This window comes from Roseovarius sp. EC-HK134 (assembly GCF_902498815.1).
In the GTDB taxonomy this organism is placed as follows: Bacteria; Pseudomonadota; Alphaproteobacteria; order Rhodobacterales; family Rhodobacteraceae; genus Roseovarius; species Roseovarius mucosus_A.
The window spans coordinates 1,561,646-1,609,282 of sequence record NZ_LR701544.1 but is presented as its reverse complement, the minus strand read 5'-3'; the positions used below and the strand labels follow the sequence as shown (position 1 = coordinate 1,609,282).

Genomic DNA, 47,637 nt, shown 5'->3' with positions numbered 1-47,637 from the left:
CACGCGTTACTCACCCGTCCGCCGCTAACCCGAAGGTTCGCTCGACTTGCATGTGTTAGGCCTGCCGCCAGCGTTCGTTCTGAGCCAGGATCAAACTCTCAAGTTGAAAAGCATCGCTGCTTATCCTTGACGTTCGAACCTCTGCACATCTTCAATGCACTACCGCTGCGCTACTTGAGTGCGAATAAATCCACACACAATCACTCAGCAGCATGGTCGACCCGGCTAAGGAAACGACCGCATTGAAAGTCATCTGTCTGATGCACATCAGTTTCCAAAGAAACCGAAGTCCATACAAGACAGTGAAGCTGACACTACATCATCGAGATTGCTCTCTAGTAGCGTTGATATACAGACGTTGATCCATCGAAATGAACCAAACCGCCCACATATCTCTTCAGTTACTAAATTTTCAAAGAGCGTCGAGACAAAATCAACCGAGAGCGCCAATCTACCTAGCGCAACCCGCCAATCCTACCTCAGAATTTCTAGCCGCTTCCCTTCCCAAGACATCCGCCCAAGTCCGTTCCGCGTCCCAGCAACCGCCTCAGCAGCGCCGGTGAAGGGGTATTTACGGNTACAGACGTTGATCCATCGAAATGAACCAAACCGCCCACATATCTCTTCAGTTACTAAATTTTCAAAGAGCGTCGAGACAAAATCAACCGAGAGCGCCAATCTACCTAGCGCAACCCGCCAATCCTACCTCAGAATTTCTAGCCGCTTCCCTTCCCAAGACATCCGCCCAAGTCCGTTCCGCGTCCCAGCAACCGCCTCAGCAGCGCCGGTGAAGGGGTATTTACGGTTAGAGGCTCAGACCCGCAACCCCTTTTTTTGGCTTTTGTCATCTTTTTTTCAAAAACCCGTATTTTTACGGAATATTAAAGGGTTAGGGGAAATTATGCCAAGATTCACCGCCCCGCGCGCAACAATATTGCCCACCCCTAATACGCCCCTCTCCTACATCTTGGGTTATCCACAGAGTTACCCCCAAGAGAGGGTAAAACCAGCGCGTCCGGCCCGACTCAAACCCGGCGACTCTGTCCAATGGGGCGCCATCTCAGCGCCAGCAGCCCCAGAATCACGGCCAGATACACCAAGGGTTCGATTTGAAAGCCTTTGCTCAGCCAAAGGAAATGCACCGCCCCCAGCACCGCCACCCCATAGGTCAGCCGATGCAGGGCCCGCCATCTCGGCCCCAACCGCCGCACCGACCAGTCATTCGACGTCAGCGCGAGCGGGATCATCAAAAGGAACGCGGCAAATCCAATTGTCACATAGGGCCGTTTGACAATATCCGCCCAGATCTGCGCCAGGATCTGCACATCAAGCACCAGCCAGACCAGAAGATGCCACGCGACATAAGAAAAGGTCAGCAATCCCACCGCGCGACGAAACCGGATCAGGTTCACTCCGACATGTCTACGCAACGGCGTGATACACAGCCCCAAGATCAAGAGCTGCAACGCGACCTCGCCCAGCTCGCGCTCCAACGCCTTGATCGGCTCCGCCCCCAGCCCGCCGGTGAGCCCCAGATAAAACGTCCATACCCCCGGCATCAGGCCGATCAGCCACACCGCCCAGACCGGCACCCGCCGGGCCAGACCGTTGATCTGGTCCCGTAGCATCAAAAGTTCTTTTTCAGATCCATCCCGGCATAGAGCCCCGCCACCTCATCGGCATAGCCGTTGAACATGAGCGTGGGCACGCGCGGCGAAAACAGTCCGCCGCCGATCTGCCGTTCCGTGGCCTGCGACCAGCGCGGGTGATCCACCTCGGGGTTCACATTACTATAGAACCCGTATTCGCGCGCATTGGCCTTGTTCCAGCTTGTCGGCGGCTCTTTGTCGGTCAGGGTAATGCGCACCACCGATTTGATCGACTTGAACCCATATTTCCATGGCACCACAAGGCGCAGCGGCGCGCCGTTCTGATTGGGAATGTCGCGGCCATAGATCCCCGTCGCCATGATCGTCAGCGGATGCAGCGCCTCGTCCAGCCGCAGCCCCTCGACATAGGGCCAATCCAGCACCGGAAAGCGGACACCCGGCATTTCATCGGGGCGCAACACCGTCTCGAAGGCGACGTATTTGGCCTCGCTCTGCACCCCAGCCAGATCCAAGAGATCCGCCAGTTCAAATCCATTCCAGGGAACCACCATCGACCAGGCCTCGACACAGCGGAACCGGTAAAGCCGCTCCTCAATGGTCATCTTGGCCATGATCTCGTCAAAGGCATAATCACCCGGGCGGTCCACCAGCCCGTCAATGGTCACGCTCCAAGGGCTGACGGTCAGCGTCCGGGCATTGCGTGCCGGATCGCCCTTGTCGGTGCCGAACTCATAATAGTTGTTATAAGTGGTGATGTCGTCCCAGCTATTGGGCGTCAAAGCCTCGGCTTCTGTCTCGGCCTGCGCGCTCCGGGCCGTCAGGCTCAGACCCACCCCTGCCGCCACCCCGGCGATCATCTGGCGGCGATTGAGAAACGCCGCCTCGGGCGTCACATCCGTGTCACTCAGCGTGTTTGTCCAGCGATGGGCCATGTCAGTTCTCCTATGGGTTCCCCAAGTATATAGAGACAGACACGGTTCCCGCCACCGAAGGGTTTCAACATCCGGTCACAATACCGCGTCCGGATTGTAACTTGGCCGGATCTTGTTGAACGCAATCGACGTGCCATCCGCCTGCACCAGCCGTACATGCCGCCGCCGCATCAGGCGCGGTTCGGCCACACCGACCGAATGGGCGATGGTCTCAACCTCTTTGATCACCGATTTGGCATAATTGGCGACCTTCAGGTATTTGTCCTCGACCACCAGACCGCGCTGCAAATGGGGATCATGGGTGGTAATGCCGGTCGGACAGGTATTGCGATTGCACTTGAGCGCCTGAATGCAGCCAAGGCTGAACATAAAGCCACGCGCCGAGGCGACAAAATCCGCGCCTGCGCAAATCGCCCAGGCCACATCGCCGGGATTGATAAGCTTGCCCGCCGCAATCATCCGGATACGATCCTTGAGACCATAGCGATCCCGCAGATCGACCATCCGCGGCAAGGCATCGCGAATGGGCATGCCCACCAGATCCATCAAAGGCATGGGCGCGGCCCCGGTGCCACCCTCTCCACCGTCAATGGCAATGAAATCCGGCGCGCAATCCGGCCCACGCGCGATGATCATTTCAAACAGCGGCTCCCAGGCCTCGGACGAGCCGATCACTGTCTTGAAACCGACAGGGCGCCCCGTGACCTGCCGGATATGGCCGATCACATCCAGCAACTCGCCATAGTCATTGATATCAGCGTGACGGTTGGGCGAAATGCTGTCCTTGCCCAGTTCGATGCCGCGAATGGCGGCAATCTCTTTGTTGACCTTTTCGCCGGGCAGGATGCCGCCCTTGCCGGGCTTGGCCCCCTGCGCCAGCTTCAACTCAAACATCTTGATGCAAGGATTGTCCGACACCTCGCGCAGCCGCGCATCGCTCAGATTGCCCAAGGCGTCGCGCACGCCATATTTGGCAGTGCCGATCTGATAGACCAGATCGCAATTGCCCACCAAATGAAACGGGCTGAGCCCGCCCTCGCCGGTGTTCAGCCAGATACCCGCCTTGGCCGCCCCCCGGCTCAGCGCCTCAACCGCCGGGCGCGAAATCGCGCCATAGCTCATGCCCGAAATGTTGAAAATTGACTTGGCCATATAAGGTATCGCCGCCGTCGGCCCGATCTGCATCGGCGCGGTGATGGCGAATTGATCGTCCAGCGGCGGAAACACCGCAGGGACAAAGATAGGTGTGCCCGGCACCCCCAAATTCCGGGTCGAGCCAAAGGCAATCGTGTTGCCCGCGCCCTTGGTCGCATGGCTCACCCAATCGCGCTGCGCACGGTTGAACGGCATCTCTTCGCGGTCCATGGCAAAGAAATACTGCCGGAAAAACTCGCCCAGTTTGGTGAACAATCCTCGGAACCGGCCAATGACTGGATAGTTGCGCCGGATCGCGTCGCCGGGCTGCGTGCGATCCAGCACGTAGAAGACCCCTATCGCCAACACGACCGCCCCAATGGCAAAAACAAACAGCAACGCCAGAAATTCTAGGAACTGCGTCAGAATACCCATCTCAAAACTCCAATACCCCGCCCGCGCCCAGCCGACGCGCCTCGCGCGCAACCTGCGCCATTCCAGCGCGTCAAACAAGCTGACAAAGGGCGGGTTTGCCCAATGTTTCATCCTGTCAGGGCCAGTATCAGGCCATTTGCCTGCCCCCCGCCATTGCCACGGGAAACCCGGCTGAAACACCCACGCCAGGCGGGATAATTGCCGCCAATTCACAAAAACGTGACTGGAAATTTCAGCACGCTCTGGCTTAGCGGACGCGCCAAAAAGGTCAAACCGCGTCGGCGGAAAACCCCTATGAACCAAAACGCGCAGCGCCCCGTAAGCCTCGCATGATCCCGACAACGGGGTCATGGAAACCGACACTTAAACGGAGACGCACACCATGTTTCGCAGAACCTATCTCGCTCTGACCGCCGCCGTGCTGATGGCCGGTCCTGCCTTTGCCGAGACCAAAGGCAAAGACATCGTCGACATCGCCGCCGGCAACGAGAGCTTCTCGACCCTTGTCGCCGCCGTTCAGGCCGCAGGCCTTGTTGATACGCTCAAAGGCGAAGGCCCCTTCACCGTCTTTGCCCCAACCAATGACGCTTTTGCCGCCCTGCCTGCAGGCACGGTCGAAGACCTGCTCAAGCCCGAGAACAAGGATCAACTGACCGCGATCCTCACCTATCACGTGGTGCCGGGCAAAGTGATGTCGGGCGATCTCTCGGACGGGATGACCGCCACCACCGTGCAAGGCACGGATGTCACCATCGGCACCACGGACGGTGTCACCGTCGCCGGGGCCAAGGTCGTGCAGGCCGATATCGAGGCCAGCAACGGCGTGATCCACGTGATCGACACCGTGATCCTGCCTGAATAATCCACCCCTCACGGATGACAAAAGCGGGGCGGCTAAATGGCCGCCCCGTACCCGTTAGACGTGCTGCGCCCCGTTGATCTCGATCTCGGTGCCGGAAATATAGGACGACCCTTCGGAACACAGGAAAAAGATCGTGTTGGCCACCTCGTCAGGCTCACCCAGCCGCCGCATCGGGATGCTTTCGACCAGCTTATCCGTTCCGGGCGACAGAATAGCGGTACGTATCTCGCCCGGCGCAATCGAATTCACGCGCACCCCAAGCGGTCCGAAATCATGCGCCATCTCGCGCGTCAGCGCCACCAGCGCCGCCTTGGATGTGGCATAGGCCGCGCCCGCAAAGGGATGCACCCGGCTTCCAGCAATCGAGGTGACATTGACCACCGCGCCGCGCGCAGCCGCCAATTCATCCCGCAAACTGCGCGCAAGCACGACCGATGCAAAGAAATTGACGTGAAACACCTGCCCCCAGGTCCGCAGATCCGTGCTGAACGTATCCAAGCGTTCACCCTCCGGCCCTTTGGGCGAAATCCCCGCATTATTGACCAAGGCATCCAGCCGTCCACCCAGCCGCTCGCGCAGCACCTCGACCTTGGCAATCACATCATTCGGGTCCGACAAATCCATCTGAATATGGTTCTCCGCACCCCCGCCCCAGGGGCATTCCGCTGGAAACGGCTGGCGCGAACAGGTGATCACCCGCCAGCCCGCCGCATTGAACCGCCGCACCGTGGCATGCCCGATTCCCCGGCTCGCCCCCGTCAACAAAAGCGTCTTGGTCTCGGACATGCTACACCTCTTTCGGTCGCGGATTTCCTTGGGCCCAACCCTAGCGCTTTGCGGCTCACCCGCAACGGCCCTTGGCACCACCCCGCGCAGATTGTAATGAGAGACGCAACCCCGCGTCGGAGACCAGCATGAAGGCCAGAGACATGAATCGCGACTGGATCGCCACCGCCCGCACCCTCTCCGAGGCCCTGCCCTATCTGCAACGCTACACCGGCGCCATCGTGGTGATCAAACTTGGTGGCCACGCCATGGGCAGCGATGAGGCGATGGACACGTTCGCCCGCGACGTGGTGCTGATGCGACAGGTCGGCGTCAATCCGGTCATCGTCCATGGCGGCGGCCCGATGATCAATCAGATGCTGGAAAAGCTGGCGATCAAATCCGACTTCGTGAATGGCAAGCGCGTGACCGATGCCGCCACCATGGACGTGGTGGAAATGGTGCTCTCCGGTCAGGTCAACAAACGCATCGTGGCCGCGATCAACGGTCAAGGCGGGCGCGCCGTCGGCCTCTCGGGCAAGGATGCAAGGCTCATCACCTGCACGCCCTCACATCCCGATCTGGGCCTTGTGGGCGACCCCTCCGAGATTGATCCCACCATCCTGCACACGCTTTTTGCCGCCGGCATGATCCCCGTTATCGCCCCCTTGGGCGCAGGCGAGGCGGGCGAGACCTATAATATCAACGGCGATACCGCCGCCGGTGCCGTGGCCGCCGCCCTCAAGGCCGACCGCCTGCTCCTGCTGACAGATATCGACGGCGTGCGTGATGCCTCAGGACAGGTCGTGACCGAACTCAGCGCCGAGCAGATCCGACAGATGACGCGCGACGGCATCATCGCGGGCGGCATGATCCCCAAGACCGAAACCGCCCTTGCCGCCATCGACGGCGGCGTGCGCGCGGTGGTCATCCTCGACGGTCGCGCGCCGAACGCGACCCTGCTCGAGCTTTTCACCGAACATGGCGCGGGGTCGCTGATCCGTGGCACAAATACACCCCGCGTGCCACGCTCAAGCTATCCGGGCCAGTCCTGAGCGCGGCGCGTGTCCCCCCTGCCCCCGGCGCTCTATGACCTCGCCGCCGCGCATCACCTAACCCTGTCCGGCGCGCTGCATCTGGCATCCGGCGACGTGCCCGGCCATCAAACCCTGGTGCTCCTCAGCCCGGCAGAGCCGGGCTTCTGGCCGCATTTCACCACTACTCCGGAATATCTCGACGGCGCGCGCGACCCGATGAACCGCTGGTCTATCCGCGTCATCACCGCCATGGCCGATGCCCTTGGGGCCACCCCGCTTTTTCCGTTTTCCGGCCCGCCGTGGCAGCCCTTCACCGATTGGGCACGCCGCAGTGGCCGTGCTTGGCCCTCGCCCGTCGGCCTCTTGGTGCATGACGCGGCGGGGCTCATGATCTCTTATCGCGGCGCATTGGCCTTTGCGGATCGCTTCGCGCTTCCGCCCACCGGCCCGCGCCCCTGCGACAGCTGCGCCGATCAACCCTGTCGCAGCGCCTGCCCGGTGGAGGCGCTGATCCCCGAGGCCTATAACGTCCCCGCTTGCAAAGCCGATCTCGACCGCCCCGGCAACGACTGCCGCGCGCGCGGCTGTGCCGTGCGGCGCGCCTGCCCGCTCAGCCAATCCTATGGCCGACGCGAAGAACAATCCGCCTTTCATATGGGATATTTCGGATGAAGACGCTTATCCTCATGCGCCACGCCAAATCCGATTGGGGCGATCCACGTCTGCCCGATAGTGCCCGCCCCCTCAACGCGCGCGGGTGCCGTGCGGCAACCGCCCTCGGCCATTGGCTCCGCACCCAAGACCTCGCCCCCGATCAGATCCTCTGCTCCTCTGCTGTGCGCACCCAGGAAACCTGCACCCGGCTCAAGCTTGATGCCGCACCGGACCTGCACGACGCGCTCTATTTGGCCGAGGCCGATGAGATGCTGACAGTCCTGCGTCGCGCCACCGGCAGCCTTGTCCTCATGCTGGGCCATAACCCCGGCATCGCAGAATTCGCGGCCCTGTTGGTCGCCACCCCCCCGGATCACGAGCGGTTCGACGATTATCCCACTGGGGCCACACTCATCGCCCGGTTCGACATCGCCGACTGGGCCGCGCTCCAGCCCGGCAGCGGCACCGTGTTGCAGTTTCTGACGCCGCGCGACCTGCCATAACCGGCCTATGCAAACGCCCGTCTTTATCGGATCAGAGATCTATCGCGGCTCCTCCTACGGGGCACGCCACCCCCTTTCCATACCGCGCGTGCCCACCGTGATCGACCTCTGCCGCGCTCTGGGCTGGCTGCCACCCTCGCAATACCGCATCAGCCCGCGCGCCAAACCACAGGCGCTAACCGCGTGGCACAGCCCGGCCTATATCGCCGCCCTGCAAGCGGCTGAAACATTGGGCCAAGTCTCGCCCGAAATCCGCACCCGCCACCAGATCGGCACGCTGTCCAATCCAGTTTTCCCAGAGATGTTCCGCCGCCCCGCCACCGCCGCCGGTGGCTCGCTTCTGGCCACCGAACTGCTCGCACATGGCGGCGTGGCCTATAATCCCGGCGGCGGCACCCATCATGGCATGGCCGATCACGCAGGCGGGTTTTGCTACCTCAACGACCCGGTGCTGGCGATCAAGGCGTTTCTCGCCCAAGGTCTCAGCCGCATCGCCTATGTCGATATCGACGCGCATCACTGCGACGGGGTGGCCGCCGCCTTCCACGGCGACCCCCGCGTGCTGATGATCTCGACGCATGAGGCCGGGCGCTGGCCCTTCACCGGTACACTCGACGACCGCGCGGGCAGCCATGCCATCAACCTGCCCCTGCCCCGCGCCACGAATGACAGCGGCTTTGCCATGGCCTTGCACGAGGTCATTCTTCCAGCGGTGCAAGCCTTCACCCCGCATGCGCTGGTCCTGCAATGCGGTGCCGATGCCGTGACCGAAGACCCGCTGTCGCGCCTCTGCCTTTCCAACAACGCCCATTGGGAAGCGGTGGCGCTCTTGCGCCCCCTCGCCCCGCGCCTGCTTGTGTTGGGCGGCGGGGGCTATAACCCTTGGACCGTGGGCCGCCTCTGGTCCGGGGTCTGGGCCACCCTCAACAATACTGAAATCCCCGACCGCCTGCCCGAACCCGCCCGCGCCATTCTGGCGGCTCTCTCATGGTCCCGCCGCCCCGCGTTCCCCGACGAGCCCCTCATCGACACGCTGCGCGACGCCCCGCGCCCCGGCCCCATCGCGGATGACCTGCGCGCCTCGATCCAACACCTGCGCGCGCGCCGCGCCGTTTGGGTCTAAACGCAAAAGGGGCCGCAAAACTGCCGCCCCTTTCATCTGGCCCAAAATACCTCGGGGGAGTCCCGGACTTGCTCCGGGACGGGGGCAGCGCCCCCACCCCTGCTTTAATGCCCCAGAATCTGGCTCAGGAACAGTTTGGTGCGGTCCGACTGCGGATTGTTAAAGAACTCTTCCGGTTCGTTCTGCTCCACGATCTGGCCCTGATCCATAAAGATGACCCGGTTCGCCACCTTCCGCGCGAATCCCATCTCATGGGTCACGCAGAGCATGGTCATTCCCTCTTCGGCCAGTTGGATCATCGTATCCAGAACTTCCGAAATCATCTCGGGATCAAGCGCCGAAGTCGGCTCGTCAAACAGCATGATCCGGGGCCGCATGCACAAACTGCGCGCAATCGCCACCCGTTGCTGCTGCCCCCCCGACAGCTGGCCGGGATATTTATTGGCCTGCTCGGGGATTTTGACCTTTTCCAGGAAATGCATCGCCACTTCCTCGGCCTCGCGCTTGGGCGTCTTGCGCACCCAAATCGGGGCCAGCGTGCAATTCTCCAGAATTGTCAGATGCGGGAACAGGTTGAAATGTTGGAACACCATGCCAACCTCGGACCGGATCTTGTCGATATTCTTGAGGTCATTCGACAAGAGCGTGCCATCAACCGTGATCTTGCCCTTCTGATGCTCTTCCAGCGCATTGATACAACGGATGAGCGTGGACTTGCCCGATCCCGACGGCCCCGCGATGACGATCCGCTCGCCCTGATAGACGGTCAGATCAATGTCGCGCAGCACATGAAATGCGCCATACCACTTGTTCATCTTGGTTATCTCGACGGCAACCTGATCCGAGACATTCATTTGTGTTTCAGCGGCCATGATGATGACCCTCCTTACCGATGATCCGTGCGAAGCTGACGCTCCAGCCACTGGGAATATTGCGAGATACCGTAGCAGGTGATGAAGAACAGGACGCAGGCAAAGCCAAACAGCTCCCAATAGACCCCGTTCCATTCCGCAGACGCCAGAATCGGACCCCGGATCATGCCCACGATGTCAAACATCGAAATGACCGAAACCAGCGTCGTATCCTTGAAGAGGCCCACCGCCACGTTGACGATACCGGGGATCGAGATCTTGAGCGCTTGGGGCAGGATGATAAGTTGCATCGCCTGCGCATAGTCCAGACCCAGACTGTCCGCCGCCTCGTATTGCCCGCGCGGCAACGCAGCGAGGCCCCCCCGGATTACCTCGGCAATATAGGCCGAAGAGAACATCGTGATCATGATGATCACCCGCAGGATCAGGTCGAAATTCGTCCCCGGCGGCAGGAAATACGCCAGCACCACATTGGCCACGAACAAGAGCGTGATCAGCGGCACGCCCCGGATAAACTCGATAAAGACCACGCAGATCCACTTGATGATCGGCATGCTCGATTGCCGCCCGAGCGCCAGCAGAATGCCCAACGGCAAAGAGAGCGACACACAGACCACCCCCAGCATCAGGTTGATCATGAACCCGCCCATATCGCGCGAGGCCACGGCCTCGATGGCCAGCACATTCTCCATCGGTCCGGTTACATAACCTGAAAGTATCCAGAATATGAGCGCCGCCACAAACGCCGCTATCACCGCAACACCGGCGTTGACCGTCACGACGCGGCTATAGACAACCGCTCCCACTAGCACGCCAATCAAGGCAAAGACTGGCACCATCAAGGACCCGCCCCAAATCAGCCAATAGGCGATGAATGGGTAAAGCCCTGTAAAGATCAGCATCTTGCGTGGGAACACCTTGCCAAACAGCACGGGTGCGGCGGCTATGAACAGCAGCACAAAGGCCAGCCCCGGACGCCAGTATAGCTCGGATGGGTATTTGAACCCGAACAAGAGCTGGTTCCAACGCTCACTCAGCACCGCGAAACAGGCCCCGGTCTTGCCATCCAGAATCTCACGACAAGCTGACAGGCTCGGGCTGTCCCAGACACCGTTGAGAAACCACGGTGTCGCTGAGATCACAATCTGAAACACCACATAGGCCGACACAACCGTCAGAAGTGCATTGCCCGGCGAGGAAAACAGGTTCTCACGCAGCCATTTGATGGCCCCCGTTTGCGTCGCAGGGGGCGGCGCTTCGGGCAGCATGTGCTTGCGCACAAAGGCGAATTGATCACGGCCCATGCTCAACGCTCCTTCAACTTGATCGAGTTGTTGTAGACGTTCATGATCGCCGAAATCGCGAGGCTGATCGTGAGATAGAACAACATCAGCATCAGCACGCATTCAATCGCGCGCCCCGTCTGGTTAAGCGTGATCCCCCCCAAGGTGCCCGTCACATCCATATACCCCACGGCAATGGCGAGCGACGAGTTCTTGGTCAGGTTCAGATATTGCGAAATCAGTGGCGGAATGATCACCCGCAAGGCTTGCGGCAGGATCACAAGGTTCATGATCCGGTTGGGCCGCAGGCCCAAGGACGCCGCCGCTTCGGTCTGGCCCTTGCTTACCGCCTGAATACCCGCGCGCACGTTCTCGGCGATGAAAGCGCCGGTATAGATCGCCAGCGCGAACCACAGCGCAATCAGAGAGCCGCGAATATGTAGCCCGCCGTCAAAGTTGAAGCCCTTGAGCGCAGGATAATTCAGGCTGATCGGCTGACCCAGAACAAAGTAGATCAGGATCGTCGGCACAAAAAGGATAACCAAAGACGGCCAGCCCATCGGCAACAGCCGCCCGGTGTCATACAGCAACTTGGTTGCATAGCGACGATAGGCAAAGACGCCAAAGATCGACGCAAGGAACGTCAGCACCACCACCAACGATCCCGGTCCCCAGACCGGCGCCGGCGTGTAGATCCCCCGGTTGGTAAAGGCAAAGGCGTCGAACAGCATAGATGCATCTGCGTTGTCGCCCCTAAACTGGTTGGGCGAAGGCAAAACCGCCGTCATCACGGTAAAGATGATGAGGATCCAGATCAGCACCGGGATGTTGCGAAAGATCTCGACGTAAAAGGCCATCAACTTGCGCACCAGCCAGTTGGGCGAGAGCCGCAGCACACCGGCCGTGACCCCGAAAATCGTCGCCGTCGCACAGCCAAGGAAAGCCACGATCAAAGTGTTGATCACGCCCACCAGAGAGGCGCGCAAATGGCTAGACTGACTGTCGTATTCGATGGGCCGCTGATTGATGTCGTAATTCGCTGGATTACTCAGAAACCCAAACGAGATATTCTGCCCCTGCGCCGCAAGGTTGTTGACAAGATTGGCCCCGAGATAGCCAAGCAACAACATCAACAGAACCAGAGCGATGAATTGGAAAGTGTAAGAGCGATACCGTGTATCGTAAATCAGCATAGAAAGCTGAAACGACGCCTTGGGAGGGTCGGTCATCGTTGTCATCTTGGGTTTCCCTGTGTTTCGACCCGGATTTTTATCGGCATCGCTGCCGTGGGCCGATTTTTAAGTAGTCTACTGGTGAAAAGGGCGCGGGAATTTCCCGCGCCCTTCGTCAGGATCGCTTACCGGAACGGCGGGGCATACATGATGCCGCCCTGCGTCCACTGCGCATTCAGACCACGGGCCAGACCGATCGGGGTCTTTTCGCCGATGTTCTTCTCGAAGATTTCGCCATAGTTGCCACCGACGGAAATCGCGCGCTTGGCCCAGTCATTGTCGAGGCCGATCATCGCACCCAGCTCACCTTCGGTGCCGAGGATACGGTTGATCTCCGGGTTTGCACCGGCTGCGGCAGACAGCTCGCCAATATTCGCCGAGGTGATGCCCATTTCTTCGGCAGCCACGAGCGCGTAGAACGTCCAGCGCACGATATCACCCCAGTCGTTGTCGCCATGGCGCACGAGCGGGCCGAGCGGCTCTTTCGAGATGATTTCCGGAAGGATCACGTGATCGCCGGGATTCTCGAACGCAGCGCGCGTGGATGCCAGACCCGACGCGTCGGTCGTGTAGGTATCGCAGGCACCGGCCAGATACTGCTGCTGACCTTCGGCGTTGGTCTCAATCGGCACCGGCTCGTAGCTGATGTTGTTGGCGCGGAAGAAATCCGCAAGGTTCAGCTCGGTGGTGGTGCCAGTCTGGATGCAGACCGTTGCGCCGTCCAGCTCTTTGGCAGAGCTGACGCCCAGCGACTTGGGCACAAGGAAACCCTGACCGTCATAGTAGTTCACGCCGACGAAATCGAACTTGAGGTCGGTATCGCGCGAGAAGGTCCAAGTGGTGTTGCGCGCCAGCAAGTCGATCTCACCCGAGGCAAGCGCTGTAAAGCGGGTCTTGCCGGTGGTCGGCACGAATTCAACGGCATTTCCATCGCCCAGCACAGCGGCGGCAACAGCGCGGCAGATCGCCACGTCAAAACCTTCCCAAACACCGTTTGCATCGGGGGCGGCAAAGCCCACGAGGCCGGTGGTCACACCACAGTTCAGCTTACCGCGGGCCTTCACGTCATCCAACGTGGCAGCCGCAGAAGCGCCAGCCGCAAGGCCGGCCACCGTCAGCGCGCCCAAAAATACGGTTTTTTTCATGTTTACCTCTTCCTGATTATCCGCCCTTCAAGAGCGGTTTGTCGGGCCAATCGGCCCATTGTGACACTGTTGGCAGGGCTTTCACCCCTCTCAGTGACGCCAAGTTTGTGTGGATTCATCATGAAACGTCAAGTCTTTGTTCACGAAACCATATGGCAAAACCCGGCGAAACCGGCCCCTGCCGTTGCGTCAGTCGCTTGGCGGTCAGACTGACTGATCCTTACGCGAAAGATCATAAAACCGCTTGGCATGGATAAAGTCAGATTGTTTCCTTGCGGCCATCTCTTCCGCCTCTTCATCGCTACCCCATTGCTCTGCCTGCCAGGTTTCATCGACCCGAGACAGGTCCCAGAGCGTTTTAACGGGGTAAAACCCATCCAAAGCCGCAAATCCTATCACAAGCGACCCACTCAGGCTCACAAGGTCGTGAAAGGCCGTCAAAGCCCAAATGTCCAGCGCATCCACATGAGCCCGCAGCCGTGCCATTGCCTGCACATCCTGCGGCACATGCACCACGCCCTCAACCGCAAGCAGCTTGGCGGACAGGACCGATTCGGTCCAATCGAGCAGCGGATTCCATGCCGCTGCCTGTTTTTCGACCAGTTCGCTGGGGCTCACTGCCCGATAACAGATCAGATCACTGTCGCCATAGGCGGCCAGCATCTCGGCCACTTCGGATTTCTGATGTGCCACCTTGTCGATGGCCGCATTGGCAGACCTTGTAAAAGGCATGGTGCCGGGGTCGATCTTGCCTTCTTGCGCATCCCACTCCGCGGCGATCGCCTCGGCCAAGGCCCGCGTCGGCACGCTCAGCACCGCCTTGGCCGGGGTGCGCACCGCGCGCCCGTCTAGCCGCACGCCGAACCCGTCGCCCTCTTCGACAACGCCCGCCTCTGTCCAGAACCGCTTGGCTTTCCATTCGCTCATCGTCTACCCCCAAATCCGCGCCAAAGCCTCGGGGAGCGCGCGGAAATCCTGCACGATTTCGCGGGCGGCCCCCAACGCTTCGGGCCGGTGATACCCCCAAGAAACACCGATGCCCGCAATCCCCGCCGCCTGCGCCATGTCCATGTCGAAACTCGTATCGCCCACCATAACCGCATTCTCTGGCGCAACCCCGGTCTCTGCCAGCGCCGCCCGCAGCATCGAGGGATGCGGCTTGGATGGATGATGATCCGCCACCTGCCGCGTCACGAAGTAAGACCGGAGATCATGGCCCTCCAAGAGTTTGTCCAGACCCCGCGCCGATTTGCCCGTGGCGACCCCCAACAGGGTTTCCGGCACAGCATGCAGCGCCTTCAACGTCTCAAGCGCGTGGGGATAAAGCGGCGAAGAGGCTTGCACGCCAGACTCTGCCCGCAAACCCATATAGGCCTCTTTATACCACGCCACGATCCGCGCGTGGACATCGCCGGGCAATTGCGGCGCCAGTCGCGCCACCGCCACATCCAGCGACAGACCGACAATGCCCAAAATCACCTCGCGCACAGGTGCCGGTTCCCCGGCCCGATCAAACGCCGACCGCATCGCCGCCAGAATGTCACCTTGGCTGTCCACCAGCGTGCCATCGACATCAAAGATCACCAGACGCAAGGGACGGCTCATGCCATATCCTCTAGCGGGTCCTCCGGCGCTTCGGAGGGCACCCACTGAAACAAGTCCCAAGTCCGCGCCATATGCTCGGGCAGTGGGGCTGTGATGTGCAGAATGGCCCGTGACACCGGATGCTCGATCTTGAGCGACCGCGCGTGCAGATGCAACTTGCGGCTTACATCGCCACCCAGCTGCGCGCCCCAGCCATCGCCCAGATTCTCCTGCCCTGATCCGCCATATTTGCCATCGCCCACGATGGGATGCCCGATCTCGGCCATATGTGCGCGCAGCTGATGCGTCCGCCCCGTCACCGGAATCAGCGCCATCCAAGCCGTGCGCGCACCCGCCGCTTCGATCACCGCATAATCGGTGGTCGCAGGCTTTGCCCCCGGCGTCGCGTCAATGTCGCGCGGATGCAAGCACAGCATCTTCTCGCCCTCGCCCTTGGCCCCATGCCCCGGCGCCTTGACCAGACCAAAGCGAATGGTGCCCATACGCGGCGTGGGCACGCCCGCCACGGCCGCCCAGTAAATCTTGCGCGTGTTGCGATGCCGGAACGCCGCCGTCAGCCCCTTGGCCGCCTCCCGCGTGCGCGCCAGCAACAAGACGCCCGATGTGTCCTTGTCCAAGCGATGCACCAGACGCGGCTTGTCCTCGGCCCCAAAGCGCAGCGCCTCCGCCAACCCGTCCACATGGCGCAATTGCTTGCTGCCGCCCTGCACCGGCAGGCCCGGCGGTTTGTTCAGGGCGATGATATGGTCATCGCGGTAAATCACGCAGGATTGGATCATCTTGGCATCCGCCGGGCTGATCCGCGCCAAAGCTCCTGTCGGGCGCTCATCGGTATCGGGCAACGGCGGAATACGCACACTCTGCCCAACCTCAAGCCGCGTCGCGGGTTTTACCCGCCCGCCATCGACCCGCAACTCGCCTTTGCGGCACATCTTTTCGATCTGCACTTGCCCCACATGCGGAAACAGCCGCCGAACCCAGCGATCCAACCGCTGATCGCCGTCATCCGGTCCTACAATCCGTGTCTGCACTCCGCTCATGCGAAAAACCCCCGCGCCAGCCAGACGCCCAAAATCAAGGCCCCGATGGACAATCCCACCGACAGGCCGACATATCCCAAAGCCGCCATCGCCTGCCCCCGCTCCCAGAGCATGAAGGCCTCAAGCGAGAACGCCGAAAACGTCGTGAAGCCACCCAAAAGGCCCGTCATGACCAAGGGGCTGATTTGCCCGGCACCCCGCTGTGCGAGGATCACCACGGCCAGCCCCATCAGGAAGGATCCGATAACGTTAACACCAAGCACGCCAACCGGGAAACCCGGCGCAGCCAAGCGCTGTGCCAAGAGCACCACGCCATAGCGCAGGCACGATCCAATCGCGCCCCCCACGGCCACCTGAAGCAATGCGGACATCATGCCCGCGTCTGTCGCGCGCGCCCGGTCAATTGTCAAGCGCGGCCCCCGGATCTGCCGCTCAGCGCGCCAGACCTGCACAAATTCGCAGGATTTTGTAAGGTTCGTACACTGCGCGCTCAGCCGCCTGCGCGCCGCGCCCAGCGCAACTGCGCCTCCGTTTCCACCGCACAGGGCCGGATATGGCGCAACCTCTCCAATGCTGCATCAGGGTCTTCGCCCTGCGCGATCATCAACCGCAGGGCCACCATCCCCGATCTGCCACAGCCCCCCCGGCAATGCACCAGAACCCCCCCCGGCCAGCGCGCGCGCGATATCTTGGCTGGCCTTAGTCCAGGCTTCGATCTGGCTTGTGTCCGGCACGCCGTAATCCGGGATCGGAAACGCCACCCAACGGCTCCCCGCCTCTTGCACATCATTGCCAAATGTTTCGGCCCCCGCGCTCAACATCTCGGCTGGCATGGTCAAGGACACCACAAGCGCTGGTTTCCAGTCGCGGATATGCGCAAGGTCGGCGGCATAGGCACCCCCCGCCCCCGGTAGCGGCGCAAGCGCTAGAGTGCCCCCGCCAACCCGGAGCGCGTAGATGATGAAATCATCCATAAAGTAAACACCTTGATGACAAGCGTTCCGTCACGTCTGTCCAGCTTTGCCAGATTACCCACAAAAAGCAAGGTGGACGCCTCCGCCCCCTCGCCTTACGTTACGAAGGCATCCGAATCCTGAAAAGGTACCCCATGTCCGACACCCCGACCCCCGGCTATCAGGTTCTCGCCCGCAAATACCGGCCCGAGACCTTTGCCGATCTGGTCGGTCAAGATGCGATGGTGCGCACACTCAAGAATGCCTTTCAGGCCGACCGCATCGCGCAAGCCTTTATAATGACAGGGATTCGCGGCACCGGAAAAACCACAACGGCGCGCATCATCGCCAAGGGCATGAACTGTATCGGTCCCGATGGGCAGGGTGGCCCCACGACCGAACCTTGCGGCCAATGCGAACATTGCCGCGCCATCATGGAAGGGCGCCATGTCGATGTGATGGAGATGGACGCCGCCAGCAGGACCGGCGTGGGCGACATCCGCGAGATCATCGAGAGCGTAAATTATCGCGCCGCCTCAGCACGTTACAAGATCTACATCATCGACGAAGTGCATATGCTCTCGGTCAATGCGTTCAACGCCCTGCTCAAGACGTTGGAAGAGCCGCCCGCGCATGTGAAATTCATCTTCGCCACCACCGAAATCCGCAAGGTGCCGGTGACAGTGCTGTCGCGCTGCCAACGCTTTGACCTGCGCCGCATTGAACCCGAGGTGATGATCGCGCTCCTGCGCCGCATTGCCGACCGGGAAGGCGCGCAGATCACCGATGACGCGCTGGCCCTCATCACCCGCGCGGCAGAGGGCTCTGCCCGCGACGCCACCTCTTTGCTGGATCAGGCGATTTCCCATGGTGCGGGGGAAACCACGGCGGATCAGGTGCGCGCCATGTTGGGGCTGGCGGATCGTGGCCGGGTGCTTGATCTCTTTGACATGATCCTGCGCGGCGATGCGGCCGGGGCGCTCTCGGAACTCAGCGCGCAATATGCCGAAGGGGCCGATCCACTGGCCGTACTGCGCGATCTTGCCGAGATAACCCATTGGATCTCTGTTGTTAAAATAACGCCCGATGCCGCCAACGACCCCACAATCGGCCCCGATGAACGCGCCCGAGGTCTGGACATGGCCACCGCCTTGCCGATGCGCGTGCTCACCCGGATGTGGCAAATGCTGCTCAAGGCGCTAGAGGAAGTGGCGCAATCACCCAACGCGATGATGGCCGCCGAAATGGCGGTGATCCGCCTCACCCATGTGGCCGACCTGCCCACGCCCGAAGACCTCGTGCGCCGCCTCCAAGACGCGCCGCCCAATGGCCCGGGCGGCGGCGGCGGCCCCCGCATGCAGGCCAACCCACCCCAGAGCACCCATGCTCAGGCTCACACCTATGCGCCCACCCATTCCGGTCCATCAGGGCCAGTCTCGCAAGGTGCTGTGTCGCCCATGCTGGCCACAGACCCGGAAGAGGTGCTGTCCCGCTACCCCAGCTTTGAGCATGTGCTGGAGCTGATCCGCGCCAATCGCGACGTCAAGCTCCTGCTTGAGGTCGAAGGGCATATCCGCCTTGCCAACTATCGCCCCGGCCGGATTGAATTCACCCCCACGCCCGATGCCCCCGGCGATCTGGCACAGCGTCTGGGCAGCGCGCTACAACGCTGGACCGGCAATCGTTGGGCCGTCACCTTGGTGAATTCGGCCACCGCCCCCACCATTCTCGAGGCGCGCAGTGCCGCCAAAGATGCGGCAGAGTCTGACGCCCGGCAGCATCCGCTGGTGCAAGCAGTCTTTGCCGCTTTTCCACGGGCAAAGATTGCGCGGGTGAAAACCGAGAAAGATATCGCATCCCATGCCGAGACCGAGGCCCTGCCCGAGGTGGACGAGGAATGGGACCCTTTCGAAGAGGATTGAGCACCGCACCGCTTGCCTGTCGCCTTAAGACCACAGATATGCTTAAAGGCGGCAACGTCATTCAATGGCCCGCCCTGCGGGCCAAAACCACAGGAGATTACAGCATGTTCAAAGGTTTGGGCCAAATGGGCGACATGGCCAAGATGATGAAGGCCGCGCAGGAAATGCAAAAGAAAATGGCCGCGCTGCAAGAGGAAATGCACACAATCATGGTGACGGGCGAATCCGGCGCAGGTCTGGTCAAGGCGACCTGCTCTGCCAAGGGGGAGCTCAAGGCGCTCGATATCGACCCGTCGATCTTCAACTCCGATGACAAAGAGGTCGTCGAGGATCTGATTCTTGCCGCGATCAAGGATGCCCAAGCCAAGGCCTCGGCCCGTGCCCAAGAAGAAATGGGCAAGATCACCGAGGGCATGGGCCTGCCCAAAGACATGAAACTGCCCTTCTGAGACGCGGTTTCTTTTTGGCATAAATACTCAAAACCCCAACGCTTGCCCCCTGAGCGGAGCCTTAGATTGAGCAGCACCCGCGATATCGACGCCCTCATTGATATGATGGCCCGCCTGCCGGGGCTTGGCCCCCGGTCGGCCCGTCGCGCGGTGCTGCACCTGATCCGCAAGCGCGCTTTGCTGCTATCGCCCTTGGCAAAGCTGATGCAGACCGTGGCCGACACGGCGCGGGAATGTGCCACCTGCGGCAATATCGGCACGACCGAGATTTGCGATATCTGCACGAATGCCAAGCGTGCCAATGGCCAGATTTGCGTGGTCGAGGATGTGGCCGATCTCTGGGCGATGGAGCGTGGGCAGGCCTTTAAAGGGCGCTATCATGTGCTGGGCGGCACGCTGTCGGCACTGGATCAGGTCGGCCCCGAGGTTCTACGCATTCCAGCCCTCTTGGCGCGGGTCGATTCCGAGGCGATAACCGAGGTCATTCTGGCCCTCAACGCCACGGTCGAGGGGCAAACCACCGCGCATTACATCGCAGATCAGCTCGACGGTAAAGTCACGCTCACTTCGCTCGCTCAGGGTGTTCCCATTGGCGGCGAGTTGGACTATCTCGACGACGGTACGATCAGTGCGGCCCTCTCGGCCCGCAAGCGTCTGTGACACGCCCCTAGCGGCATCCGCCCCAAATGATACTGGACCCCTTTTTTAGCCATGTCCCCACTTGCCTTGACCCTGCTGTATCTTTTAGCCCTGAACGCACTCACCTTGGGTTTGTTCTGGTGGGACAAGCGCTGTGCCATCGAACGCCGCTGGCGCGTGCCTGAGAGTACGCTTCTGACGCTTTGTCTGATCGGGGGATCGCTCGGGGCCAAGACCGGACAGGGGATATTCCGCCACAAAACCCGCAAAGAGCCGTTCCGCACGTCGCTCAATGCCATTGCAGTTCTGCATATCGGATTTCTCGGGGCGCTCGTGCTGCCAGAGTTCCGCGCCGCCGTTATGGTGTTTCTCACCCATGCCACCAGCTATGTCCTGGGGCTCGCCGCAACCTGGATCCCTGCGGCCTGAGGCATAGGTAAAATGAAAATGGCCCAGGAAACCCCGGGCCATTGCGGTCTTGGTGATCTAAGCCGCTTTAGCGGCGACGACGTCCAGCATCCTGATCATCATCCTCATCATCCTCGTCATCCGAGGCGGGCAGATTAAAGAAACTGTCGGCGTCGTATTTCTTTTCACGCACTTCGGGGTGGTAATCCTGCCCGAGGGTGAAATTCTCCAGCCCTTCCATCGCCGTCGGCACACGTGGCTCAAGGTCCGCCTCAAGGCTTTGCTCGGTGCTCAAGAGCTTGCGACGTTCGTCATCGGTCAGCGCGGCGCCATCTTTGGCCTTCTTCGCAGCGGCCTTTTGCACGGCGGCATCAAGCTCGGACTGTTTGCACAGGCCAAGCGCAACAGGGTCGATCGGTTGGATGCTGCCGATGTTCCAATGGGTGCGTTCACGAATCGCCTGAATGGTCGGCTTCGTTGTGCCCACAAGGCGCGCAATCTGGCTGTCGGCCAGTTCGGGATGGAACTTGACCAGCCAAAGGATCGACGCGGGGCGATCCTGCCGCTTGGACAGCGGCGTATAGCGCGGGCCGCGCCGGGTCTCTTCGCCTTGGGCGGCAGCATTGAATTTGAGCTTGAGCTTGTGCAGCGGGCTTGCCTGCGCCCGTTCGATCTCGTCCTGCGTCAACTGATTGTTGGCAATCGGATCAAAACCTTTAACGCCTGCCGCCACATCGCCATCGGCGATCCCCTGCACTTCCAATTCATGCATGCCGCAGAAATCGGCAATCTGCTTGAAACTGATCGTCGTATTGTCCACCAGCCAGACAGCTGTGGCCTTGGCCATGATCGGCTTTGACATCTCTCAGGTCTCCTTTACCCAAAACTTCCCCGGCGCCTGAAAGGCGGTTCCGGCGGGCCGGAACGGGTTTCCATTGTAGGGGAACTCGGGCAGCTTATACTGACCTTGCCGATAAAATGAAAGACCAAAGAATGCGTGCCCAAGTTGCCTTGTTGCTCTGTCTTTTGCTTCCGCCTCTGCCTGCCACCGCGCAATCACACCGTGCGGGCGTGTTTGACTATTACGTGCTCAGCCTCAGTTGGTCGCCCACTTGGTGCGCGCTCGAGGGGGACGCGCGCAGTGCCGAGCAATGCGACGATGCCGCCAACACCGGCTGGATTCTGCACGGTCTTTGGCCGCAATATCATCGCGGCTGGCCCGAGCATTGCCAGAGCGTGCATGCGCCCCCCACCCGCGCCATGACCCGCGCAATGGCAGATGTGATGGGAAGCACAGGCCTTGCCTGGTATCAATGGAAGAAACACGGCTCTTGTTCAGGGCTGAGTGCCGCCGACTATTATGCGCTGTCGCGCGCGGCCTTTGATCAATTCACGCGGCCAGAGGTCTTTCGCAAGCTCACCAAGCCCGTGAAACTGCCCGCCAAAGTGGTCGAAGAGGCGTTTCTCAAGGCAAATCCGGGGCTGGAACCCGACATGCTGACCATCACCTGCCGCGCCGGGCGCATTCAGGAGGCACGGCTTTGCCTGTCGCGCGATTTGGCACCAGTGCCCTGCGGCGTTGATGTGGTGCGCGACTGCGCCCTGCGCGATGCGCTCTTTGATCCGATCCGCTGATCCATCCTCTTGGCCCCTTGAACCCCGCCAGTATTTCCTCAATGGTCGCGCCAAGCACGCGCATCAGACGGGACGGGCAAGACATGGATATCCGGGCAATCCTGATGGGGCTGGGCTTTGCGCTCATGTGGTCCTCGGCCTTTACCTCGGCACGGATCATCGTCTCTGCAGCCCCGCCCCTGACAGCGCTTGGCCTGCGCTTCCTGATTTCCGGGCTACTTGGCATTACCATCGCCCTGATCTTGGGCCAAAGCTGGCGACTGACCCGCGCACAATGGCGCGCCACGATCATTTTCGGCATCTGCCAGAATGCGCTCTATCTCGGGCTGAACTTCGTGGCGATGCAAACAATCGAGGCCTCGCTTGCCGCGATCATCGCCTCGGCCATGCCGCTCATCGTGGGGTTGTTCAGTTGGATCTTTTTAAAGGAGCGGCTTGGCAAGGTTGGAATCATGGGCCTCTTTGCCGGGCTAGGCGGCGTGGTGATCATCATGGGCGCGCGGCTTCAGGGGGGAATGGATCTTTACGGCGTGGGTCTCTGCCTGATCGCGGTTTTTGCGCTGGCCTTTGCCACGCTGGCGGTGCGCGGTGCGGCATCGGGGGGCAATTTTCTGATGGTCGTAGGCCTGCAGATGATGGTGGGCGCAGTCCTGACCGGCTCCATCGGCCTTGCCACCGAACCCCTCGTGATCGACTGGAGCACGCAGCTTGTCTTGGCGTTTCTCTATACCACGCTCGTTCCCGGCCTCGCCGCCACGCTGGTCTGGTTTCTCTTGGTCGAGCGGATCGGCGCAACGCGCGCCGCTACCTTTCATTTCCTCAACCCGTTCTTTGGCGTAGCGATCGCCTCTGTGCTCTTGAACGAAGCCCTCCGATTGGGCGACCTGATCGGGGTCTTGGTGATCATGGGCGGGATTCTGGCGGTGCAACTCTCGCGGCAAGGGCGGGTCTGAGGCACCGGGCTTGACACGCCATGACGAAGTTGTGAACCTTGGTAAGGTTGTGTTGATTTGGGTTGATTCTATGCGGTGTGTGAAAACCGGATTACTGATGTGTTGTGCCATTCTTGCGGGCTGCGGAGAGCCCATGACACAGGCACAAGTCATCGAAAAGTATAGTGGCAACACGGTGGCCAAACTGACCAGCGAAAAACGCATGGATCATTTGGGACCAAACAACCCTTCATTGGGGACACGTTACATCTATCATCAGACGGATGGGCACGCCTTATACAGCAAGCGCACGGACAAAGGGTATAGTAGGCAAGAAGCCGGTCGCTGGTGGGCCGGGAATGACAAGATATGTTATTCGATGCGCGTCACACAGGCCGAAGACCCGGAGGGCGATACCTGTGCCCCGGCGGGTACCGACGTCGTCTGGAGTAGCTTTGAACGCGGCGATACAAAGGGCCTCCGAAGATCGGTAACAGTTGCCCGAGGTGGCCAATCTGACATCGGTTTCGGGTGGGACAAAGTCATCGCCGCTGCGGGCGTGGCTATGGTCGGAGCAGTTGCCGTTGGGGCTGCTTCAGAAAAATTATGTGGCCCGGGCGGATGCACCGGCGGTGATTATTCGTCGGCTTCGGCTCAGCCCCAATCCTCCTCATCAGGAGGGTCGCAGACATCAAGCTCCGCGTCGCGTGAGACAAAATCCGGCTACACGATCACAGAGCGGATCAATTACGAGCGGAACGCGCAGACGGTTGTTGCACGCGGTCGGTGCGCAGACGGGAAGACCTTTGATGTCAGGTATCACCCAGACAACAATCCACAGTTTTACATCTACGGCTCGGGTGGCTCCAGCGTCGATGCCGTCGCAAGCCGTTTTTGCTCCTGAGAGCGAGGCTTGGCCGGTGGCATAGCCGACGCGTTCGGGAACAACCGACATAGGTCCGCTCGGATGACTTCTGGCGCGCTGGTGATCATGGCCGGGATGCTGGCGGTGCAACTCTCGCGGCAAGGGCGGGTGTGAGGCGCCGGGACTTTTGAAAAGTTCCGGATCATTCTCTTTTCAAGAAAATGGCTTTAGCCGATGTGCCCCCGCGGCCCATCGCCCACCTGCCCACGATGCAACAGCAAGTGGTCAAGGATCACGCACGCCATCATCGCCTCGCCCACGGGAACGGCACGAATGCCGACGCAGGGGTCATGTCGCCCTTTGGTCACGACCTCGATGGGGTTTCCATCCACGGTGATCGACTGGCGCGGGGTCAGGATCGACGACGTTGGCTTGACCGCAAACCGCACAACGATCTCTTGGCCGGTGGAAATCCCACCAAGGATACCGCCCGCATGGTTCGAGGCGAATTCCGGGCCGTTCTCACCCATGAAAATCTCATCGGCATTGGCGCTGCCGGTGAGGCGCGCGGCGGCCATGCCTTCGCCAATCTCAACGCCTTTGACGGCGTTGATCGACATCATCGCGGCGGCCAGATCCGTATCCAGCTTGCCATAAATCGGCGCGCCAAGGCCTGCGGGCACACCGCGTGCCACCACTTCGATCACCGCGCCGACCGAATCATGTTTCTTGCGCAGCGCTTGCAGATAGTCTTCCCACGCAGGGGCCGCCGCCGCGTCAGGCAGCCAGAAATCATTGCCGTCAATCGCGTCCCAATCGAACTGTGCGCGGTCCAACTCCATCTCGCCCATGGCGACCATATAGCCCTTGATCTCGATCCCCGGCACAAGTGCTTCCAAGGCCGCGCGTGCCACGCCCCCCGCCGCAACTCGCGCCGCCGTTTCCCGCGCCGAAGACCGCCCGCCACCACGTGGATCGCGCAGGCCATATTTCAGATGATAGGTGATATCGGCATGACCGGGGCGGAATGTCTTGGCAATCTCGCCGTAGTCGCGCGAGCGTTGATCGGTGTTCTCGATCATCAGCTGAATCGGTGTTCCCGTGCTCTGCCCCTCATAGACGCCCGACAGGATACGCACCGCATCCGGCTCGTTGCGTTGGGTCATATTCTTGTTCTGCCCCGGACGGCGCTTGTCCAGCCAGTGCTGCAACATCGCCTCATCCAGCGCCACCCCCGGAGGGCAACCATCCACCGTGGCCCCAAGTGCGGGCCCATGGCTCTCGCCCCAGGTGGTGAAACGAAACAGATGTCCAAAGGTGTTGAGGCTCATGCGCGGGGCTCCTTTGGCGCTGATCTAGCCCCGGCTCGCCCCGGCCTCAAGCTAATTTGGCGGGCTTTTGTCGCAAACAGGCGATCCATACCGGCGAATCGCGATAGTCTCTGGCGCGGGATGGGCTGGCAGAGCAACGATGAGGGACTTGGGCCAGCGCGTTCAGAAAACTCTGGTGCAGGGCGCACGCCCTGCTAACACTAGCGGCAAGACTGTCCAAAAAACGACAGCACCCAACATGATAATCAACAGGGAGAAGACAATGACCAAAGACACCTCGCACGACAGCGTGCGCCCGGTCGTCGCGAAAATGGCCGAGGACACCCGCGCCGGCAAGATGAGCCGCCGCGAATTCGTGGCGCTCGCCTCGACCTTTGGTGCCTCTGCCACTGCAGCTTACGGGTTGCTCGGACTTGCAGTGCCCACAGCCGCATATGCTGAAGACGCCAAGAAAGGCGGCGTGCTGCGTGTGGCAAGCCGCGTGATGGATATAACTGATCCGCGCAAATATTCCTGGACCGAGCCGGGCAATGTCGCCCGCCAGTTCTGCGAACCGCTGGTACGCTGGGCCTCTGACTTCAGCTTTCAGCCGATGTTGCTGGAAGGCTGGGAGGTCAGCGATGACGCCATGACCTACACGCTCAAGGTCCGTCAGAACGCGGTCTGGAACAATGGCGACGCGTTCAATGCCGATGACGTGATCCACAATCTCAACCGCTGGTGCGACAAAGCCGCCGAAGGCAATTCCATGGCCTCGCGGATGGCCACGTTGATCGACCCAGACACAGGCCGCGCGCTCGATGGGGCCATTGAGCGAGTGGATGATTTCACTATTCGCCTCAATCTGCCCCGCCCCGATATCACCATCATCGCGGGCATGTCCGACTATCCTGCGCTCTGCGTCCACCCCAGCTTTGGGGACGATGGCGATCTGGCCAAGGCCCCCATCGGGACCGGCCCGTTCGAGCTTGTCTCGATGGACATCGGCGTCGCCGCCGAGGTCAAGCGCCGGGAAGACGGCAAGTGGTGGGGTGGCGATGTCTATCTCGACGGCATCCGCTTTGTGGACTTTGGCGAAGATAACGCCTCGATCGTAGCCGCATTTGACGGCGATGAGATCGACATCAACGACGAATCCACCGCCGATTTCATCGAGTCCTACGATGCCCTTGGTCTGATCAAACAGTCCAAGACAACCGCCAACACTATCGTCGCCCGGATGCGCGCCGATACCGCGCCCTATGACAGCAAAGAATTGCGCAACGCCATCCAATTGGCCTGCGACAATGCCGTTTTGCTGGCCATTTCGATCAATGGCGAGGGTATTCCGGCAGAAAACCACCACGTGGCTCCGTTCCACCCGGAATATGCCGAACTGCCTGCGATTGCGGCTGATCCGGCCAAGGCCATCGAAATGGCACGCGCCGCAGGGCATGGCGACACAGAGATCGAGATCATCTCGATTGATGGCGACTGGCGGACCACCACCACCGATGCCATCGGCGACCAACTGCGTCAGGCGGGTTTCAACGTGAAGCGGACGGTGATTCCGGGGGCAAGCTTCTGGAACGACTGGACCAAATATCCCTTCTCGACCACCAACTGGGGTCCGCGTCCTTTGGGCGTTCAGGTGCTGGCACTGGCCTATAAATCGGGCGAGGCATGGAATGAATCTGGCCATGCAAACCCGGAATTCGATGCGCTGCTGGATGAAGCCTTGGGTGTTTTCGACGCGGACAAGCGCCGCGAATATTCGGCCAAGCTGCAAACAATGCTGCAAGACAGCGGTGCCGTGATTCAGCCCTTCTGGCGCAATCAGGCGCTGCACCACACGGACAAGGTCAAGGGCGTGCAGGCGCATCAATTCCGCGAAATGCACTATGAGCAGGTCTGGCTCGACGCGTAAAACCGTCCTGCACAACAGATCGGGCCGCCCCTCAGGGGCGGCCCTTTGCGTTCAGACGACTTCGGCGCGCAGCGCAGCCATCCGCTCCGCCAAAAGTTTTCGCGATGTCTCATCCTTGAGCTTGCCCGCATCGTCAAAGGCGTTCATCGCCCCCGCGATCAAAACCGCCGTGCCCGGCACCAGCCGCGCCTGTAACTGCGTAAGGCAAGACAGCGTCATGAATTGTGCCGTCTCGCCCCCGGTGCGCCCGGCAGAGGCCGAGACCACCACAACGGGCTTGTTCTTGAACGCCGCCCCCGGCACCCGACTGATCCAATCCAGCCCGTTCTTGAGAACGCCGGTTATCCCTTTGTTGTATTCGGGTGCTCCAATGATCACGGCATCGGCGTCCTTGATCTGCTGCGCGAGGTGTTTCACCGCTTCTGGCACACCCTCTGCCTCTTCCAGATCACCATCGTAGAGCGGCAGATCAAGACTGCCGTCGCTGATCTCTGCGGGGCCGAATGCCTCTGCCGCCTCGGCCAGCAGCATGCGGTTATACGATCCCTTGCGCAGCGATCCGGAAATCAACAGAAGTTTTGGGTTAGCCATGTGTCATCCTCTCACGGGTTTATCAGTTTCACTGATCAAACTGGGGCGATGGAGGGAATTTGACAATATGAAGTGACTGCACAGGGCTTGTGCGCCACACCGGCACCGAATGAAAAACCCCGGCGCGGCGAGCAGACCGCGGCCGGGGCAGGCACCCGCCATGCGTGGCGAGGAGGACGACGTTACCAGTCCACCGGGCCTTTATCGGCGAATTGATGGACCAGAAAATCTATAAAGGCGCGCACCTTGGGCTGGGTGAACCGGCCCGGCGGGTAGACCGCATAAATGCCCTGCAATTCCAGAGGCAACTCGGGCATCGCATCTTCGACCAGCCCATCCGCCATCGCACGGGAATAAAGGAAGGACGGAAGATAGGCGATACCCAAGCCAGAAATCGCGGCATTCAGCAGGGATTGCCCGTCATTCACACTTAGACCACCTGCCGTGCGCACCTGACGCTTTTCCCCCGAAGGCGCGGTCAGCTTCCATACCGCCCCGCCCGCTTGGCTAGAGTAATGCAAGAGCTTGTGTTCGTTCAGATCGTCGATCTTTTGCGGCCGCCCATGTTTTTGGAAATAGCCGGGGCTGGCGATCATGCGCTTGGTGGTCTCGGTCAGTTTCCGCGCCCGCAGGGTGCTGTCCTCCAGCTCTCCGATGCGCACGGCCATGTCAAAGCCTTCAGAAATCAGCTCAACATAGCGGTTATTCAGCACCATGTTGACGGTGATATCGGGGAATTCATCAAGGAACTGGCCCAGAACCGGGCTGAGATGATTGACCCCGAAATCTGTCGCCACAGAGATGCGCAACAGGCCAGAGGGATCGGATTGCATCGAACTCACCAGCGCGTCCGCTTCGCCCGCGTCGTTGAGCACGCGCAAGGCCCGGTCGTAATAGGCTAGGCCGATTTCAGTCGGGCTGACACGCCGCGTGGTGCGGTTCAGCAATCTTGCCCCCAAACGCGCCTCAAGCGACGACACGTGTTTGGACACGGCGGATTTTGATATGCCCATCTTACGGGCCGCGTCGGTAAATCCGCCCTGATCCACCACGGTGGCGAAGGCTTCCATTTCGGTCAGGCGATCCATCCTAATACCTCTGAATTGCGTCTTGAGGGCCTTTGTGACGGGAAAATCAGGCACAACTGGGGCGCTTGCCGGACAATATCTGGATTTCGTCGGCATCGTTCGCCAGCTGGAAACACGGAAACATCAAGCTGCGATTGTTGACGGGTTAGGCCAACGCACCACCTATGTTACCATATCCTAGGGAGGAGCCACTATGACACGCATCATTGCAATCACTGCCGCCACCTTTCTGAGTCTCTCATTTCCCCTCTTCGCCGGGGATACCCCCGCACCTGAAGGGGCCGAGGTCTATTTCGTCAATCTCGAGGATGGGGCCACCGTTACAGCACCCGTCAAAGTTATCTTTGGTCTCAAAGGCATGGGCGTGGCCCCTGCCGGCACTGAAAAAGAGGCGACAGGCCACCATCACATTCTGGTCAACCGCCCGCCCTTGGGCGAAGGGCCGGACGGGGAGCAAGAGCTGACCGTCGGCCTGCCCGCGGATGAGAATCACCGCCATTTCGGCGGCGGCCAGACAGAGGCAACGCTTGATCTGGCACCGGGCACGCATACGCTGCAACTGGTGATGGGCGACCTCAACCATGTGCCGCACGCCCCACCCGTGGTGTCCGAAGTGATCACGATCACCGTCGAATAAACCGCGTCAGAGCGTGGCAGCCAGCCGCGTGCCCTGATCTATCGCGCGTTTCGCATCAAGTTCGGCGGCCAAATCCGCGCCGCCGATCACATGCGCCTCTATTCCGCGCGCCGCCAATGTATCGGCCAGACTGCGCTCGCTCACCTGCCCCGAGCAAAGCACGACGGTATCCGCCGCAATCAATGTCGGGCGTTCGCGGGCCTCGCCAAAACTCACGTGCAGCCCTTCTGCGTCAATCTTTTCGTAATTGACGCCACCGATCATCTCGACGCCCTTCATCTTGAGGGCGGCGCGATGAATCCAGCCTGTTGTTTTGCCCAACCGCTTGCCCGGTGCCTCTGCCTTGCGTTGCAAGAGCGTGACCTTGCGCGCAGCCGGCTCTGGCTGCGGTCCCTGCGGCGCGAGGCCTCCGCGCACCTCTGCCGGATCGCCCACGCCCCATTCGGTACGCCACAATGTGATGTCTTCGGTCGGGCTGATCCCCTCATGCACGAGGTATTCGGACACGTCGAAACCGATGCCGCCCGCGCCCACCACGGCCACGCGGTGGTCCACCTCTGCACCGCCCCGCAATACGTCAACATACGTCACCACATTCGGCCCATCCTGCCCCGGAATACCCGGATCGCGTGGAATCACGCCGGTGGCGATAATCACGGCATCAAAGCCGTCCAGATGATCGGCGGTCACCTCTTGCCCAAGACGCAGATCGACGCCCGACTCGGCCACCATGGTGCCAAACCAGTCCACCAGCCCGCGAAACTCTTCCTTGCCGGGGATGACCTTGGCCATGTTCAACTGACCGCCAAGCTCTGTCGCCCGGTCAAAGAGCGTCACCTGATGCCCTCGCCCCGCCGCCGTAATCGCCGCCGAGAGGCCCGCAGGCCCCGCACCGACCACCGCAATCCGCTTGGGCATTTCTGCGGGCGCAATCACCAGTTCCGTCTCATGGCAGGCGCGCGGATTGACCAGACAGGATGTCAGCTTGCCCGAAAATGTGTGATCAAGGCACGCCTGATTGCAGGCGATGCAGGGCGCAATCGTAGCGCTGCGCCCTGCCGCCGCTTTGTTCACAAACTCTGCATCCGCCAGAAACGGCCGCGCCATGCTGACCATATCAGCGGCCCCGCTTGCCAAAACCGCCTCGCCCACGTCAGGCGTGTTGATCCGGTTCGAGGTGATGACAGGAATCCCCACCTTGCCCATCAGTTTTTTCGTAACCCAGGCAAAACCTGCACGCGGCACGCTGGTTGCAATCGTGGGAATCCGCGCCTCATGCCAGCCGATACCGGTATTGAGGATCGAAGCGCCTGCACGCTCAATTTCTTGCGCCAATTGCACGACTTCGTCATGGGTGCTGCCACCCGGCACCAGATCAATCATGCTAAGCCGGTAAATGATGATGAAATCATCCCCCACCGCCGCCCGCGCACGCCGCACCACCTCAATCGGCAGGCGCATCCGGTTCTCATACGACCCGCCCCAGCGATCCTCGCGCTTGTTGGTGTGGGTCACAAGAAACTGGTTGAGGAAATACCCCTCGGACCCCATGATCTCGACCCCGTCATAGCCTGCCTCGCGCGCACGCTGCGCGGCGGTGACGATATCGGCGATCTGCTTTTCGATCCCCTCCTCGTCCAATGCCTTGGGCGTAAAGGGCGAAATCGGCGACTTGATGGCTGAGGCGCTGACGCATTCCTTGCCATAGGCGTAGCGGCCAGCGTGCAGGATTTGCATCGCGATCAGCCCCCCCGCCTCGTGCACCCGGTCCGTGACGATGCGGTGATTGGTGATATCCTCGGGCGTGAATAGCCCTGCCGCGCCGGGAAATACGCCGCCCTCGCGATTGGGGGCCATGCCGCCCGTGACCATAAGGCCAACACCGCCGCGCGCCCGTGCCGCATAAAACTCTGCCACCCGGTTCCAATCGCGGGTTTCCTCCAACCCGGTGTGCATGGACCCCATAAGCACGCGATTTTTCAAGGTCACGTGCCCCAGATCAAGCGGGCTCAGAAGATGCGGATATTCGGACATGGCGGACCTCCCTTGGCTGGAATGCACCATGGCGCGGCACCGCGATATTGTCACCCCGGAACGCTGCGTTATGGCGTCTGCGGCCAGATTCGACCCTCTGAAACGAAAAGGGCCGCCCATCGGCGGCCCTGCTCGAAATCTCTATATGACGTTCAGAGCGCCAGATTGGGGATGATCTGCTTTTTGCGGCTCATGATACCCGGCAGAACCACGGCATCACCCGACACGGTCGCGCCAAAGCTTTTTTCCGCAACTGTCTTGACCAGATCGTTGGGCACCAGAAGCGTGGCTTCTTCATTCAGAATATCCACCACAAAGAGCAGCACCTGATCGACACCATCCTCAGCGGCGACGGTGGTCATGCTCTGCATCAGGCTTGCCTTGCGGTCGAGCACGATGGCGGGCGATGTGGTTTCAAGCACGCTCACGCGGAACGACTTGCCACCAACCTCATATTCCTTTGAATCCATGCGCAGCAGTTCAGCATCGGAAAAGGCCGAGACATCGGATTTGGCGGCAAACATTTCGGCGGCATAGTCGGGGATCGAAATGCCCAGATCGGCAGCCAGTTTTTCGGCCACAGCGCGGTCATGTGGGGTGGTCGTGGGCGAGCGGAATTCGAGCGTGTCTGACAGGATGCAAGTCAGCGCCGTGCCCTTGGCCCAGCTTGGCATTTTCGCGGCATCGTCGCCCATCAGGTCAAGCATGATGGTCGCGGTGCAGGCCAGCGGGCGCACGGTGATGTCAATCGGGCCTTTGGTTTCCAAACCGCCCACCAGCTTGTGATGGTCGATGATTGCCTGAATGTCGGCGTTGTTGATGTTGGCGGGCAATTCGGCCGGGTTGTTGGTGTCCACGATCACGCAAGGCTGACCGGCGTCGACATCGGCAATGATACGCGGCTTGGGCAGGTCCCATTTGCGCAGGAGAAAGGCAGCCTCGGTATTGGGCTCGCCCAAAAGGACAGCTTCGGCCTGCGCACCTTTCACCTCATTGAGATACCAAGCCCAGAGAATAGGCGAGCCGGTGGAATCGGTGTCGGGGGATTTATGGCCGAAAACAAGCGTGGTCATAGGGGTCATCCTGTCATTGATGCGGGTTTGCGCGCCTTATAGGTGGGTGGGCACGGCTTGTCACCTGCCCGATGCTGCACTGCGGCATAAAATCCCAAAGCGGGGTTGGTCGAAAAGGTAATTTTTGAGGATCAAAACGGTTGACTCACCCCGGCGCACTCCCTAGCTATGCGCCGTTAGCACTCGAACCCCATGAGTGCTAATGATCTCCAAACGGGGATCATTAGGGAGTAACTTTGAGCCAAGGAGCCTCAGAGATGGCATTTAAACCGCTGCATGACCGCGTGCTTGTCCGCCGCGTTGAAAGCGAAGCTAAAACCGCGGGCGGGTTGATCATTCCCGACAGCGCCAAAGAAAAACCGAGCCAGGGCCAAGTTGTGTCCTGCGGCGATGGCGCCCGCAAGGACAATGGCGAACTGATCGCAATGGCCGTCAAGGCTGGCGACACCATTCTGTTCGGCAAATGGTCCGGCACCGAAGTCACGGTCGACGGCGAAGAGCTGCTGATCATGAAGGAAAGCGACATTCTGGGCGTGATTTCGTAAGGGCATTCCCCCTTACGCTGATCCAACCGGAAATCAAACACGGGAGCACCTCAAATGGCTGCAAAAGACGTACGCTTTAATACCGACGCCCGCAATCGCATGCTCAAGGGCGTGAACATTCTGGCCGATGCGGTCAAAGTAACCCTCGGCCCCAAAGGCCGGAACGTGGTTCTGGACAAATCCTTTGGCGCACCGCGCATCACCAAGGACGGTGTATCGGTTGCCAAGGAAATCGAACTGGAAGACAAGTTCGAGAACATGGGCGCGCAGATGGTGAAAGAAGTCGCCAGCCGCACCAATGACGAGGCCGGCGACGGCACCACCACCGCGACGGTTCTGGCTCAGGCCATCGTCAAGGAAGGCATGAAGGCGGTTGCCGCCGGCATGAACCCGATGGACCTCAAGCGTGGTATCGATCTGGCCACCAGCAAGGTTGTCGAGGCCATCAAAGCCGCATCGCGCCCCGTCAACGACAGCGCCGAAGTGGCGCAGGTTGGCACCATTTCTGCCAATGGCGAGGCCGAAATTGGCCGTCAGATCGCAGAAGCGATGCAGAAAGTCGGCAACGAGGGTGTCATCACCGTCGAAGAGAACAAAGGCCTCGAGACCGAGACCGATGTCGTCGAAGGCATGCAGTTCGACCGTGGCTATCTCAGCCCCTATTTCGTCACCAATGCTGACAAAATGGTTGCGGACCTTGAGGACTGCCTCATCCTGCTGCACGAGAAGAAACTCTCGAGCCTTCAGCCGATGGTGCCGCTGCTCGAGCAAGTGATCCAGTCGCAAAAACCGCTCCTGATCATTGCCGAAGATGTCGAAGGCGAAGCCCTCGCAACGCTGGTCGTGAACAAGCTGCGTGGCGGTCTCAAGATCGCTGCCGTCAAGGCCCCCGGCTTTGGCGACCGTCGCAAGGCGATGCTGCAGGATATCGCCATTCTGACCGGTGGTCAGGTGATTTCCGAAGACCTCGGCATGAAGCTTGAGAATGTCGGCATGGACATGCTGGGCCGCGCCAAGAAAGTTTCGATCACCAAAGACGCCACCACCATCGTCGATGGTGCGGGCGAAAAGGCCGAGATCGAAGCACGCGTCAGCCAAATCCGCCAGCAGATCGAGGACACCACCTCGGACTATGACCGCGAGAAGCTGCAAGAGCGCGTGGCCAAACTGGCCGGTGGCGTTGCTGTCATCCGCGTTGGCGGCATGACCGAGATCGAAGTGAAAGAGCGCAAGGACCGCGTCGATGACGCGCTCAATGCAACCCGCGCAGCCGTGCAAGAAGGCATCGTTGTCGGCGGTGGTGTGGCTCTGGTTCAGGCGGCCAAGAAACTGGCCGGTCTTGAAGGTGTCAACAGTGACCAGAACGCCGGTATCGCCATCGTGCGCCGCGCGCTCGAAGCGCCGCTGCGCCAGATCGCAGAGAATGCCGGTGTTGACGGCTCCGTCGTCGCAGGCAAAATCCGCGAGAGCTCTGACGCCAAGTTCGGCTATAACGCACAGACTGATGAATATGGCGACATGTTCAAGTTTGGCGTCATCGACCCGGCCAAGGTTGTCCGCACCGCTCTCGAAGATGCCTCTTCGATCGCAGGCCTGTTGATCACCACCGAAGCGATGGTGGCCGACAAGCCGCAAAAAGAAAACGCCGGTGGCGGCGGTATGCCCGACATGGGCGGCATGGGCGGCATGATGTAAATCACGCTTGCCTTGTGCAATCGGATCGGGGCTGCCTTCGGGCGGCCCCTTTTTTTTGGACGGTGACCGGGCATCAAATACGTAACCCAAACACCGAAAATTCCCCATTCCAGAGATTGAAACCCGCGATAATCTAGCGCTGTTCAACAAGTTCAGCAGGTGGTTTCCAATGCAAAAGCAACTGGCCGAGTTTATCGGCACTTTCACTCTTGTTCTCTTTGGCTGTGGGGCGGCAGTGCTTGCCGGGGGCGATATCGGCCTTGCAGGCATCAGCTTTGCCTTTGGCTTTGCCCTGATTGGCATGGCCTATGGCATCGGTCCGGTTTCGGGCTGCCATATCAACCCAGCGGTATCGTTGGGGGCGGTTGCGGCGGGCCGCATGTCCCTGACCACGGCGGCGGGCTATATCGTGGCGCAAATCCTGGGCGCTGTGGCAGGGGCCTTCGTATTGATGACGATCGCAAGCGGCAAGGCGGATTACAGCCTTGCCCAAAACGGGCTGGGCCAGAATGGCTGGGGTCCGGGCTATCTGGGCGAATACACCATGACGGCGGCTTTCCTCTTCGAGGTCGTGGCGAGTTTTCTGTTCATGGTCGTGATCCTTGGGGCCACCGGCAAAGGCGCACCCGCGCATCTGGCGGGGCTGGCCATCGGCATTGCCCTTGTGGTGATCCACCTCGTCGGCATCAACGTGACAGGCGTTTCGGTCAATCCGGCGCGCTCGATCGGGCCTGCGGTATTCGTCGGCGGCACCGCATTGGCGCAACTGTGGCTCTTTATCGTCGCCCCGGTGATCGGCACCGTCGCGGCGGGTCTGCTCTTTCGCAGCGGCCAGTTGGATGCGCAAAGCTGAGCAATCGGCATCTGGGGTCGCCCAAGGGCGGCCCTTTCCCGGCGCTGGCAATATCCGGCGGAAAGGTCGGGATTTGAGCCTGTGTAGACCGAGGAAAGCGGGCAGCTTCACGATCATCTGACTATACCCTGCGCGTCAGAGCGGGTAGCAACAGGCATGCGCCTTTTTCTTTTGACCGCCCTCACCATGATCGCCTTTGCCGCCAATTCGGTGCTGACCCGTATGGCTATTGCCGGGGGCGACATAGATGCCGTGAGCTTTGGGACGATCCGCCTGATCTCTGGCGCGGTGATGCTGGGGCTTTTGTGCCTTGTGCTGCGCGGTGGCCTGCGCCTGTTGGGGCCGGGGCGCGCGATTGGGGTCATGGCCCTTTTGATCTATCTCTACGGATTTTCCATAGCCTACCGGGGGCTTGATGCTGGTCTGGGCGCGCTGATCCTGTTTGGCGTGGTGCAGATCACCATGTTCGCGGGGGGACTCTTCGCGCGCGAGGCAATGCCAGTGCGGCGCTGGACCGGGGCCGGGCTGGCCTTTGCCGGGCTGGCGTGGCTGCTCTGGCCCGGAGGCGGACCACAGGTGAGCGTCATCCATGGCCTGCTGATGGCAGGGGCAGGCATAGGCTGGGGCGTCTATTCGTTGACGGGGCGCAAATCAGGCGATGCGCTGATGGCCACGGCCGCCAATTTCATCTGGGCCGCGCCCGTGGGCCTCTTGGTCGGCTGGCTGGTGCCCAAGGGGGCCGAGGGAATCGTGATCGGGCCGCAGGGCGTCTTGCTTGCGGTGCTGTCGGGGGCGGTGACATCCGGTTTGGGATACGCGCTTTGGTATAGCCTTCTGCCTCGGTTGGCGGCCTCGGTTGCGGCGGTGGCACAACTGACCGTGCCGGTCATTGCCATGGCAGGCGGCATGCTGTTTTTGGGCGAGGCGCTGAGCGCCGAATTCGTGCTGGCAAGCGCGCTGGTGCTGGGCGGCGTTGCGGTCTCGGTGATCCCGATGCGTCCTCAGGGACCAACGATTTCCTCCAAGGGATCGTAACCCATGCCGCGCTGAAAGGCGACGCGCGCGAGACTGTCGGGCTTGAACCGGAGGTTCCCCATCTCCGCCTCTGTCACCCAACGCCTGCGGGTTACAATCTGCTCGGGATCGCGCCAATCCTCCGAAAGCGCTCCTGCAACCACTGTGCAGCGAAAGAACACCTCGACCTGATGAAAGCCTGTGGCGGGCGCATGAAACTCGTTGATCAGGCAGGGTGTGCCCACGCGGATCGTCAATCCGGTCTCCTCATGGACCTCTCGCATCAGGTTCTCGGGCAGCGATGTGCCCAGCTCGACCCCGCCGCCCGGCGCACACCACAGCGTGCTGGCGGCATCGGCATAGGCATTGACCAGCAACAACCTCCCCTGATCCACAATCACGGCGCGGGCAGCAAGGCGGGGCGAAGGCATGAGAACACCTGAGGCAAAGATCGACTGGGCCAACCCTAGGCGGCAGGTCGACCGGTGAAAAGGGGTTGTCTTTGCCCCCCGCCTTGGGCCAGCTTGCGCGCGACCAAGACAAAGGAGCAGGACATGGGAACCAACACGCGCAACGGCGGGCAATTGCTGGTGGATTGCCTGCTGGCATTGGGGGCGCGGCACAGTTTCGGCGTGCCGGGCGAGAGCTATCTTGCGGTATTGGATGCCTTGCACGACACAGCCGGGCGACTTGATTTTACCCTATGCCGCCAAGAGGGCGGAGCCGCCTTTATGGCCGCAGCCTATGGCAAGCTGACGGGCCGTCCTGGCATCTGTTGGGTCACGCGCGGGCCGGGGGCGACCAATGCCGCAATCGGGGTGCATACCGCGATGCAGGATAGTGCGCCGATGATCCTTTTTGTGGGTCAGGTAGGCACCGATATGAAAGGGCGCGAGGCATTCCAAGAGCTGGACTACCGCGCTGTGTTTGGCACGATGGTGAAATGGGCGGTCGAGATTGATCAGGTGGGCCGCATCCCCGAAATCGTGGCGCGGGCGTGGAAAACCGCCGTGACGGGCCGCCCCGGCCCGGTGGTGGTGGCCCTGCCCGAGGATATGCTGACCGATATGACAGAGGTGCCGCCGCTCTCCGGCCCGGGAACCTATCCAGAGCCGGAACCGGGGGCTCAGGCCATAACCAAAGCGCGCGCAATGCTGGCGGGGGCCAAGCGGCCTCTCCTTCTCTATGGTGGCTGCAACTGGACAGACGTAGGGCGCGCAGCCCTGCAAGAATTTGCAGCGGCGTCCGACATCCCGGTCGTCTCGGTCTTTCGCTATCAGGATCAGTTCGACAATCACGCGCCGGTCTTTTGCGGCGAGGCGGGCGTGGGCATGGTGCCCAATGTGCGCCGCCTCTTGGCTGAGGCGGATGTCATTCTGGCCGTCAACAACCGCTTTGGCGAGAACTCGACCGATGGATATACGGTGTTTGACCTGCCAGAGCCGCAGCAACGTCTGATCCATGTGCATGGTTCAGATCTGGAATTGGGCAAGGTTTATCAGCCGGAACTGGGCATTCAGGCCGGGCCGAATGCCTTTGCGCACGCCTTGAACGCAGGTGGGTCGGTGCAAGGGGATTGGGCCGCTTGGCGGGCCGAGGCGCGCGCCGGGTATGAGGCGGGGTTTGACCTGCCTGACCTGCCCTCGCCCGTCGATATGGGCAAGGTCACAGCCTATCTTCGCAAGGTTCTGCCCGAGGATGCGATCATCACCAATGGCGCGGGCAATTTTGCGATCTGGTCAGGGCGGTTCCTGAAATACGGGGCTGCGATGCGCCTCTTGGCTCCGCAATCGGGGGCCATGGGCTATGGCATCCCAGCGGCGATTGCCGCCAAAGTCGTGCATCCAGAGCGGCGCGTGCTCTGCTTTGCGGGGGATGGTGATTTTCAGATGACCTGTCAGGAACTGGCCACCGCCGCACAGGCGGGGGCGCAGCCGGTCATTCTCATCCTTAACAATGGCATCTACGGCACCATCCGCGCGCATCAGGAACGCAACTATCCCGAACGCGTCTCGGGCACGGATATGGTCAATCCCGATTTTTCGGCCCTCGCGCGCGCCTATGGCTTTCACGCCGAGCGGGTAGAGCGCACCGAGGATTTCGCAGATGCGTTCACCCGCGCCTGCGCCTCGCCGACCGGTGCCGTGCTCGATCTTGTGATCTCGACCGAGGCGCTGACCCCGCGCATGACGCTCAGCCAGATGCGTGCAGCAGGCTTGGCCAAACGCGACGGCGCGTGACCCCTGTTCAGCACGCGCATTTGCGCCTATGGGGACGACATGAGCAGAATGACCATCCTTGCAGGCCTGATTTTGGCCCTCTGGACCACGGCGGCGCGGGCCGATTGCGTGGTGCTCTTGCATGGGTTGGCGCGCTCGGACGCATCTTTTGTCATCCTGCAAGAGGTGCTTGAGGCCCGCGGATATGACGTCTTCAGCCCCGATTACCCCTCGACCGAAGAGGAAATCGAGCGGCTCGCACGCGAAACGCTGCCCTTTGCGGTCCGGGTTTGCGGCGCGACGCGGGTGCATTTCGTCACACATTCCATGGGCGGCATCCTCTTGCGGCTCTGGCTCAAGGACAACCGCCCTGACCAGATGGGCCGGGTCGTGATGCTGGCCCCACCCAACCATGGCAGCGAATTGGTGGATGAACTGGGCGGGCTCGAACTTTTCCGCTGGCTCAACGGGCCTGCGGGTCTTCAGCTGGAAACCGGGCCGGGCGGCGTGCCGGAAAACCTTCCGCCTGTGGATTTCGAGTTGGGGGTGATCGCCGGCACCCGCTCGCTCAACCCCTATTTTTCCAGCCTGATCGACGGGCCGGACGATGGCAAAGTCTCGGTCGCCTCAACCCGTGTCGAAGGCATGGCGGATCATATCACTCTGCCAGTCACGCATACCTTTCTGATGAATAACCCCCTCGTGATCGCGCAGGTCGAGGAATTTCTGGCGCAGGGCCAATTCAACCATGGCCTGACGCTTGGCGATGTGCTCCTCGGGTGGAGATGACAATGACAACGCTTGAGATCACATTGCGCGGGGCGCAGGTGCTGACAGCCGAGGGGCTGACAGCCTGCGACCTCTCGCTCAGCAACGGGCGGATTGCCGACGCGCCATCGGGCCGCGCGGTTGATCTGGACGGCTATATGATCCTGCCCGGCATCGTCGATATTCATGGTGATGGGTTCGAGCGGCATCTGGCCCCCCGGCGCGGCGCGATGAAGGACCTCGCCCAAGGCATGATCGCAACCGAGGCGGAACTGGCGGCCAATGGCATCACCACTGCTGTTCTGGCGCAGTTCTATAGCTGGGAAGGCGGCATGCGCGGGCCGGAATTCGCCGATCAGGTCTTTGCGGCCCTGACTGCGGTGCGCGAGCATGTCGAAACCGATCTGCACGCACAATTGCGCTTTGAAATGTCGCTGCTCGATGACTACCCCGCTGTCGAAGACATGGTCGCACGCCACGGCATCGGCTATGTCGTGTTCAACGACCACCTGCCGCACAAGGCACTTGCTGCGGGCAAAAAACCGCAAGGTCTGACCGGGCAAGCGCTGCGCATCGGGCGCAATCCCGAAAAGCATCTCGAATATATCCAAGGCCTGCACGCGCGACTACCCGAGGTCGGCCCCGCACTGGACCGCCTTTCCACAGGTTTGGCCGCGCGCGGCGTGCGGCTGGGCAGTCATGACGATGCCACCGCCGAAGGCCGCAGGCAGGCGCGCGCGCGCGGTATGACCATCGCCGAATTCCCCGAAACGCTCGAAGCCGCAGAAGAGGCGCGCACGGGCGGTGATGCCGTCATCATGGGCGCGCCCAATCTGGTGCGCGGGGGATCACACAAGGGCAATGTCAGCGCGGTTGGTCTGGTGGCGATGGGTCTCGTGGATGCGCTGGCTTCTGATTACCATTACCCCTCGCTCAGGCGCGCGGCCTTTCTTCTGGCGGATGGCGGGGTCTGTGATCTGGCGACCGCTTGGGGGCTGATATCCTCTGGTCCGGCGCGGCTCTTGGGGCTGTCGGACCGCGGCACGCTCCGCCCCGGCCAACGTGCCGATCTTGTTATCCTCGCGGCCGATACACGCCGCGTGGTGGCAACCATGGCTGAGGGGCGGATCAGCTATATGGCAGGCGCGGTGGCCCGCCGCTTTATCGGCTAAGGCACCACGCGTCTTATCCCACTGCCGCCTTCAGAAAAGCCTCAAGCTCTGCGGGATCAATCGGTTTTGGCAATACCTCCAGCCCCGCCGCGCGGCAATGCGCGTGCATTTCCGCCACAAGATGCCCGGTGATGATCCGCGCCGGAATAACCCCGTGGCGCGCGATGATCCGCGCGATCACCTCGGGCCCGCGCACGCCCTCGTCCAATTCATAATCCACCAACATCGCATCAGGGCTCAGCCCTAAATCCGCCAGTTGCGTCAATGCTTCCAAGAGATTACCCGCCTCCACCACATCCGCCCCCCAACCGCGCAAAAGCAGGGTCAGGGCGTGGCGCAAATCGGGATCATTCTCGATCAAAAGCACGATCCGCCCCTCGAGCGAGGCTCTTGCCCGGGCGCCGCCCACGCCCCGGATTTCAGGCCCGCTCCGCGCCACAGAGACAAGCGGCACCGTCACGCTGAAACAGGCCCCACACCCCAGATCAGAGCGCAATTCCAACGGATGCCCCAAAAGTGCGCAGGCCCGGTCCACGATAGCCAGCCCAAGGCCCATCCCCTCGGCGGCGCTGACATGTGCATCCAGCCGGTGAAATTCCTGAAAAATGCGGTCCTGATCGGCGGGGGCGATACCCGGCCCCGTGTCGCGCACTTCCAGACGCAGATTGCGCCCCTGCCGCCGCGCCCCCACCAGCACCTTGCCCGAAGGTGTGTAGCGGATGGCATTGGCGATCAAGTTCTGCAACACCCGCCGCAGATAACTTGCATCGCTCTCGACCATGGCACCGCAGGGAACATAGCGCAGGTCCAAACCCTTGATCGCGGCAATCGGTGCGAATTCGTCGATCAGTTGATCCGTGATCCGACGGAGCGGCACGTGGGTCACATCGACTTCGACATGCCCGGATTCCAGCCGTGATATATCCAGCAGCGCGTCAATGATGTCTTCAACACTTGTCAGCGCCCGCTGCGCCTTGTCCATCAACACCCGGTGATCGGCACTGGCCAATTCCTCTTGCAGCGACGCAAGATAGAGCCGCGCCGCCGAAAGCGGCTGGCGCAAATCATGGCTCGCCGCCGCGACGAACCGCGATTTAGAGGCATTGGCGCGCTCGGCCTTGGCCAAGGCATCCTCCAACTCCAGCGTGCGGTCGCGCACCCGCTGCTCTAGCCGTTCATTCGCATGCGCCAGGGCGCGCGCGGCCGCCCGCTCGGCGGTTACATCCGAAAAACTGATGACAAAGCCCCGGTCGGGCATCTGCCGGGCAAAAACATCCAGCGTCTTATGCGTGCCCGAGCGCATGTAGAACCTCAACGGCGCGCGCCGGTCCTGTGCGCCGACCCAGACCGCGATATCATGTGCGCTCAGCCCACCTTCAATCTCGAAATCGCTGCCGATGCGCCGCAGGATCACATCGAATTCAATCCCCACCCGAAACCGCGAAATGGGAATCGACAACATGCTGCCCGCATTCTGATTCCAGCCGCGCAATTGCCCGCTGCGATCAAAGATGCACACGCCTTGATCAATGTGTTCCAACGTAGCCCGGATCAACTGCGCCTGATCATCCAGCAGTTTGCCACGCTCGCGCCGCTCGAGCCGGATGATATCGGTGATATCGGTTTGCAGGATCACCGTTTGCCCGTCGCGGGTGCGATGCTCACTCACCTGAACCCAGCAATCGCCGGTCAGGTTGAGGTTGAACATCACATGTTTTTCCTGATGCAACTGCATCCGCCGCGCCGCCCAATCGCCACGGCTCTGCATATCAGGCAGTTCCAGAAACCGGCTTTGGCTGGCGTGGCGCACGTAATCGGCAAACTCCAGTCCGGGGCGCAATTCGGCCACAAGATCGGGCATATACATGCCAAAACGGCTGTTGTGTAGCACCAGCCGCCCGTCGCTGTCGAAAAGAGCAAAACCCTCCTGAATCGTCTCGATGGCATTGGCAAGGTCCGAGCGTGCCCGCTCGGCCTCGCGAATGGCCTGCGCCAATTGCGCGTTGGAGTCGTTGAGCAGATCGAGCGCGTGTTCCAGATCTCGGGTGCGTTCGCTGATCTGATCCTCAAGAATGACCGCCCGCTCGAAATGTGCATAGGCCGCACCGCCATCATCCGTCACCTGCTCGACCCGGCGCATCAGCACCTCAATGATCTTGAGCAACTTGCCATTCTGCCGGTCCAGCGGGTCAGAATTGTCGATCAACGCCGCCGACATGGGTCAGCGCCCAATCGGGGGATAAATCGCCACCCCGGTCATGGTTTGGTTGACATGCAGCCCGTTGATCTGCTCGCCATAGGTGGAAAACCCCACCACCCGATGCGCGGCCAGAATCCGTGAAATCTCAGGCCCGATCTGGCGCTGCTGCACTTCGGTTCGGCGCAGGATGCAATCGCAGGCCAGCACCGCCAACGGCGGCGTCTCGGCGCCCAGCCCTGCCAGCTCATGCTCCAGATGCGCCGCCATATCCTGTGATTGCGCGAGGGTCAGAACCAGCCCTTCGTCAATCGCGGAAAAGAATTGCAAATCGCCATTGGCCTCAGCGCGCTGAATGGCGCGCACATGATGCTGCCCGCCGATCCGCACCACCACCGGATTTTCCGCAAAGGTCGAGGGCGTTAGCTCGTCGATCCGGCAGCCAAGGATGCGGGCATATTCCTGCGCCGCCACCTCGGCGTTGATCTGATGCACGATGCGGCGCGCGGGATCGGCATCCGTCACCACCATACGCCGATCCGTGGGCTGAAAATGATCAAGGCGAAATACCCGCACCGGACAATCGGTGCGCATGAGACAGACCACGGCCGCATTGCGCAACGTCACCCCGTCACAGGAAATCAGCGTTTGCGCAAACCGCTCACCATCCGCTGCCGACCCGCCAAAGAGCGGCATCGGCCCCAGCCCAGCCGCAATCGCGGCAACAAGCTCATCCTCCTTGAGCGACAAGCCATCGACAGCAAGAAAGGCAAACTCATTGGGCAGGCTTTGCCCCGCCTGCGTGGCCAGCCACGCCCGAGCGCGCACCGTCTGGGAAACGCAGGCCGTACTATCCAGTTCCGACAGGGGCGTCACAACCTGCAACACGGCGTGGAAATGATCCGAAGCAAAGCCAACGGCCACAATGCTACCCTCGGCATAGCCGCTCATCCCGATCTCACCCGCAGTGGTGCAGCCAACACAGCGACTATCGACAAAGACGCGCGCGGCCTCGACCATCAGCGCCTCAAAATCCGCCTTTGGGGTGACAAAGAACAGAACCAGTGCCAGCCGCACATCGCCCATGGCCCGACGCAGCGCGCCAATGGGGTCACAGGCATCATGGGGCACTTCAGCGCGCGCAACTATAGCTTGATCGCACAGCATCAGCTCTGACAGGCTGCTGTCCATGGCTCCTCCCATGGGGTCCTCCACCCCAGTCAGAGCGTAATCCGCTTACTCTGCCTCGCGCAAGACGTTAGAGAAGCTGGCCATCTGCGCGATCAACACCGCTTGGGTGCGGGTCTGCACCCCCAGCTTGCGCATGATGGCGGTGACATGCGTCTTGACCGTGGTTTCGGCAATCGACAACTCATAGGCGATCTGCTTGTTCAGCCGCCCTTCGCAGATCAATTGCAGGATACGCGCCTGCTGCCGTGTCAGATGCGCCAGACGCTCTACCGCCTCGTCGCGGTCATTGACCGGCTGCTCTTGTGTTTTGGTCAAAACGACCCCTTCAGGCAGGAAAATCTCACCCGCCGCAATCGCCTCGAACGCGGCGCGGAACACCGGTCTTTGACTGTGTTTGGGCACAAAGCCCGCCGCCCCTGCGTGGATCACGGAACACACCATGCGGCTCTCGGACATCGAAGAGACGACCACGATTGGCGTCTCGCCCGCCACCGCGCGCAGCCGCGCCAAACCGTCCAGCCCGCTGACATCCGGCAGGTTGAGATCGAGCACGATAATGTCCGGCGGCCCGTTCTCGGCCACCATGGCCAGTGCCTGATCCAAACTTTCGGCGGTATCAATCCGGCCAATCCCCGCCACCGATTTGAGCGTCATCGACAGCGCATCGCAAAACAGCGGATGATCATCGACGATAAGGGCCGTGGTAAAACGCCCCGGTCCCGCAGGGGCGGGACGGGTTCCGGGGATATGCGCCGTTTTCGGTGTCATTCGATCATCCTAGCAAAGGCCGCTTGATCGGCCTACTCACACCAAGGTCTGAGGCCCTCAGCCCCGCCGCCGCATCAGCCCACGCCCGGGATCATAGCCCCAGAGCGCCAGAGCAAGAAACACAAGACTTGCCAGCGCCGTCCACAAAAGCGCCATACCGTTGAACTGCCCATAGAGCGCAAAGCGGATCAACTCGACCGCGTGACTGAACGGATTGACCGCACAGATATCGCGCAAGAGCATCGAACTCTCTGCCATCCGCCACAGCGGATAGAGCGCGGTAGACATGAAAAACGTCGGAAAGATCACGAAATTCATCACGCCTGCAAAATTTTCCATCTGACTGATAAAGGACGAGAGCGCCACGCCAAGCGCGCCCAGCATCACCCCCCCAAGGATCAGCGCAGGCAGAACGTAGAAATAGCCCATCACCGGCATCTTGATCCCCATCGCCGCCGCAATGCCCAGGAACGCATAGCATTGCAGCACCGACACAGCAGTCCCTGCAAGGATCTTGGCGAACAAAAGCCACCAGCGCGGCAAAGGGCTGGTCAGCAACAGCCGCATGGACCCCATCTCGCGGTCATAGACCAGACTGAGCGAGGATTGCATGCCGTTGAACAAAAGGATCATGCCGCACAGCCCCGGCACGATGTAGGTCTCATAGGTGATATAGGTCTGATAGGGCGGAATGATCGACAGGCCCAGCGCCGCGCGAAACCCGGCGGCAAAGACCACCAGCCACACCAATGGCCGCACCAAGGCCGACACAAACCGCGAGCGTTGCCGCGCAAAGCGCAGCGCCTCGCGCGTGACAATCGCCGCCAGCGCGATCAAAAGCGGCCTCATGCGGGTGCCCCTGTCAGGCTCAGAAAGCGCTCGGTCAGCCCCTCTTGTCCGGCAATCTCGCGGGTGATGCCATCGGCCAGCACGCAGCCCCGGTGCAGGATCACCAGCCGATCCTCGGGCCAGACCTCGTCGGTCAGATGTGTTGCCCAAAGGGCGGTCAGCCCATCACCGGCACAGAGGTCGTGCACATGGGCGGTAATCGCCCGCCGTGCTTCGGCATCCAGTCCCACGGTCGGCTCATCGAGAAGCAAAACAGCGGGTTGATGCACCAGCGCGCGGGCAATTTCGGTGCGCCTGCGGTGCCCGCCATTGAGATCACGCGCCAACTCATCCGCGCGCTCACGCATTGCCATCCGCTCCAGCGCCGCCTCGATCCGCATTTCTGCCGCGCGCCCCGCCAGCCCATGCAGTGCCGCGAAATAACGCAGGTTGCGCCGCACGCTCAGATCCAGATCCAGCGTCTGTTGTTGAAACACCACCCCGATCCGTGCCAGCGCTTGCCGGGGGTTGCTGGCAATATCATGCCCCGCAACGCTGATCCGCCCCTCGCGCGTCGTGAAAAGCCGTGTGAGCAGCGCAAAGAGCGTCGATTTCCCGGCGCCATTCGGGCCAAGCAGGGCACAAAACGCGCCCTGCTCTACCTCAAAGCTCACGTTTTCCAAGGCCCGCTTGGCCCCGTAGGAAAATCCCAGCCCTTCAATCCTTAGCCCCGTCATGCCGCGTTCCTGCCTTGTCCTCCCGAAAGCATAGACCGGGGCGCGACCTTATTGAATGATGAACTCAAGCCGCTGGCTGTCGCCGCTCGTGCCGGGGATAAGCATGTGATAACGACCCGGCTTGATCGCGATAAAGGAAAACTCCGCCGTGCCTGCATCGTCAAACTCGAAACTGTCGATCGCCATTGGCCTGATTTCGATCTCGTTGATGACGATCTCATCCATCCAGATCGCCCGAAAGAATTCCGGCCCGGTCAGCGCCAATTCCGCGCTGCCATCGGCGGTGATCTCCATCTCGTAATAGGCTCCCGATTGCAGGGTGATCGGCCCCTCGCCCAGAGGCTGCCCCGAGGCCAGCGTGACCTTGATCTCGTCCCCCCGGTTGCATTTCGCCAAGAGCCCGGCAAAGCCCAGATCATCGCACAGCGGCGCGGCATTGGCGGGCATCGCCAGAAGGGCCAGCGCAGCGGCAGTCAGCATATGTTTCATCAGTGTTCCCTCTCTCCTCTTGGATCAATCAGATACGACCACGACGCCCCAGGGCTGTTGCCCCACCTGCACCGATTTCACGACCTCTTCTGCCGCGACATCAATAATCGAGATATCGTTGGAATTGCCGTTGGTGGTGTAGAGGTATTTCTCCTCGGCATCGAAGGCCAACTGCCAGACGCGCTGGCCCACCAGAAGGTATTTCTCGACCTCGAAGGTCTCGCCATTGACCAGCGCCACCCGATTTGACGGCCCCAGCGCCACAAAGATTTTCTTGCCATCCGAGGTGACGCGCACCCCCACCGGCTGCAAAAGTTCCGGGGCGATGCCCGGCACTTCAAAGGTGATCTTGTGCTCAATCCCGCCCCCTTCCGGATTGATCACACTCACCGTGCCGCCAATCTCGGCGCTCACGAACAGGTATTTGCCATCCGCCGTGTATTGCGCGAAACGCGGGCGCTGATCG

At 61.1% G+C, this 47,637-nt stretch carries 49 protein-coding genes and 1 rRNA gene (2 of these 50 only partly in view); 21 read left to right on the top strand and 29 right to left on the bottom strand.

Translation table 11 applies throughout. The features are described from left to right. The 4 genes from GC127_RS11700 to GC127_RS11685 form a co-directional block, all read right to left on the bottom strand. A 16S ribosomal RNA gene (locus GC127_RS11700) occupies nucleotides 1–106 on the bottom strand (it extends 1,362 nt beyond the left edge of the window). A 919-nt stretch (nucleotides 107–1,025) separates the two neighbouring features. Continuing rightward, nucleotides 1,026–1,628: a protein-methionine-sulfoxide reductase heme-binding subunit MsrQ gene (msrQ, locus tag GC127_RS11695; RefSeq protein ID WP_081506859.1), complete on the bottom strand. Its 603-nt coding sequence runs from the start codon at nucleotides 1,626–1,628 to the stop codon at nucleotides 1,026–1,028. Continuing rightward, on the bottom strand, nucleotides 1,628–2,542 hold the full coding sequence (gene msrP / locus GC127_RS11690) for a protein-methionine-sulfoxide reductase catalytic subunit MsrP (protein WP_151978209.1): 915 nt from the start codon (nucleotides 2,540–2,542) through the stop codon (nucleotides 1,628–1,630). Before msrP ends, msrQ begins: the two co-directional genes overlap by 1 nt. Nucleotides 2,543–2,617: 75 nt before the next feature. Further along, nucleotides 2,618–4,111: an FMN-binding glutamate synthase family protein gene (locus tag GC127_RS11685; protein ID WP_037298155.1), complete on the bottom strand. Its 1,494-nt coding sequence runs from the start codon at nucleotides 4,109–4,111 to the stop codon at nucleotides 2,618–2,620. A gap of 382 nt (nucleotides 4,112–4,493) precedes the next feature. Between GC127_RS11685 and GC127_RS11680 the strand changes: the two genes are divergently transcribed. Further along, nucleotides 4,494–4,973 carry a fasciclin domain-containing protein gene (locus GC127_RS11680; RefSeq protein ID WP_008281694.1) on the top strand — a complete coding sequence of 160 codons (480 nt, stop codon included), beginning with the start codon at nucleotides 4,494–4,496 and terminating at the stop codon, nucleotides 4,971–4,973. A gap of 54 nt (nucleotides 4,974–5,027) precedes the next feature. On the opposite strand, the gene GC127_RS11675 is transcribed toward GC127_RS11680, so the two are convergent. Further along, nucleotides 5,028–5,759, bottom strand: coding sequence for an SDR family NAD(P)-dependent oxidoreductase (locus GC127_RS11675; protein WP_151978207.1), 732 nt, complete (start codon nucleotides 5,757–5,759; stop codon nucleotides 5,028–5,030). Between the two features lie 128 nt (nucleotides 5,760–5,887). On the opposite strand from GC127_RS11675, the gene argB reads away from it, so the two are divergent. From argB to GC127_RS11655, 4 genes are read left to right on the top strand one after another with little or no spacing between them, the layout of a single operon-like run. Then, complete coding sequence (gene argB, locus GC127_RS11670; RefSeq protein ID WP_008281692.1) at nucleotides 5,888–6,793, top strand: acetylglutamate kinase; 906 nt, start codon at nucleotides 5,888–5,890, stop codon at nucleotides 6,791–6,793. Nucleotides 6,794–6,802: 9 nt separating this feature from the next. Continuing rightward, on the top strand, nucleotides 6,803–7,447 hold the full coding sequence (locus GC127_RS11665) for a ferredoxin (protein ID WP_151978205.1): 645 nt from the start codon (nucleotides 6,803–6,805) through the stop codon (nucleotides 7,445–7,447). Next, nucleotides 7,444–7,932: a histidine phosphatase family protein gene (locus GC127_RS11660; RefSeq protein ID WP_151978203.1), complete on the top strand. Its 489-nt coding sequence runs from the start codon at nucleotides 7,444–7,446 to the stop codon at nucleotides 7,930–7,932. Before GC127_RS11665 ends, GC127_RS11660 begins: the two co-directional genes overlap by 4 nt. Nucleotides 7,933–7,939: 7 nt before the next feature. Next, nucleotides 7,940–9,055, top strand: coding sequence for an acetoin utilization protein AcuC (locus tag GC127_RS11655; RefSeq protein ID WP_151978201.1), 1,116 nt, complete (start codon nucleotides 7,940–7,942; stop codon nucleotides 9,053–9,055). A 104-nt stretch (nucleotides 9,056–9,159) separates the two neighbouring features. Here the strand turns inward: GC127_RS11655 and GC127_RS11650 are convergent, their stop codons facing one another. The 10 genes from GC127_RS11650 to GC127_RS11610 all read right to left on the bottom strand — a co-directional run bounded on the left by GC127_RS11650 (nucleotide 9,160) and on the right by GC127_RS11610 (nucleotide 17,206). Further along, nucleotides 9,160–9,927: an amino acid ABC transporter ATP-binding protein gene (locus GC127_RS11650; RefSeq protein WP_008281687.1), complete on the bottom strand. Its 768-nt coding sequence runs from the start codon at nucleotides 9,925–9,927 to the stop codon at nucleotides 9,160–9,162. A gap of 14 nt (nucleotides 9,928–9,941) precedes the next feature. After that, the gene (locus GC127_RS11645; RefSeq protein WP_008281686.1) at nucleotides 9,942–11,231 is read right to left on the bottom strand and encodes an amino acid ABC transporter permease; all 1,290 of its coding nucleotides are present in this window, start codon (nucleotides 11,229–11,231) and stop codon (nucleotides 9,942–9,944) included. Nucleotides 11,232–11,233: 2 nt separating this feature from the next. Continuing rightward, nucleotides 11,234–12,448 (bottom strand): amino acid ABC transporter permease, encoded by a 1,215-nt coding sequence (locus tag GC127_RS11640; protein WP_008281685.1) that lies wholly within the window; start codon nucleotides 12,446–12,448, stop codon nucleotides 11,234–11,236. Nucleotides 12,449–12,567: 119 nt separating this feature from the next. Beyond that, nucleotides 12,568–13,587, bottom strand: a complete 1,020-nt coding sequence (locus tag GC127_RS11635; RefSeq protein ID WP_008281684.1) for an amino acid ABC transporter substrate-binding protein — start codon at nucleotides 13,585–13,587, stop codon at nucleotides 12,568–12,570. Between the two features lie 204 nt (nucleotides 13,588–13,791). Continuing rightward, the gene (locus tag GC127_RS11630) at nucleotides 13,792–14,514 is read right to left on the bottom strand and encodes an ATP12 family chaperone protein (RefSeq protein ID WP_081506864.1); all 723 of its coding nucleotides are present in this window, start codon (nucleotides 14,512–14,514) and stop codon (nucleotides 13,792–13,794) included. Between the two features lie 3 nt (nucleotides 14,515–14,517). Further along, nucleotides 14,518–15,192: an HAD-IA family hydrolase gene (locus GC127_RS11625; RefSeq protein WP_151978199.1), complete on the bottom strand. Its 675-nt coding sequence runs from the start codon at nucleotides 15,190–15,192 to the stop codon at nucleotides 14,518–14,520. Next, nucleotides 15,189–16,232: an RluA family pseudouridine synthase gene (locus GC127_RS11620; RefSeq protein WP_008281681.1), complete on the bottom strand. Its 1,044-nt coding sequence runs from the start codon at nucleotides 16,230–16,232 to the stop codon at nucleotides 15,189–15,191. Before GC127_RS11620 ends, GC127_RS11625 begins: the two co-directional genes overlap by 4 nt. Then, the gene (gene crcB / locus GC127_RS11615) at nucleotides 16,229–16,606 is read right to left on the bottom strand and encodes a fluoride efflux transporter CrcB (RefSeq protein WP_081508570.1); all 378 of its coding nucleotides are present in this window, start codon (nucleotides 16,604–16,606) and stop codon (nucleotides 16,229–16,231) included. Before crcB ends, GC127_RS11620 begins: the two co-directional genes overlap by 4 nt. A 116-nt stretch (nucleotides 16,607–16,722) precedes the next feature. Continuing rightward, nucleotides 16,723–16,854, bottom strand: coding sequence for a hypothetical protein (locus tag GC127_RS23355; RefSeq protein WP_368372780.1), 132 nt, complete (start codon nucleotides 16,852–16,854; stop codon nucleotides 16,723–16,725). Beyond that, on the bottom strand, nucleotides 16,811–17,206 hold the full coding sequence (locus GC127_RS11610) for a hypothetical protein (RefSeq protein ID WP_368372779.1): 396 nt from the start codon (nucleotides 17,204–17,206) through the stop codon (nucleotides 16,811–16,813). Before GC127_RS11610 ends, GC127_RS23355 begins: the two co-directional genes overlap by 44 nt. 134 nt (nucleotides 17,207–17,340) lie before the next feature. Between GC127_RS11610 and GC127_RS11605 the strand changes: the two genes are divergently transcribed. The 4 genes from GC127_RS11605 to GC127_RS11590 all read left to right on the top strand — a co-directional run bounded on the left by GC127_RS11605 (nucleotide 17,341) and on the right by GC127_RS11590 (nucleotide 20,624). Then, nucleotides 17,341–19,107: a DNA polymerase III subunit gamma/tau gene (locus tag GC127_RS11605; RefSeq protein WP_151978197.1), complete on the top strand. Its 1,767-nt coding sequence runs from the start codon at nucleotides 17,341–17,343 to the stop codon at nucleotides 19,105–19,107. A gap of 104 nt (nucleotides 19,108–19,211) precedes the next feature. After that, nucleotides 19,212–19,556, top strand: a complete 345-nt coding sequence (locus GC127_RS11600; RefSeq protein WP_037273999.1) for a YbaB/EbfC family nucleoid-associated protein — start codon at nucleotides 19,212–19,214, stop codon at nucleotides 19,554–19,556. A gap of 66 nt (nucleotides 19,557–19,622) precedes the next feature. Further along, nucleotides 19,623–20,216 carry a recombination mediator RecR gene (recR, locus tag GC127_RS11595; protein ID WP_151978195.1) on the top strand — a complete coding sequence of 198 codons (594 nt, stop codon included), beginning with the start codon at nucleotides 19,623–19,625 and terminating at the stop codon, nucleotides 20,214–20,216. 51 nt (nucleotides 20,217–20,267) lie between these two features. Further along, nucleotides 20,268–20,624: a DUF1294 domain-containing protein gene (locus tag GC127_RS11590; RefSeq protein ID WP_008281675.1), complete on the top strand. Its 357-nt coding sequence runs from the start codon at nucleotides 20,268–20,270 to the stop codon at nucleotides 20,622–20,624. A 67-nt stretch (nucleotides 20,625–20,691) separates the two neighbouring features. On the opposite strand, the gene GC127_RS11585 is transcribed toward GC127_RS11590, so the two are convergent. After that, a complete protein-coding gene (locus GC127_RS11585) occupies nucleotides 20,692–21,465 on the bottom strand; it encodes a DUF1013 domain-containing protein (RefSeq protein WP_008281674.1) in 774 nt (257 codons plus the stop codon). A 131-nt stretch (nucleotides 21,466–21,596) separates the two neighbouring features. Here GC127_RS11585 and GC127_RS11580 point away from each other — a divergent pair, with 131 nt between their 5' ends. The 3 genes from GC127_RS11580 to GC127_RS11570 all read left to right on the top strand — a co-directional run bounded on the left by GC127_RS11580 (nucleotide 21,597) and on the right by GC127_RS11570 (nucleotide 24,074). After that, nucleotides 21,597–22,238: a ribonuclease T2 gene (locus GC127_RS11580; RefSeq protein ID WP_254700085.1), complete on the top strand. Its 642-nt coding sequence runs from the start codon at nucleotides 21,597–21,599 to the stop codon at nucleotides 22,236–22,238. Between the two features lie 83 nt (nucleotides 22,239–22,321). Further along, nucleotides 22,322–23,191 carry a DMT family transporter gene (locus GC127_RS11575; RefSeq protein WP_151978191.1) on the top strand — a complete coding sequence of 290 codons (870 nt, stop codon included), beginning with the start codon at nucleotides 22,322–22,324 and terminating at the stop codon, nucleotides 23,189–23,191. 133 nt (nucleotides 23,192–23,324) lie between these two features. Next, nucleotides 23,325–24,074 (top strand): hypothetical protein, encoded by a 750-nt coding sequence (locus tag GC127_RS11570; RefSeq protein WP_151978189.1) that lies wholly within the window; start codon nucleotides 23,325–23,327, stop codon nucleotides 24,072–24,074. Nucleotides 24,075–24,262: 188 nt separating this feature from the next. Here the strand turns inward: GC127_RS11570 and aroC are convergent, their stop codons facing one another. Next, nucleotides 24,263–25,366: a chorismate synthase gene (gene aroC, locus GC127_RS11565; protein WP_151978187.1), complete on the bottom strand. Its 1,104-nt coding sequence runs from the start codon at nucleotides 25,364–25,366 to the stop codon at nucleotides 24,263–24,265. 262 nt (nucleotides 25,367–25,628) lie between these two features. Between aroC and GC127_RS11560 the strand changes: the two genes are divergently transcribed. Further along, the gene (locus GC127_RS11560; RefSeq protein WP_008281670.1) at nucleotides 25,629–27,272 is read left to right on the top strand and encodes an ABC transporter substrate-binding protein; all 1,644 of its coding nucleotides are present in this window, start codon (nucleotides 25,629–25,631) and stop codon (nucleotides 27,270–27,272) included. Between the two features lie 51 nt (nucleotides 27,273–27,323). On the opposite strand, the gene GC127_RS11555 is transcribed toward GC127_RS11560, so the two are convergent. Together GC127_RS11555 and GC127_RS11550 are read right to left on the bottom strand one after the other, a co-directional pair. Beyond that, complete coding sequence (locus GC127_RS11555; protein WP_151978185.1) at nucleotides 27,324–27,863, bottom strand: NADPH-dependent FMN reductase; 540 nt, start codon at nucleotides 27,861–27,863, stop codon at nucleotides 27,324–27,326. A 182-nt stretch (nucleotides 27,864–28,045) separates the two neighbouring features. Continuing rightward, on the bottom strand, nucleotides 28,046–28,951 hold the full coding sequence (locus GC127_RS11550; protein ID WP_008281668.1) for a LysR family transcriptional regulator: 906 nt from the start codon (nucleotides 28,949–28,951) through the stop codon (nucleotides 28,046–28,048). Between the two features lie 193 nt (nucleotides 28,952–29,144). Between GC127_RS11550 and GC127_RS11545 the strand changes: the two genes are divergently transcribed. Next, nucleotides 29,145–29,588 (top strand): DUF4399 domain-containing protein, encoded by a 444-nt coding sequence (locus tag GC127_RS11545; RefSeq protein WP_008281667.1) that lies wholly within the window; start codon nucleotides 29,145–29,147, stop codon nucleotides 29,586–29,588. Nucleotides 29,589–29,594: 6 nt separating this feature from the next. Here GC127_RS11545 and GC127_RS11540 read toward each other — a convergent pair whose 3' ends face one another. Together GC127_RS11540 and GC127_RS11535 are read right to left on the bottom strand one after the other, a co-directional pair. After that, the gene (locus GC127_RS11540; protein WP_151978183.1) at nucleotides 29,595–31,622 is read right to left on the bottom strand and encodes an NADPH-dependent 2,4-dienoyl-CoA reductase; all 2,028 of its coding nucleotides are present in this window, start codon (nucleotides 31,620–31,622) and stop codon (nucleotides 29,595–29,597) included. A 152-nt stretch (nucleotides 31,623–31,774) separates the two neighbouring features. Next, nucleotides 31,775–32,695 carry a manganese-dependent inorganic pyrophosphatase gene (locus GC127_RS11535; protein ID WP_008281665.1) on the bottom strand — a complete coding sequence of 307 codons (921 nt, stop codon included), beginning with the start codon at nucleotides 32,693–32,695 and terminating at the stop codon, nucleotides 31,775–31,777. A 257-nt stretch (nucleotides 32,696–32,952) separates the two neighbouring features. Here GC127_RS11535 and GC127_RS11530 point away from each other — a divergent pair, with 257 nt between their 5' ends. From GC127_RS11530 to GC127_RS11515, 4 genes are all read left to right on the top strand, one after another. Beyond that, nucleotides 32,953–33,240, top strand: coding sequence for a co-chaperone GroES (locus GC127_RS11530; RefSeq protein WP_008281664.1), 288 nt, complete (start codon nucleotides 32,953–32,955; stop codon nucleotides 33,238–33,240). Nucleotides 33,241–33,294: 54 nt separating this feature from the next. After that, complete coding sequence (gene groL / locus GC127_RS11525; RefSeq protein WP_008281663.1) at nucleotides 33,295–34,935, top strand: chaperonin GroEL; 1,641 nt, start codon at nucleotides 33,295–33,297, stop codon at nucleotides 34,933–34,935. 169 nt (nucleotides 34,936–35,104) lie between these two features. Then, nucleotides 35,105–35,788 carry an aquaporin gene (locus GC127_RS11520; protein WP_008281662.1) on the top strand — a complete coding sequence of 228 codons (684 nt, stop codon included), beginning with the start codon at nucleotides 35,105–35,107 and terminating at the stop codon, nucleotides 35,786–35,788. Between the two features lie 156 nt (nucleotides 35,789–35,944). Continuing rightward, nucleotides 35,945–36,823, top strand: coding sequence for a DMT family transporter (locus tag GC127_RS11515; protein ID WP_151978181.1), 879 nt, complete (start codon nucleotides 35,945–35,947; stop codon nucleotides 36,821–36,823). Here GC127_RS11515 and GC127_RS11510 read toward each other — a convergent pair. Beyond that, complete coding sequence (locus GC127_RS11510) at nucleotides 36,790–37,233, bottom strand: NUDIX domain-containing protein (protein ID WP_151978179.1); 444 nt, start codon at nucleotides 37,231–37,233, stop codon at nucleotides 36,790–36,792. The two genes, GC127_RS11515 and GC127_RS11510, sit on opposite strands and share 34 nt — an antisense overlap. Before the next feature lie 123 nt (nucleotides 37,234–37,356). Here GC127_RS11510 and GC127_RS11505 point away from each other — a divergent pair, with 123 nt between their 5' ends. Genes GC127_RS11505 through GC127_RS11495 form a run of 3 tightly spaced genes read left to right on the top strand, consistent with a single transcriptional unit; the run spans nucleotide 37,357 to nucleotide 40,961 of the window. Then, nucleotides 37,357–39,042: a thiamine pyrophosphate-dependent enzyme gene (locus GC127_RS11505; protein WP_151978177.1), complete on the top strand. Its 1,686-nt coding sequence runs from the start codon at nucleotides 37,357–37,359 to the stop codon at nucleotides 39,040–39,042. 39 nt (nucleotides 39,043–39,081) lie between these two features. Further along, nucleotides 39,082–39,810, top strand: a complete 729-nt coding sequence (locus tag GC127_RS11500) for an alpha/beta fold hydrolase (RefSeq protein WP_112303074.1) — start codon at nucleotides 39,082–39,084, stop codon at nucleotides 39,808–39,810. Nucleotides 39,811–39,812: 2 nt separating this feature from the next. Then, a complete protein-coding gene (locus GC127_RS11495) occupies nucleotides 39,813–40,961 on the top strand; it encodes an alpha-D-ribose 1-methylphosphonate 5-triphosphate diphosphatase (RefSeq protein WP_199861237.1) in 1,149 nt (382 codons plus the stop codon). 13 nt (nucleotides 40,962–40,974) lie between these two features. Here the strand turns inward: GC127_RS11495 and GC127_RS11490 are convergent, their stop codons facing one another. The 7 genes in view from GC127_RS11490 to GC127_RS11460 are tightly spaced (at most 57 nt apart) and all read right to left on the bottom strand, a layout consistent with a single transcriptional unit that may run on beyond the window. Beyond that, nucleotides 40,975–43,179 (bottom strand): PAS-domain containing protein, encoded by a 2,205-nt coding sequence (locus tag GC127_RS11490; protein WP_151978173.1) that lies wholly within the window; start codon nucleotides 43,177–43,179, stop codon nucleotides 40,975–40,977. 3 nt (nucleotides 43,180–43,182) lie between these two features. Then, on the bottom strand, nucleotides 43,183–44,361 hold the full coding sequence (locus GC127_RS11485; RefSeq protein WP_254700084.1) for an FIST N-terminal domain-containing protein: 1,179 nt from the start codon (nucleotides 44,359–44,361) through the stop codon (nucleotides 43,183–43,185). A gap of 33 nt (nucleotides 44,362–44,394) precedes the next feature. Further along, the gene (locus GC127_RS11480; RefSeq protein WP_008281654.1) at nucleotides 44,395–45,117 is read right to left on the bottom strand and encodes a response regulator transcription factor; all 723 of its coding nucleotides are present in this window, start codon (nucleotides 45,115–45,117) and stop codon (nucleotides 44,395–44,397) included. Between the two features lie 57 nt (nucleotides 45,118–45,174). Then, nucleotides 45,175–45,966 (bottom strand): ABC transporter permease, encoded by a 792-nt coding sequence (locus GC127_RS11475; protein WP_151978171.1) that lies wholly within the window; start codon nucleotides 45,964–45,966, stop codon nucleotides 45,175–45,177. Beyond that, nucleotides 45,963–46,682, bottom strand: a complete 720-nt coding sequence (locus GC127_RS11470) for an ABC transporter ATP-binding protein (protein WP_151978169.1) — start codon at nucleotides 46,680–46,682, stop codon at nucleotides 45,963–45,965. The genes GC127_RS11475 and GC127_RS11470 overlap by 4 nt, the downstream gene beginning before the upstream one ends. Nucleotides 46,683–46,730: 48 nt before the next feature. Next, entirely contained in the window at nucleotides 46,731–47,171 is a 441-nt protein-coding gene (locus GC127_RS11465) for a hypothetical protein (RefSeq protein ID WP_008281651.1), read from the bottom strand. 24 nt (nucleotides 47,172–47,195) lie between these two features. Then, nucleotides 47,196–47,637, bottom strand: the final stretch of a protein-coding gene (locus tag GC127_RS11460; RefSeq protein WP_151978167.1) for a YVTN family beta-propeller repeat protein. 524 nt of this gene lie beyond the right edge of the window; the window shows 442 of its 966 coding nt (coding positions 525–966); the start codon falls outside the window, past its right edge; it ends in the stop codon at nucleotides 47,196–47,198.

What these genes read in the sequence shown, in the direction of transcription:
- msrQ (WP_081506859.1), bottom strand. Translation starts at nt 1,628, where the DNA reads ATGCTACGGGACCAGATCAACGGTCTGGCCCGGCGGGTGCCGGTCTGG.
- msrP (WP_151978209.1), bottom strand. Translation starts at nt 2,542, where the DNA reads ATGGCCCATCGCTGGACAAACACGCTGAGTGACACGGATGTGACGCCC.
- GC127_RS11685 (WP_037298155.1), bottom strand. Translation starts at nt 4,111, where the DNA reads ATGGGTATTCTGACGCAGTTCCTAGAATTTCTGGCGTTGCTGTTTGTT.
- GC127_RS11680 (WP_008281694.1), top strand. Translation starts at nt 4,494, where the DNA reads ATGTTTCGCAGAACCTATCTCGCTCTGACCGCCGCCGTGCTGATGGCC.
- GC127_RS11675 (WP_151978207.1), bottom strand. Translation starts at nt 5,759, where the DNA reads ATGTCCGAGACCAAGACGCTTTTGTTGACGGGGGCGAGCCGGGGAATC.
- argB (WP_008281692.1), top strand. Translation starts at nt 5,888, where the DNA reads ATGAAGGCCAGAGACATGAATCGCGACTGGATCGCCACCGCCCGCACC.
- GC127_RS11660 (WP_151978203.1), top strand. Translation starts at nt 7,444, where the DNA reads ATGAAGACGCTTATCCTCATGCGCCACGCCAAATCCGATTGGGGCGAT.
- GC127_RS11655 (WP_151978201.1), top strand. Translation starts at nt 7,940, where the DNA reads ATGCAAACGCCCGTCTTTATCGGATCAGAGATCTATCGCGGCTCCTCC.
- GC127_RS11650 (WP_008281687.1), bottom strand. Translation starts at nt 9,927, where the DNA reads ATGGCCGCTGAAACACAAATGAATGTCTCGGATCAGGTTGCCGTCGAG.
- GC127_RS11645 (WP_008281686.1), bottom strand. Translation starts at nt 11,231, where the DNA reads ATGGGCCGTGATCAATTCGCCTTTGTGCGCAAGCACATGCTGCCCGAA.
- GC127_RS11640 (WP_008281685.1), bottom strand. Translation starts at nt 12,448, where the DNA reads ATGACAACGATGACCGACCCTCCCAAGGCGTCGTTTCAGCTTTCTATG.
- GC127_RS11635 (WP_008281684.1), bottom strand. Translation starts at nt 13,587, where the DNA reads ATGAAAAAAACCGTATTTTTGGGCGCGCTGACGGTGGCCGGCCTTGCG.
- GC127_RS11630 (WP_081506864.1), bottom strand. Translation starts at nt 14,514, where the DNA reads ATGAGCGAATGGAAAGCCAAGCGGTTCTGGACAGAGGCGGGCGTTGTC.
- GC127_RS11625 (WP_151978199.1), bottom strand. Translation starts at nt 15,192, where the DNA reads ATGAGCCGTCCCTTGCGTCTGGTGATCTTTGATGTCGATGGCACGCTG.
- GC127_RS11620 (WP_008281681.1), bottom strand. Translation starts at nt 16,232, where the DNA reads ATGAGCGGAGTGCAGACACGGATTGTAGGACCGGATGACGGCGATCAG.
- crcB (WP_081508570.1), bottom strand. Translation starts at nt 16,606, where the DNA reads ATGATGTCCGCATTGCTTCAGGTGGCCGTGGGGGGCGCGATTGGATCG.
- GC127_RS23355 (WP_368372780.1), bottom strand. Translation starts at nt 16,854, where the DNA reads ATGGTGGCCCTGCGGTTGATGATCGCGCAGGGCGAAGACCCTGATGCA.
- GC127_RS11610 (WP_368372779.1), bottom strand. Translation starts at nt 17,206, where the DNA reads ATGGATGATTTCATCATCTACGCGCTCCGGGTTGGCGGGGGCACTCTA.
- GC127_RS11605 (WP_151978197.1), top strand. Translation starts at nt 17,341, where the DNA reads ATGTCCGACACCCCGACCCCCGGCTATCAGGTTCTCGCCCGCAAATAC.
- GC127_RS11600 (WP_037273999.1), top strand. Translation starts at nt 19,212, where the DNA reads ATGTTCAAAGGTTTGGGCCAAATGGGCGACATGGCCAAGATGATGAAG.
- GC127_RS11590 (WP_008281675.1), top strand. Translation starts at nt 20,268, where the DNA reads ATGTCCCCACTTGCCTTGACCCTGCTGTATCTTTTAGCCCTGAACGCA.
- GC127_RS11585 (WP_008281674.1), bottom strand. Translation starts at nt 21,465, where the DNA reads ATGTCAAAGCCGATCATGGCCAAGGCCACAGCTGTCTGGCTGGTGGAC.
- GC127_RS11580 (WP_254700085.1), top strand. Translation starts at nt 21,597, where the DNA reads ATGCGTGCCCAAGTTGCCTTGTTGCTCTGTCTTTTGCTTCCGCCTCTG.
- GC127_RS11575 (WP_151978191.1), top strand. Translation starts at nt 22,322, where the DNA reads ATGGATATCCGGGCAATCCTGATGGGGCTGGGCTTTGCGCTCATGTGG.
- GC127_RS11570 (WP_151978189.1), top strand. Translation starts at nt 23,325, where the DNA reads ATGACACAGGCACAAGTCATCGAAAAGTATAGTGGCAACACGGTGGCC.
- aroC (WP_151978187.1), bottom strand. Translation starts at nt 25,366, where the DNA reads ATGAGCCTCAACACCTTTGGACATCTGTTTCGTTTCACCACCTGGGGC.
- GC127_RS11560 (WP_008281670.1), top strand. Translation starts at nt 25,629, where the DNA reads ATGACCAAAGACACCTCGCACGACAGCGTGCGCCCGGTCGTCGCGAAA.
- GC127_RS11555 (WP_151978185.1), bottom strand. Translation starts at nt 27,863, where the DNA reads ATGGCTAACCCAAAACTTCTGTTGATTTCCGGATCGCTGCGCAAGGGA.
- GC127_RS11550 (WP_008281668.1), bottom strand. Translation starts at nt 28,951, where the DNA reads ATGGATCGCCTGACCGAAATGGAAGCCTTCGCCACCGTGGTGGATCAG.
- GC127_RS11545 (WP_008281667.1), top strand. Translation starts at nt 29,145, where the DNA reads ATGACACGCATCATTGCAATCACTGCCGCCACCTTTCTGAGTCTCTCA.
- GC127_RS11540 (WP_151978183.1), bottom strand. Translation starts at nt 31,622, where the DNA reads ATGTCCGAATATCCGCATCTTCTGAGCCCGCTTGATCTGGGGCACGTG.
- GC127_RS11535 (WP_008281665.1), bottom strand. Translation starts at nt 32,695, where the DNA reads ATGACCACGCTTGTTTTCGGCCATAAATCCCCCGACACCGATTCCACC.
- GC127_RS11530 (WP_008281664.1), top strand. Translation starts at nt 32,953, where the DNA reads ATGGCATTTAAACCGCTGCATGACCGCGTGCTTGTCCGCCGCGTTGAA.
- groL (WP_008281663.1), top strand. Translation starts at nt 33,295, where the DNA reads ATGGCTGCAAAAGACGTACGCTTTAATACCGACGCCCGCAATCGCATG.
- GC127_RS11520 (WP_008281662.1), top strand. Translation starts at nt 35,105, where the DNA reads ATGCAAAAGCAACTGGCCGAGTTTATCGGCACTTTCACTCTTGTTCTC.
- GC127_RS11515 (WP_151978181.1), top strand. Translation starts at nt 35,945, where the DNA reads ATGCGCCTTTTTCTTTTGACCGCCCTCACCATGATCGCCTTTGCCGCC.
- GC127_RS11510 (WP_151978179.1), bottom strand. Translation starts at nt 37,233, where the DNA reads ATGCCTTCGCCCCGCCTTGCTGCCCGCGCCGTGATTGTGGATCAGGGG.
- GC127_RS11505 (WP_151978177.1), top strand. Translation starts at nt 37,357, where the DNA reads ATGGGAACCAACACGCGCAACGGCGGGCAATTGCTGGTGGATTGCCTG.
- GC127_RS11500 (WP_112303074.1), top strand. Translation starts at nt 39,082, where the DNA reads ATGAGCAGAATGACCATCCTTGCAGGCCTGATTTTGGCCCTCTGGACC.
- GC127_RS11495 (WP_199861237.1), top strand. Translation starts at nt 39,813, where the DNA reads ATGACAACGCTTGAGATCACATTGCGCGGGGCGCAGGTGCTGACAGCC.
- GC127_RS11490 (WP_151978173.1), bottom strand. Translation starts at nt 43,179, where the DNA reads ATGTCGGCGGCGTTGATCGACAATTCTGACCCGCTGGACCGGCAGAAT.
- GC127_RS11485 (WP_254700084.1), bottom strand. Translation starts at nt 44,361, where the DNA reads ATGGGAGGAGCCATGGACAGCAGCCTGTCAGAGCTGATGCTGTGCGAT.
- GC127_RS11480 (WP_008281654.1), bottom strand. Translation starts at nt 45,117, where the DNA reads ATGACACCGAAAACGGCGCATATCCCCGGAACCCGTCCCGCCCCTGCG.
- GC127_RS11475 (WP_151978171.1), bottom strand. Translation starts at nt 45,966, where the DNA reads ATGAGGCCGCTTTTGATCGCGCTGGCGGCGATTGTCACGCGCGAGGCG.
- GC127_RS11470 (WP_151978169.1), bottom strand. Translation starts at nt 46,682, where the DNA reads ATGACGGGGCTAAGGATTGAAGGGCTGGGATTTTCCTACGGGGCCAAG.
- GC127_RS11465 (WP_008281651.1), bottom strand. Translation starts at nt 47,171, where the DNA reads ATGAAACATATGCTGACTGCCGCTGCGCTGGCCCTTCTGGCGATGCCC.